The 44,349-nt window shown below is 35.7% G+C and carries 40 protein-coding genes; 29 read left to right on the plus strand and 11 right to left on the minus strand.

Annotated features, from left to right (window positions below; genetic code table 11):
• The first annotated feature begins 383 nt into the window (after window positions 1–383).
• From AC1DCY_RS19680 to AC1DCY_RS19725, 10 genes are all read left to right on the plus strand, one after another.
• Window positions 384–1,499: a tyrosine-type recombinase/integrase gene (locus AC1DCY_RS19680; RefSeq protein WP_477352924.1), complete on the plus strand. Its 1,116-nt coding sequence runs from the start codon at window positions 384–386 to the stop codon at window positions 1,497–1,499.
• The gene (locus AC1DCY_RS19685; RefSeq protein ID WP_477352926.1) at window positions 1,499–2,926 is read left to right on the plus strand and encodes a tyrosine-type recombinase/integrase; all 1,428 of its coding nucleotides are present in this window, start codon (window positions 1,499–1,501) and stop codon (window positions 2,924–2,926) included. Before AC1DCY_RS19680 ends, AC1DCY_RS19685 begins: the two co-directional genes overlap by 1 nt.
• The gene (locus tag AC1DCY_RS19690; RefSeq protein WP_477352928.1) at window positions 2,926–4,545 is read left to right on the plus strand and encodes a tyrosine-type recombinase/integrase; all 1,620 of its coding nucleotides are present in this window, start codon (window positions 2,926–2,928) and stop codon (window positions 4,543–4,545) included. Before AC1DCY_RS19685 ends, AC1DCY_RS19690 begins: the two co-directional genes overlap by 1 nt.
• Window positions 4,538–4,954: a hypothetical protein gene (locus AC1DCY_RS19695; RefSeq protein ID WP_477352930.1), complete on the plus strand. Its 417-nt coding sequence runs from the start codon at window positions 4,538–4,540 to the stop codon at window positions 4,952–4,954. The genes AC1DCY_RS19690 and AC1DCY_RS19695 overlap by 8 nt, the downstream gene beginning before the upstream one ends.
• Before the next feature lie 174 nt (window positions 4,955–5,128).
• Window positions 5,129–5,365 (plus strand): 30S ribosomal protein S18, encoded by a 237-nt coding sequence (rpsR, locus tag AC1DCY_RS19700; protein WP_049662616.1) that lies wholly within the window; start codon window positions 5,129–5,131, stop codon window positions 5,363–5,365.
• A 657-nt stretch (window positions 5,366–6,022) separates the two neighbouring features.
• Window positions 6,023–6,964 carry a YybS family protein gene (locus AC1DCY_RS19705; RefSeq protein WP_477352932.1) on the plus strand — a complete coding sequence of 314 codons (942 nt, stop codon included), beginning with the start codon at window positions 6,023–6,025 and terminating at the stop codon, window positions 6,962–6,964.
• A gap of 12 nt (window positions 6,965–6,976) precedes the next feature.
• Complete coding sequence (locus tag AC1DCY_RS19710; protein WP_477352933.1) at window positions 6,977–8,950, plus strand: DHH family phosphoesterase; 1,974 nt, start codon at window positions 6,977–6,979, stop codon at window positions 8,948–8,950.
• Entirely contained in the window at window positions 8,947–9,393 is a 447-nt protein-coding gene (gene rplI / locus AC1DCY_RS19715) for a 50S ribosomal protein L9 (RefSeq protein ID WP_053482928.1), read from the plus strand. Before AC1DCY_RS19710 ends, rplI begins: the two co-directional genes overlap by 4 nt.
• Before the next feature lie 13 nt (window positions 9,394–9,406).
• Window positions 9,407–10,768: a replicative DNA helicase gene (gene dnaB / locus AC1DCY_RS19720; protein ID WP_477352936.1), complete on the plus strand. Its 1,362-nt coding sequence runs from the start codon at window positions 9,407–9,409 to the stop codon at window positions 10,766–10,768.
• A 258-nt stretch (window positions 10,769–11,026) separates the two neighbouring features.
• Window positions 11,027–12,319: an adenylosuccinate synthase gene (locus tag AC1DCY_RS19725; RefSeq protein ID WP_477352937.1), complete on the plus strand. Its 1,293-nt coding sequence runs from the start codon at window positions 11,027–11,029 to the stop codon at window positions 12,317–12,319.
• A gap of 541 nt (window positions 12,320–12,860) precedes the next feature.
• Here AC1DCY_RS19725 and AC1DCY_RS19730 read toward each other — a convergent pair.
• Window positions 12,861–13,673 carry a YitT family protein gene (locus AC1DCY_RS19730; protein WP_477352939.1) on the minus strand — a complete coding sequence of 271 codons (813 nt, stop codon included), beginning with the start codon at window positions 13,671–13,673 and terminating at the stop codon, window positions 12,861–12,863.
• 530 nt (window positions 13,674–14,203) lie between these two features.
• Here AC1DCY_RS19730 and AC1DCY_RS19735 point away from each other — a divergent pair.
• The 9 genes from AC1DCY_RS19735 to rlmH all read left to right on the plus strand — a co-directional run bounded on the left by AC1DCY_RS19735 (window position 14,204) and on the right by rlmH (window position 24,419).
• Window positions 14,204–15,664 carry a peptidoglycan DD-metalloendopeptidase family protein gene (locus tag AC1DCY_RS19735; protein ID WP_477352941.1) on the plus strand — a complete coding sequence of 487 codons (1,461 nt, stop codon included), beginning with the start codon at window positions 14,204–14,206 and terminating at the stop codon, window positions 15,662–15,664.
• Between the two features lie 597 nt (window positions 15,665–16,261).
• On the plus strand, window positions 16,262–16,975 hold the full coding sequence (gene yycF / locus AC1DCY_RS19740; RefSeq protein WP_049662630.1) for a response regulator YycF: 714 nt from the start codon (window positions 16,262–16,264) through the stop codon (window positions 16,973–16,975).
• 6 nt (window positions 16,976–16,981) lie between these two features.
• A complete protein-coding gene (gene walK, locus AC1DCY_RS19745) occupies window positions 16,982–18,847 on the plus strand; it encodes a cell wall metabolism sensor histidine kinase WalK (protein ID WP_477352944.1) in 1,866 nt (621 codons plus the stop codon).
• Window positions 18,844–20,163, plus strand: a complete 1,320-nt coding sequence (locus tag AC1DCY_RS19750; protein ID WP_477352946.1) for a YycH family regulatory protein — start codon at window positions 18,844–18,846, stop codon at window positions 20,161–20,163. The genes walK and AC1DCY_RS19750 overlap by 4 nt, the downstream gene beginning before the upstream one ends.
• A complete protein-coding gene (locus AC1DCY_RS19755; protein WP_477352948.1) occupies window positions 20,150–20,980 on the plus strand; it encodes a two-component system regulatory protein YycI in 831 nt (276 codons plus the stop codon). The genes AC1DCY_RS19750 and AC1DCY_RS19755 overlap by 14 nt, the downstream gene beginning before the upstream one ends.
• On the plus strand, window positions 20,980–21,768 hold the full coding sequence (locus tag AC1DCY_RS19760; RefSeq protein ID WP_477352950.1) for an MBL fold metallo-hydrolase: 789 nt from the start codon (window positions 20,980–20,982) through the stop codon (window positions 21,766–21,768). The genes AC1DCY_RS19755 and AC1DCY_RS19760 overlap by 1 nt, the downstream gene beginning before the upstream one ends.
• 173 nt (window positions 21,769–21,941) lie before the next feature.
• Window positions 21,942–23,243 carry a S1C family serine protease gene (locus AC1DCY_RS19765; RefSeq protein WP_477352952.1) on the plus strand — a complete coding sequence of 434 codons (1,302 nt, stop codon included), beginning with the start codon at window positions 21,942–21,944 and terminating at the stop codon, window positions 23,241–23,243.
• A gap of 441 nt (window positions 23,244–23,684) precedes the next feature.
• The gene (locus AC1DCY_RS19770; RefSeq protein ID WP_049662644.1) at window positions 23,685–23,849 is read left to right on the plus strand and encodes a CxxH/CxxC protein; all 165 of its coding nucleotides are present in this window, start codon (window positions 23,685–23,687) and stop codon (window positions 23,847–23,849) included.
• A 90-nt stretch (window positions 23,850–23,939) separates the two neighbouring features.
• Window positions 23,940–24,419, plus strand: a complete 480-nt coding sequence (gene rlmH / locus AC1DCY_RS19775; RefSeq protein WP_370043978.1) for a 23S rRNA (pseudouridine(1915)-N(3))-methyltransferase RlmH — start codon at window positions 23,940–23,942, stop codon at window positions 24,417–24,419.
• A 640-nt stretch (window positions 24,420–25,059) separates the two neighbouring features.
• On the opposite strand, the gene AC1DCY_RS19780 is transcribed toward rlmH, so the two are convergent.
• The gene (locus tag AC1DCY_RS19780) at window positions 25,060–25,986 is read right to left on the minus strand and encodes a LysM peptidoglycan-binding domain-containing protein (protein WP_477352955.1); all 927 of its coding nucleotides are present in this window, start codon (window positions 25,984–25,986) and stop codon (window positions 25,060–25,062) included.
• A 375-nt stretch (window positions 25,987–26,361) separates the two neighbouring features.
• Between AC1DCY_RS19780 and AC1DCY_RS19785 the strand changes: the two genes are divergently transcribed.
• Window positions 26,362–26,988: a hypothetical protein gene (locus AC1DCY_RS19785; protein ID WP_477352957.1), complete on the plus strand. Its 627-nt coding sequence runs from the start codon at window positions 26,362–26,364 to the stop codon at window positions 26,986–26,988.
• Between the two features lie 102 nt (window positions 26,989–27,090).
• Complete coding sequence (locus AC1DCY_RS19790) at window positions 27,091–27,465, plus strand: DUF1761 domain-containing protein (RefSeq protein WP_477352958.1); 375 nt, start codon at window positions 27,091–27,093, stop codon at window positions 27,463–27,465.
• A gap of 253 nt (window positions 27,466–27,718) precedes the next feature.
• Here AC1DCY_RS19790 and AC1DCY_RS19795 read toward each other — a convergent pair whose 3' ends face one another.
• Both AC1DCY_RS19795 and AC1DCY_RS19800 read right to left on the minus strand, forming a co-directional pair.
• Window positions 27,719–31,597, minus strand: a complete 3,879-nt coding sequence (locus AC1DCY_RS19795) for a S8 family serine peptidase (protein ID WP_477352960.1) — start codon at window positions 31,595–31,597, stop codon at window positions 27,719–27,721.
• A gap of 558 nt (window positions 31,598–32,155) precedes the next feature.
• On the minus strand, window positions 32,156–33,004 hold the full coding sequence (locus tag AC1DCY_RS19800; RefSeq protein WP_477352962.1) for a copper amine oxidase N-terminal domain-containing protein: 849 nt from the start codon (window positions 33,002–33,004) through the stop codon (window positions 32,156–32,158).
• 196 nt (window positions 33,005–33,200) lie between these two features.
• Here AC1DCY_RS19800 and AC1DCY_RS19805 point away from each other — a divergent pair, with 196 nt between their 5' ends.
• The gene (locus AC1DCY_RS19805) at window positions 33,201–33,335 is read left to right on the plus strand and encodes a Fic family protein (RefSeq protein ID WP_477352963.1); all 135 of its coding nucleotides are present in this window, start codon (window positions 33,201–33,203) and stop codon (window positions 33,333–33,335) included.
• A 131-nt stretch (window positions 33,336–33,466) separates the two neighbouring features.
• On the opposite strand, the gene AC1DCY_RS19810 is transcribed toward AC1DCY_RS19805, so the two are convergent.
• The 3 genes from AC1DCY_RS19810 to AC1DCY_RS19820 all read right to left on the minus strand — a co-directional run bounded on the left by AC1DCY_RS19810 (window position 33,467) and on the right by AC1DCY_RS19820 (window position 36,590).
• A complete protein-coding gene (locus AC1DCY_RS19810) occupies window positions 33,467–33,958 on the minus strand; it encodes a TVP38/TMEM64 family protein (RefSeq protein WP_477352965.1) in 492 nt (163 codons plus the stop codon).
• Between the two features lie 161 nt (window positions 33,959–34,119).
• Complete coding sequence (locus AC1DCY_RS19815; RefSeq protein WP_477352967.1) at window positions 34,120–34,476, minus strand: hypothetical protein; 357 nt, start codon at window positions 34,474–34,476, stop codon at window positions 34,120–34,122.
• Window positions 34,477–34,589: 113 nt separating this feature from the next.
• Window positions 34,590–36,590, minus strand: coding sequence for a YhgE/Pip family protein (locus AC1DCY_RS19820; RefSeq protein ID WP_477352969.1), 2,001 nt, complete (start codon window positions 36,588–36,590; stop codon window positions 34,590–34,592).
• 122 nt (window positions 36,591–36,712) lie between these two features.
• Here AC1DCY_RS19820 and AC1DCY_RS19825 point away from each other — a divergent pair, with 122 nt between their 5' ends.
• Window positions 36,713–37,600, plus strand: a complete 888-nt coding sequence (locus tag AC1DCY_RS19825; protein WP_477352971.1) for a LysR family transcriptional regulator — start codon at window positions 36,713–36,715, stop codon at window positions 37,598–37,600.
• A 203-nt stretch (window positions 37,601–37,803) separates the two neighbouring features.
• Here AC1DCY_RS19825 and AC1DCY_RS19830 read toward each other — a convergent pair whose 3' ends face one another.
• Both AC1DCY_RS19830 and AC1DCY_RS19835 read right to left on the minus strand, forming a co-directional pair.
• Window positions 37,804–38,226, minus strand: coding sequence for an exosporium protein C (locus AC1DCY_RS19830; protein WP_370043966.1), 423 nt, complete (start codon window positions 38,224–38,226; stop codon window positions 37,804–37,806).
• 318 nt (window positions 38,227–38,544) lie between these two features.
• Window positions 38,545–38,862 (minus strand): BRCT domain-containing protein, encoded by a 318-nt coding sequence (locus AC1DCY_RS19835; RefSeq protein ID WP_460013890.1) that lies wholly within the window; start codon window positions 38,860–38,862, stop codon window positions 38,545–38,547.
• Window positions 38,863–39,188: 326 nt separating this feature from the next.
• Here AC1DCY_RS19835 and AC1DCY_RS19840 point away from each other — a divergent pair, with 326 nt between their 5' ends.
• The gene (locus AC1DCY_RS19840) at window positions 39,189–39,992 is read left to right on the plus strand and encodes an MBL fold metallo-hydrolase (protein ID WP_477352974.1); all 804 of its coding nucleotides are present in this window, start codon (window positions 39,189–39,191) and stop codon (window positions 39,990–39,992) included.
• Between the two features lie 122 nt (window positions 39,993–40,114).
• Here AC1DCY_RS19840 and AC1DCY_RS19845 read toward each other — a convergent pair whose 3' ends face one another.
• Window positions 40,115–40,492, minus strand: coding sequence for a VOC family protein (locus AC1DCY_RS19845; protein ID WP_477352975.1), 378 nt, complete (start codon window positions 40,490–40,492; stop codon window positions 40,115–40,117).
• 370 nt (window positions 40,493–40,862) lie between these two features.
• Between AC1DCY_RS19845 and AC1DCY_RS19850 the strand changes: the two genes are divergently transcribed.
• Window positions 40,863–41,132: a hypothetical protein gene (locus AC1DCY_RS19850; RefSeq protein ID WP_477352977.1), complete on the plus strand. Its 270-nt coding sequence runs from the start codon at window positions 40,863–40,865 to the stop codon at window positions 41,130–41,132.
• A 252-nt stretch (window positions 41,133–41,384) separates the two neighbouring features.
• Here AC1DCY_RS19850 and AC1DCY_RS19855 read toward each other — a convergent pair whose 3' ends face one another.
• Window positions 41,385–41,876: a hypothetical protein gene (locus AC1DCY_RS19855; protein WP_477352978.1), complete on the minus strand. Its 492-nt coding sequence runs from the start codon at window positions 41,874–41,876 to the stop codon at window positions 41,385–41,387.
• Between the two features lie 264 nt (window positions 41,877–42,140).
• Between AC1DCY_RS19855 and AC1DCY_RS19860 the strand changes: the two genes are divergently transcribed.
• The 4 genes from AC1DCY_RS19860 (at window position 42,141) to AC1DCY_RS19875 (ending at window position 44,204) form a co-directional block, all read left to right on the plus strand.
• Complete coding sequence (locus AC1DCY_RS19860; RefSeq protein ID WP_477352979.1) at window positions 42,141–42,293, plus strand: hypothetical protein; 153 nt, start codon at window positions 42,141–42,143, stop codon at window positions 42,291–42,293.
• A gap of 188 nt (window positions 42,294–42,481) precedes the next feature.
• Window positions 42,482–42,799, plus strand: a complete 318-nt coding sequence (locus tag AC1DCY_RS19865) for a hypothetical protein (RefSeq protein WP_477352981.1) — start codon at window positions 42,482–42,484, stop codon at window positions 42,797–42,799.
• Window positions 42,800–42,805: 6 nt separating this feature from the next.
• The gene (locus AC1DCY_RS19870) at window positions 42,806–43,201 is read left to right on the plus strand and encodes a MerR family transcriptional regulator (protein WP_477352982.1); all 396 of its coding nucleotides are present in this window, start codon (window positions 42,806–42,808) and stop codon (window positions 43,199–43,201) included.
• A gap of 235 nt (window positions 43,202–43,436) precedes the next feature.
• Complete coding sequence (locus tag AC1DCY_RS19875) at window positions 43,437–44,204, plus strand: nucleotidyltransferase domain-containing protein (RefSeq protein ID WP_477352984.1); 768 nt, start codon at window positions 43,437–43,439, stop codon at window positions 44,202–44,204.
• Window positions 44,205–44,349 lie beyond the last annotated feature (145 nt).

Genomic DNA, 44,349 nt, shown 5'->3' on the forward strand with positions numbered 1-44,349 from the left:
TTAGCTTGATAAGTAGGTATAACTAAATCAAACAAAACCTTCCAAAAACAAACTTTAGGACGGTTATTTGTCATGCACTTTTTTAGTATAGCACGTGCCTATTAAACTTTTAACAGAAAATTATTGACAAACTATTAGCTGGTTTAGTTGAATCGCAACAATCTTTTCGAAAACAGCCTTTTTTATTTATCAAAATTGTATTTTTTACCAAAGAGTAAGGTTTGTCTAATTTAAAGTATATATTGTTAAGCGTAATTCTACTAAATAGTGTATATTTTAGGTAGTTCCGTAGAATATATGTTCTTGTTTATTCAGCTTTGAGAGATATATTACATTAAGGTCGAGAATACCTACCTATTTTTAAACGGCAAGGAGGGGTTAAGGTGTATATTAGAAAAGCTTCTAATGTCCAAGTATTAATTGATTCTGATATGAGAATTGTCCCAGAGGTTTTAGATTTTACGAGATATTTAGAGAACAAAGGAATGTCTCCTAACACTATAACTACTTATTTAGAAAAGATATGTGTGTTCTATAAATGGATGGAGCAAGAGGAATTAAGACCTTTTGAAGTAGAACCAAGACATATGCCTGACTTTATCGCTTATATAGATAATGCTTATGCAGAGAAATATCAAGATAAAACAAAAGTATCCCCTTCTACACTTAATGGCTATTTAGCAGCATTAGGGACCTTCTATAAATACTTCGGTATGATGGGGTTCGTTGAACCTGCTAACTATAAGATTAAAGATAAAAGGCAAATAAACCATTTAAGTTATTTAAGACACATTAATAAAAAATGGGATGCAAATGCTTTTTCTTTCTTTAGTCGTAAAAAGCGTAAAAGTGTAGATAAAAAGAGATTATATCCAGAAGAAGCTGAGGTGTTTTATAAAGCTATCGGTGATGTATCAACTATGGATGAATCTTTAAGGGTACGAAATGAATTGATATTTAAATTACTGTATGAAACAGGTATGAGGATTGGAGAACTGTTACATCTAAGGATTTCCGATTATGATCTTCCAGAACCATTTAAAACAGTAGGTAACATTTATTTAGTCGATAGAGGAAATTTTGATGATGAAGATAGACAGTTGAAAACAGGAGAAAGAATAATACCTATTTCTACATCATTATTAGAGGGAATTGATGACTATGTGATGTACCATAGACCGCAAGTGGATTATTGTGATTATCTAATTGTAAACCATTTAAGAAATCAAGGATTACCTCCCAACAGAGGAACTATCGAAGAATTATTTCGAAAAGCTAACGAGGTTAGTGGGTTAAAACGAAAGTATGTTACACCCCACGCTTTACGGCATACTCACGCATCTAATATGGCAGATATGGGTATAGATTTAGCCGTTATAAAAGCTCGTTTAGGACATAGCAGCATCGGTACAACACAAAAGTATACGCAAGTTTCTACTGAAACACTTTCCTTGTCGTACGAAAGTTATTTAGCGAACAAGAAAGGACGTGTTTTCTAATGGGAACTGCTACTTTAGTAGATGTTAATTCAGATGTTTGGTTAATTGAAGAAGAAAGAGCTTCAGTGCCTTATTCATTTGAGTTTACTTACTTACCCAATAAATGGTTTAAGGAAACAATTAAGAAAATTACCTTAGAACAGCTCAATATGGATAAATTAGCATTAAGTACACTCCATAGATATAGCACTGGAATTAAAGAGTTTTTTTACTTTATTCAAGAATCGAATTATACATTGGAAACATTCGCAGATATTTCACCGAGGATAGCAGAAGAATACTTACACTATCTTTTAATGAATACAGAGGCTAAATCTACAAGGTCTGTGAAGTTAGCGTCCTTAAAGCATTACCTGAATCACGGTAGAATGTTAGGTTGGTCCGACTTTCCTATCAATAACCTTTTTGATGGGATGGAATATCAAATACTTCAGACCGAAGATACGCTAAAAACAATGGTAATCGATGATAGAATTATGAAACAAATTGATATTGCTTTAGACAGAATGCGTTCAGAAGAAATGGATTATATGGATGTTATTATGTGGGGTCTTATTACAATAATTAAAGGTACCGGGATGCGAATTCACGAAGCATTATCAATCCAGGAACAACATATAGCAAAAGATCTAATGGGTAAACCAATCTTAGAAGTCCTTAATGAAAAGACTTTAACAGACCGTTATATACCGATCAGTCACGATATTGTAAGGGCAATACGTTTCGTTGCAAAACATACTAAATGGGTACAAGAGGAACTTGATACAGTGTTCATATTTGTTAAACCAGTTCAAAGTCGTAAAAGAAAGTTTGAATATTTACAACAGTATTTTGCAAGAAAAAAGCTGAAAGACTTCTGTAGTAAATATAATATTACGGATCCTACAGGCGAACCGTATGAACTAAACTTTCATCAATTCCGTCACACAATAGGAACTGATCTATTAAATAACGGTATGAGTATGAGAGAAGTTATGGAGTTTCTAGGTCATAATTCTAGTCATTCAACTAGGCTATATGCAAAAGTTCAAAATGAACGATTTAGTAAAACCTATAGGAAACTTGGATTCATTGGCGTTATTGAAGAAGGTGTTGATTACATCATTGATGAAGAAAAGAAAAAGATTACTGAAGAGAAACGTCTAATGGCTCAATTGCCAGACGGTGTTTGTGCTAGACCCATAAAAGAGCAAGTTATCGATTGTAAAAAACCAAATGCCTGTCTATTCTGTCCTAAGTTTATTACGACTCCAGAATTTTTAGAAGTACATAAGAATCACTTGGAAAGGATAAAAGCAGATAAACAAAGGTATATGGAAGAAAACCTAATCGGTACAGATTATCTCCTTCTTGAAACTGAAAAAGCACTTACTGAAATAGTTACACAACTAGATTCTATTCAGAATGCAAAAGGAGGTAATAATTAATGGCACAAGAGTTATTTAAATACATTTACTATACCCCTTCTCATTATGAGGATTCGAATGATGAATTTAGAGTCGGAAATTCAATGTTTAAAGATGACCTTTGGGATTTTAAGCATTTGATTCCAGGCAGTGCAACTTGGCCTGAAAATAAATGTTGGTTAAAGTTTGACAGATTCAAATCCACATCCATTAAGAATACGATTAAATGGTTTATGGTAACGGAACTAATAACAAATGGGTTCACTACTGTAAAAAGAAAACTAGCAGCTCTTCATACTTTTGATAAATTCATTCAACAAAATGAAGACATTACTTCATTTGAGGATATTTCCAAGTATCGATTAGAAGAATTTTTTAACTTTGTTTTATCTGACACGAAAGATAATGGTGAACCGACAAGTGCAGTTAGTAAAAAGAAAGCTGCACAAGTTGTAAAAGAAATACTTGAACGTGGAGCTGTTAGAGGATGGGAAGTACCATCTAATACAAATCACGTCGAGCTTCTATACAATTCGATGATTATTGAAAATAATAATATTAAAAGTGGTACTAAATTTGGTAAATCAAATAAAGTTCTACCTGAAAAAGATATTGTTAGTCATCTAATCACAACAGCTTTAGAAGTATCGGAAAATGGTCAAGATAGTGAGATTCTAACGGCAGCAAGTATTATCATTGCTAGTCAGATTGGCTGTAGAATTGAAGAAGTGCTTTCTATTCAAAAAGGTTGCTTATCGCAAATTAACGGAGAAATGTTTATCACCTTTGTAAGTACAAAGATTAACAATGAACCTACCGAAGTTAATAAACCTGCAAATAAAGAAGTATGTATTGCGATTGATAAGCTAGAAGAATACACTGAACCCTTGCGAAAAGAATCAGGACTACCGTATCTATTCCTTGTTAGAAAAAGGAATATAGCTGGCCGACCTGTAACTGTAGCAAGTAAAGGAAACTGGACTAAGAACAGACTAACGCCTTTTATTCAGAAATATGATCTTCGTGATGAAAAAGGGAATTTATTAAAGTTAACCAGTCACTATTTTAGACACATCTGTGCAACGTACGCTTATCAAGGTGGTTTAAAAACCCACGATGTAGCTGAACTTATGGGTCATAAGTCAATATTGATGACTGAAACTTATAACCATACGGAAGATAAACAACAAGTTGTAAAAGATATTCTATCTGGTGAAACACCTATAGCAACTACCAATAAAATCGTTTTAAAACAGCTTGAGGGAGACGAGAATCCGTTCAAAGGGAAAACTATTGAACAGATTGAAAAACTTCGTAGAGCCTTAAAAATTGAACTTCTACCTCACGGTATCTGTACTCATCACCCAATGCGTGGTGAACCCTGTGAACAAGACGGAGCTTGTCTTGGCTGTAGTAATTTCTTAGCATCATCTAAACACCTACCTGTGTACGAGAAACGCCTTGAGAGAGTTAACGAGGAACTTGAAGTAGCAGGCAATTACGACAGTATATGGACATCCAAGTTACATTATCAACAAGGTAAACTGGAATATTATATACAGGAGTTAAGTAAGAAGATGGCTAATAAGGAATTTCAGAAAGCTATGTCGGAAGTGGAAGTGAGTAAAGATGATGAATAATAAGGATTTAGCAGAAATCAATCGTGAGAAGACCACAATAAAGGTAGTAGAAGCCATTCAGAAGCTCAAAAGGAAAAAAATGAAAATTAACATTAGCTCGGTAGCAAATGAGGCTAAAGTGACTCGTCAGACGCTTTATAATCGTCCAGATTTAAAATTAAAAATCGACGAAGCGAATTCACTAATGAATGACAAGAAAGAACCTAAAGAAGTCAATAATAAGAATAGTGTCCAAGAAAAGCGTATAAAACGATTACAAGAAGCACTCAAACAATCAAACGATGAGAAACTAAAACTCCTTGATCAAAATGTTTTTCTAACTGAAGAGATAATAAATCTTCAAAGAAAGATAGCTGATTTAGAAGAAAAACTATACAAGGATAACGTAATCGAATTGGTAAAACAATAATTTCAAAATTACTACTCGTGGATGTAAAACTTCCGGGACAGTACAATCCAAATTTGACACTTTTGTATTGAAATCATATTCAGAGAAGAACTAAAAAGGGATTTGACAATTTAACCTGTCATAATTACCATTCTAATACTTCTAAAATAAAAAATGATAAGGAGGAGACATACTATGGCACCACGTCGCGGAGGCCGCAAACGCCGTAAAGTTTGCTACTTCACTGCTAATAACATTACGAATATCGACTATAAAGATGTGGATTTACTTAAAAAATTCATCTCTGAGCGCGGTAAAATTTTACCACGTCGCGTAACTGGCACTAGCGCTAAGTACCAACGTAAATTAACTTCAGCTATCAAAGTTTCTCGTATCATGGGATTACTTCCATTCGTAGCAGAAGATAAATAAGATATAAATAAAGGCACAACGAGGTTTAATTAACTTTAGTTGTGCTTTTTTTATTTATGAAAATGGAGTTACTAATTTTGTAACCTCCAATATGGAAATTTTATAAGGTGGTACTTGTGAATAATCACAAAGGGTAGGAAGAATGAAATCAACCATACGCTATAGAGATGACCTTATTTTACCTCAGTAATTACTCTATTTATTACCATTTGCCATTAGTATAAGAATTTATTACACTTTTAATAGACATGAATAAAGAAAAAATGAAATGTTAGAGATTGAGAAACAAATGCTATCGTATTTTAAAACGTATGAATGAGAAGAACAATCGACTAAGTAACATTTTTAAAAACAAAACGGCTTATAATCATTTCGATTAAAAGCCTTTTTTCATGTATTAGTAAATGTCGTATGCTCCTCATTTCTTATCGTTGAAAATTTTAATGTATATATAATGAAGAACATCAATAATGAATGAATTTGTTATGCTTTTTCGGTAAAAAATCTCCTATATAGCTTTGTATTTTACGCTATAGTCATTAGTTCTACAAAATTAATGACAAAGCTTACAGTTGTTCTTAGCGTTTTTTGTTCAACAACCTGAAAAAATGGTACAATAAAGGTCAGTAAGTTTGACTGAAAAAAGGAAGGTTTTCAATGCCGAATAATCAAACAAAGGCGCTTGTACAAGGCTCAATGATGGTCGCAATCTTTACGATTCTAATGCTTATTTCTGCATATGTACCATTCATTTTTATAGTAAGTCTAATATTTGCCCCACTACCGATTGCTTGGTATAGCGCAAATTACAAGCGTTCCTCATCAATATTTGTAGCAGTAGTAGCTTGTATCTTAACCACTTTAACGAGTGGCATAACTATGTTACCATTTGCCTTTATTTTGGCATTAGTTGGTGTCGTTATAGGAAGTGCAATTAATCAAAAGAAGAGCAAACTTTACCTATTCATGTCATCTGGGGTTACTGTTCTTCTGTCAATGGCAATTGTCTATGTAGCTTATGTTCAATTTGCTGGTATCAATATCATTAACATGAGCACGGAGCTGTTGCGCGAAAGTTATGAGCAATCAAATGAACTTGCAAAAACTATGACAGGTCAAGAAGCGTTTCAGCCAGAGCTAATTGAGGCTATGTTAAAAACAATTGAGCTGACAATACCTGCAACAGTAACAATCTCTGCATTTATGACAGCATTTATAATCATAATGTTAAATTTACCTATATTAAAACGTCTTGGTTTAGACGTACCGAAATTTGCACCGTTCCAAAATATGCGTCTACCACGATCTGTTTTATGGTATTACATGATTGTTTTATGCATTAATTTATTTATGCGTCCAGAATCTGGATCTACATTAGATATTATTGTTTTAAATGTTTCTTATATTTTATGGATGTTATTAATCCTGCAGGGGATTTCCTTTATACATTACTTTATTTCTAAAAAGGGAATGCCAAATGTTGTGAAAGTGATAGCGACTTTGTTAGCCTTACCACTATCATCCTTTATGATATTGCTAGGTATCGTAGATTTAGGTTTCGACGTACGTTCACTTGTGAAGGGGAAAACTAAAGAATAAGGGGCTGATGTAATGGGGACTTTTAGAAAACGACCAATCCGCTATCCGCTTTTTGTTCTTTCCATTTTTGGCATTGTGACGTTCGTGCTTCTATGTATTTGGAATATCGGGATAGGTTTCGGTTATGGTGTAGGTTTTGTTCTATTAATGGCCTATACGTGGAAGGTAGAAAAGATTACCTTTGATGAAACAGAAAAGCATATTGAATCTATCTCTTTCCGCATGAAAAAAGTTGGGGAAGAGGCATTGCTTGAAATGCCAATTGGGATTTTACTTGTCAATGATCAATATGAAATAGAATGGTCGAATCCATATATGCAAGGCGTTTTAAATATGGAGAATTTAGTAGGTGAAGGAATCGTTAATATATCTGACGACATTTACGTGCTAATGAAGAGCGAGGAAACAAACGAAGATACGATTACGCTCCGTGATCGTAAATATCGAGTTTATTATAAAAAAGAAGAGAATTTACTATATTTCTTTGATATCACTGAGCAGATAGCTATTGAAAAACAATACTATGCAGATCGTACAGTTATTGCGATTTTATTTGTTGATAACTATGACGAAATTACGCAAGCAATGGATGATCAGCCACGTAGTTTAACGAATACGATGGTGACATCAATTGTTAATGATTGGGCGGCTGAGCAAGGGATATTTGTGAAGCGAATATCATCCGATCGTTTTTTAGCTGTATTAAACGAATCTATTTTAATGGAACTTGAAAAGAAAAAATTCGCCATTTTAGATACAATTCGAGAAAAAACAGCGCAAAAAAATATGTCATTAACATTAAGTATTGGGGTTGGCGCAGGATCATCTTCATTAGTAGAACTTGGTGAACTAGCACAATCAAGTTTAGATCTTGTTTTAGGCCGTGGTGGTGACCAGGTTGCTATCAAGCAACCTTCAGGGAAGTTAAAATTCTATGGCGGGAAAACTAATCCTGTTGAGAAACGTACACGCGTTAGAGCACGTGTTATTTCCCATGCACTACGTGATTTAATTCAGGATAGTGACCAAGTATTTGTTATGGGACATAAAAACCCTGATATGGACTCTATTGGTGCCTCCGTTGGTGTACGTAAAATGGCACAAATGAATGATGTGAAGGGCTATGTTATCGTAAATTTTGAAGAATTAAACGGAAGTGTAACACGTTTAATGAATGAAATAGAGAGTAAATCGGATTTCTATGAAAATTTCCTAACGCCAGAGGAAGCTGCAGCAAGAATGACAGAAAAATCTTTACTCGTTATAGTCGATACGCATAAACCGGATTTAGTCATCGAATCACAGCTATTGAAGCTGGCTGAAAAAGTTGTGGTCATTGATCACCATCGTCGCAGCGAGGATTTTATAGAAAATCCAACGCTTGTTTATATGGAGCCATATGCATCGTCCACAGCTGAGCTTATAACAGAGTTACTCGAGTACCAACCAAAACGTGCGAAGATTAATATGCTAGAGGCTACGGCATTGCTAGCGGGAATTATTGTTGATACGAAGAGTTTTACACTGCGTACAGGAGCCCGTACGTTTGAAGCGGCTTCTTATTTAAGGACAAATGGTGCAGATACAGTGTTAGTACAACGATTATTAAAAGAAGATGTAGATACGTATATTGAGCGTTCTAAAATAGTGCAAACTGTTAAGTTCGTGAAGCCGGGTATTGCTATTGCTGTAGGTGAGGAAGCGAAAGTGTATGATTCTGTACTAATTGCGCAAACAGCAGACATTTTACTAACAATGAAGGATGTTGGTGCTTCCTTTGTCATTGCACATCGTTCAGATGGCAAAATCGGCATAAGTGCAAGATCACTTGGCGAAGTAAACGTGCAACTTGTTATGGAAAAGCTAGGCGGCGGCGGGCATTTAACGAATGCAGCTTGCCAAGTCGAAGCAAATTCCATTGCTGGAGTAAGAAAATATTTAGAAGAGGCCATAAATGAGGTACTCGAAGGGAGTTCTGAATCATGAAAGTAGTATTTTTAAAAGACGTTAAAGGAAAAGGGAAAAAAGGGGAAGTTAAAAATGTAGCAGACGGCTATGCACAAAACTTCTTAATTAAAAATGGCTATGCGGCCGAAGCAAATGCACAAGCATTAAGTCAATTAGAAGGTCAAAAGAATTTAGAAGCTAAAAATGCTGCTGCAGAATTAGCTGAAGCGAAAGCATTAAAAGAAAAATTAGAAGCTTTAACAGTAGAATTAAAAGCAAAATCAGGTGAAGGTGGTCGCCTATTTGGTTCAGTATCTACAAAGCAAATTGCTGATGCGCTTCAAAAAACGCATGGCATAAAAATTGATAAACGTAAAATGACTTTAAGTGATGGAATTCGTGCGCTGGGCTTTACAAATGTACCTGTAAAACTACATCATGAAGTATCTGCAGCATTAAAAGTTCATGTAACGGAAGAATAAGGGGCGACGATCCATGAACGAACCGATGATGGATCGCGTTCCACCGCATAACCGGGAAGCAGAGCAATCGGTTATCGGTGCAATTTTCCTCGATCCTCAATCGTTAATCACTGCATCTGAAATTTTACTAGCAGATGATTTTTATCATAATGCACATAAGCAAATTTTCGAAACGATGCTACGTTTAAGTGATCAAGGAAAAGCGATAGATGTTGTAACAGTTACTGAAGAATTATCAGCTAAAAAAGAAATTGAGGATGTTGGCGGGCTATCGTATTTACTAGAGCTCGCCAATGCTGTCCCTACGGCTGCTAACGTCGCACACTATGCGAAAATTGTCGAAGAAAAGGCCTTATTACGTCGTTTAATACGTGTAGCTACTAAAATAGTAGAAGATGGCTATACTCGTGAAGATGAGGTAGAAGCATTACTTGGTGAAGCAGAGAAGAAAATGATGGAGGTAGCCAATCGTAAAAATGCGGGTGACTTTAAGCATGTCAAAGACGTATTGGTGGAAACCTTTGATAACATCGAACAGATGCAATCACAAAAAGGTGATGTTACAGGTATCCCGACAGGCTTCCGTGATTTAGACCATATAACAGCTGGCTTCCAGCGCAACGATTTAATTATTGTAGCGGCACGTCCTTCTGTAGGTAAAACAGCCTTTGCATTGAATGTTGCGCAAAGTGTTGCCGTTCAAGCACGTGAAAATGTTGCAATTTTCTCCCTAGAGATGGGTGCTGAGCAGCTAGTTATGCGTATGCTTTGTGCGGAGGGAAATATAGATGCACAAGTTTTACGTACAGGTGCTTTAACAACGGAAGATTGGGGTAAACTAACTATGGCAATGGGAAGTTTATCGAATTCCGGAATTTTTATTGATGATACACCAGGTGTACGTATCAATGAAATTCGAGCAAAATGTCGACGTTTAGCACAGGAGCATGGCCTCGGGATGATTTTAATCGATTATTTACAGCTTATTCAAGGTAGTGGTAAGCCAGGGGAGAACCGTCAGCAAGAGGTATCTGAGATTTCACGTTCTTTAAAAGGTTTAGCGCGTGAATTAAAGGTTCCAGTCATTGCACTATCACAGTTATCTCGTGGCGTTGAGCAACGTCAAGATAAGCGACCTATGATGAGTGACTTACGTGAATCGGGAAGTATTGAGCAAGATGCTGATATTGTTGCCTTCTTATATCGTGATGATTATTACGATAAAGAGTCCGAGAGTAAAAATATGATTGAAATTATTATTGCTAAACAGCGTAACGGTCCAACAGGTACAGTTACACTTGCTTTTAAAAAAGAATTCAATAAATTCATTAATGTGGATTGGTCGCAAATGCCGCCACCACCTCCACGTGATTAAATATTTATCTTCATTCATAAGAAAAACTTCCTTCTTTATAGAGGAACTCAACGTTGGAGATTACGCCAAGACGGAATTAATCTGAATGTTAGATAATATTCATATCATTCTGTTATTAAACACGAACGTTGAATCATATTTTTTGATTTTACGTTCGTGTTTTTAAGTATTTTTGTTGACTAGGCGTTTCTATCATTGATACAATAATTAACGGCTTAAAAATTGAGATACAAATCGTATCTAACGGAGGTGCTGACTATGACATCAGTTGTAGTTGTAGGAACACAGTGGGGAGACGAAGGAAAAGGTAAAATTACGGATTTCCTTTCACAAAAAGCCGATGCAATCGCTCGTTTTGCAGGCGGTGATAATGCTGGACATACTATTAAATTTGATGGTGAAACTTATAAGTTACATTTAATTCCATCAGGTATTTTCTATAAAGAAAAAACTTCAGTAATCGGAAATGGATTGGTTGTTAATCCAAAGTCATTAGTTACTGAGCTTAGAGGCTTACAAGAGCGTGGCGTTGATACAGATAATTTACGAATTTCTAATCGTGCGCATGTTATTTTGCCATATCATATTAAGCAAGATATCGCTGATGAGGAAAGCCGTGGCGATAACAAAATCGGTACGACTTGTAAAGGGATTGGACCATGTTATCAAGATAAAGTAGCACGTATCGGTATCCGTATGGCTGATTTACTAGACAAAGATGTATTTGAAGAAAAACTACGTCAAAATTTAGCAATTAAGAATAAGTTATTTGAGAAATTTTACGAGGTTGAAGGCGTAACATTCGAAGAAATTTTCGAGGAATATTACGGCTATGGACAAGAAATCGCAAAATATGTAACTGACACGTCTAAAATCTTAAACGATGTACTAGATGAAGGCGGCAAAGTGTTATTTGAAGGAGCACAAGGTATTTTACTTGATGTCGATCAAGGTACGTATCCATTTGTAACATCTTCAAATCCTGTTGCCGGCGGTGTAGCAATTGGTGCTGGTGTCGGTCCTTCACGAGTTTCAAGTGTTATTGGTGTATCTAAAGCCTATACTTCTCGTGTTGGCGATGGACCATTCCCAACTGAATTATTTGATGAAGTAGGTCAACAAATTCGTGAAGTTGGTCGTGAATACGGTACAACAACTGGCCGCCCACGTCGTGTAGGTTGGTTTGATACAGTAGTTGTGCGCCACTCACGTCGAGTAAGTGGTATTACGCATCTTGCGCTTAACTCAATTGATGTTTTATCTGGCTTAGAAACAGTTAAAATTTGTACAGCGTATAAATATAAAGATGAAACGATTACTGAATATCCAGCAAATCTTCATATTATTGAACAATGTGAACCAGTTTATGAAGAGCTTCCAGGCTGGTCAGAAGATGTTACAGGCTGCAAAACATTAGAAGAGCTACCTGAGAATGCACGACGCTATGTAGAACGTGTGAGTGAATTAACTGGTATTGAAATTGCTACTTTCTCTGTTGGTCCTGCACGTGAACAAACGAACGTTTTAGTGGACGTTTGGGAAGCAAAATAATGATAAATCATAAAAGGGCGTACCATATGCGGTACGTCCTTTTTTATACCAAATCTCTTTGCTGTCACTGAATTTTGAGGTGAGAGAGGACTTATTGCCCTTAATGTAGGATATATTTTATGTATTCCAAAGTGAACGTTAGGGCTGCTTCCATAATCAGACAGAATAGAAATATAACAGTGATGTTATGTTACATTTGATGTAGCTACGCTTTGCAAAGACATTTGTTATTGTCGCCTCGCTTTTGTACAAAAAACAAAGTTCTATATTTTCTCATATTAGAGTGATATGCAAAAGATACACTAAGTGAAGTAGGTGATTGGAGTGGAGACTGAGCGACTCCTTGGGGATCAGCGTCACAGATGAGACCCTGGAGCGAGCAGCGCGAGTGAAGCGGCTCATCGGACGCCCCCAGGAAAGCGCTCAGTCGGAACGGAAATCACCCCCTTGTTTTGCCTAAGAGCCATACTTAATTTCATAGATGTTATATTTTTTTACAACATTAAAGGGACGTGCCATATACGGTACGCCCCTTTTGTCATTAGTGAATATCTTTCTTCTTGAAGCGACCACCTCTAACCTCTGCAATATTACCAATTGCTAGAAATGCATGATCATCTATTTCAGCGACGATTGATTTAAGTTTGGATTCCTCTAATCGAGTAATGACGGTAAAAATTACTTTTTTATCGTTCCCTGTATAAGCCCCCTCACCATGAAGGAAGGTTACACCTCGACCTAGTCGGTCCATAATGGTCTGCCCAATTTCATCAATTTCATCACTTATGATATAAACGGATTTTGATTCCTCCATCCCTTGAATGACGATGTCGATCATTTTATAGGCAATATAGTATGCCAGAATAGAGTACATGGCTTGTTCCCATGTGAATACAAACCCCGCTACCGCAAAGATGAGTAAATTGCAGAACATAATAATTTCACCAACGGAGAACGGTGTTTTTCTATTAAATAAAATAGCTAAAATTTCTGTCCCATCTAATGAACCACCATAACGAATGACGATGCCGACACCAATACCTAAAATCATGCCTCCAAAAACTGTGGCCAATAGCGTATCTTGAGTAAACGGGTTTAGATTATGTAAGAAGAGCGTTGTTAATGAGAGTACAGTAATTCCGAGCCCTGTGGAAAGTGCAAAGGTTTTACCGATTTGTTTATAGCCTAAAAAGATGAAAGGTAAGTTTAAAATGAAGATGAAAATACCAAGGGGTAAATTTAATAAATGAGAAGTAATAATGGAAACACCTACGATTCCACCATCCATAATGTGGTTTGGTACTAAAAATAGCTCCAGCCCCAGTGCCATAATGAATGCACCTAATGCCACCATAATGGTCCTAATTATGAGTTTTCGAACGGGATTCTTACTTTGGGGCTTTCTTACTTTAGGGGTTATTCCAGAGGTTTGTAAAACATTCAAATTAATCACTCCATTCAACTAGTGTATCTTATTTCTATTTTATCAGAATATTTAAATATCAAAAAGTGATATGTCTAAAATTATACTAAAAATAATTTGAGTATTACAGGTTTATGCAAACACTACAAATGCATTTAAAGCACTTAATCAATCAACTTGGGGTGGATGTTGAGCGGATTAAGGTCTAGACTCCCCTTGGAAAGTACCCGACGGAAAAAAAAAATCCACACCTAAAATTGTATTTATTGATAAGACTAATATTTTATTAATAGCTACAAAAATAGGGATTATGTAACAATTAGTAGAGAATTAATACATTTACATTACAAAAAGATGAAAACAGTCAAACCTTATTTTCTTTATGGTACAGTATATTGGTGCAAAAAATCGTTGTGGGTAATTAATCCTACTATAGGTTGAAGTTGGAAGGAGCTTTATTGATGAGTTCGTCTTGGTTAAGAAAAGAAAAAAACAATAGATTCACATACAATTTTTCTTCAATTAAAAAGGTATCCATTATTACAGTTTTAATGACAAGTTTAACGTTTAATGTAGGTTTTGCAAAAGAAAATCATAAAGAAGATTTAAATAAACATGATCACGTTTACGTGGGAAATAAATATATAGATGCAGTCTCTAATGAGCAAGCTAACGAAGAAATCATTGCATCAAAGGGAAAAGAGGCAAGTCAACAATACAGAGAGTTATCTATCGATACTAGTTCTTCTGTTAAAATAATCCCAGAGACAGTATTTAGTAATCAAACTAAAGATACAAAAATTTTGGAGAAATTAGAGCAATCTCTAGTAGTTAAATCGCCAGCATTTACATTATTTGTAGATAATAAGCCTGTAATTTCTTTAAAAGATACAAAAGCCTATGATGATACTATTCGTATGCTAAAGCTACAATATGTTTCACAGCAAGAGCTAAATAGTATATATGTTAACCAGCAATCTACGAATATTCCACCTTTACAGATTGGTGAAACGCGCCTTTTAGATATTTCTTTTAAACAGGAAGTTTCAGGTACAACACAAAAAGTAGCACCAAATGCTATCGTAGCACCTGAGGAAGCTGTGAAATATTTAATGACGGGTTCTCTCGAGCAAGAAACATATAAAATTCAATCAGGTGATGTTTTAGGCTCAGTTGCCCAAAAACATGGATTAACAACAACTGAGCTATTAGCGTTAAATCCTGATATTACTGTTGATACAGTTTTACAAATCGGACAAGCATTAAACGTAACAGTCGCTAAACCATTTGTAACACTAGAAGTAAAACAGGAGAAGAAAGTTACTGAACAAATTCCGTTTAAGAAAATAGTTGAAGAAGATCTGACGATGTATAAAGGTGAGAAAGTGATTAAACAACAAGGTGTTAAAGGAAGTAAAGAAACATCTTATTTATTAACGTCTGAGAATGGAACTCGTATATCCAAAGTTGCGTTAGAAGAAGAAATCATACAACAACCGGTTGACGAAATTGAAGTAGTTGGTACGAAGGTGATTTCTTCTCGGGGTACGGGTGAATTTACTTGGCCTACAGTGGGTGGCTATATTTCAAGTGGAATGGGTCAACGTTGGGGAGAACTCCATCGTGGTATTGATATTGCCCGTCCTAGTAATTATAATATTTTAGCTTCAGATAATGGTGTTGTTGTCGCAGCTGGTGTCTCTGGTAGCTACGGTAATCGTATCGTGATTAATCATAATAATGGTTATACAACGCTTTACGGACACCTATCTTCAATTAATGTGGAAGTAGGGCAAGTGGTAGAAAAAGGTTCTGTTATAGGTATTATGGGCTCTACTGGAAATTCAACAGGTACACATCTACACTTTGAAGTTGAGAAAGAGGGTTCGTTAGAAAACCCATTATCATATGTAGGGCGTTAATCAGTTCGAATAGAAGGCAGTCCAAAATAGGACTGTCTTTTTGTATACTTCGTATATAAATCTATGTTATTTCCCGAGAAATATTTGTCGAAACATAGTTTAAAACAATATCGTAAAATGTCTTAGGATTTAGAATAATGCATAGAAGTTAAAAGCATGGTAGAGTTAGAGTAGTGATTTTAACTTCTTTCAGCAGATGACTTTTGACCGAAAGCGAAGCGACAGGTACAAGTATTTTGGTAGCGAAAGCTATAGAAGTCTCACATCCTTATAGGTGGTGAGTTAATGCGAGTTGAAGTTATTTTTCAGTGGATGTCCGCTGAAATAAAGGAACTCAGTCTAAGAACGCCACTTCCTGTGGCAACGACTGAGTGACCAACATCACGTTGGCCCAAAGCCTCCGGCGGATGTCATGGATTCGGAAAGGAGTTCAATAAAGGATGTTAGCCTAAAATCATCGCATCCATGCGATAACGGCTAACTGACCTGCATCACGCAGGCCCAAGCACAAAGCCGAATCCAGACGTAATTATGTCGAGGCGTAATTGATAAATACAATCGTTTAAAAATAGATAAAAAGCGAAAGGGAGAAAAAATATGGACAAAACCATTTTAGTTGTTGACGATGAAAAACCAATCGCAGATATTTTACAGTTTAATTTAATAAAAGAAGGCTACAAAGTTATTTGTGCTTATGATGGAGATGAAGCACTAGAGAAAGTTGAGGAAGAGCAACCAGATTTAATGCTTTTAGATATAATGTTACCTAAGCGTGATGGGATGGAAGTTTGTAGAGAAGTACGAAAAAAATACGATTTCCCTATCATTATGCTAACTGCAAAAGGGTCTGAGATTGATAAAGTATTAGGACTAGAAATGGGCGCAGATGATTATGTGACAAAGCCATTTAGTACACGTGAGCTTATTGCACGTGTAAAGGCAAATATGCGTCGCTTACAGGTAGTAGCCCCTACTGCCGAAGAGGTTGAAGAAGAGTCCAATGAAATTGTAGTAGGCTCTCTTGTTATTCAGCCAGATGCTTACTTAGTATTGAAACGTGATGAAGCAATTGAACTAACACACAGAGAGTTTGAACTATTACATTACTTAGGGAAGCATATCGGTCAAGTAATGACGCGTGAACATTTACTACAAACTGTGTGGGGCTATGACTATTTCGGCGATGTACGAACAGTAGATGTAACAATTCGTCGTTTACGAGAAAAAATAGAGGACAATCCTAGTCATCCAGCTTGGATTGTCACACGCCGTGGTGTAGGTTATTATTTACGAAATCCTGAACAGGAGTAAAAAGGAATGCAGAAAGTAAGCTTTTTTAAATCAATTCATGTCAAGCTAGTACTAATTTATATTTTACTAATCCTGCTTGCCTTGCAAATAATAGGGATTTATTTTGCGAATGAATTAGAGCAAAATTTAAAAAGCAACTTCCGAGAATCCATTTTTCAACGTGTCGATTTGATGGAATATAGCATTCGTGAAGAAATGTTAAAAGAACGCGATGAAAGTATGCCATCTCTTGAAGAGAGCTTGAAAACGATTGTAATGGAGTTTTCCACGGGGTTGAAGGAAGTTTCTAATGGAGATATTTTAGAAATCCGTGTCATCGATAATAGACAGCGTATTCGCGCCACATCTGAGGTAGACAATCAAAGTTTGATTGGACAGCGCTCGAATAATGATCTCGTACGCCGTGCTATCTCTGCAGAAACGTTATTTGAAAACATTAAACTTGATAATAAAACAAGAAATCGAGTGTGGGTGTTAGCATCGCCAATTCGAGATGGTGCAGGTCCTGATGATGAAATCATAGGGGTACTCTACATTGAAGCCAATATTGAATCTGTTTTTGAACAAGTGAATGATATTAACCGTATTTTCCTTGGTGGTACAGCAGTGTCCTTGGTGATTACTATTTTTTTAGGAATTTTAGTGGCACGAACAATTACACAGCCAATTGCAGATATGCGTAAGCAGGCACAGGCGATGGCAAAGGGTAACTATTCTCGAAAAGTGCGGGTTTATGGTACAGATGAGATAGGGCAGCTTGCTATAACCTTTAATCATTTAACGAATCGCTTGCAGGAGGCGCAATCAACTACAGAGGCAGAACGGCGAAAGCTCGATTCGGTCCTTAGTAATATGACGGATGGTGTTATTGCGACAGATCGAAAAGGGCGTATCATTCTTATTAATGATCCCGCACTAGAGCTGCTGCATATTTCAAGAGATATTACATTAGGTCGTCCGATTGCATCAGTTTTAGGTATTGACCAAGAGTATAGTTTTGAGGATTTAATTCACATGAATGATGCGGTGAATTTAAATTTCAGTACAGCAGACGCACCGTATATTTTACGTGCGAATTTCTCTGTTATTCAAAAAGAAACGGGCTTTATTAATGGTCTAATTACTGTACTGCACGATATTACGGAACAGGAAAAAATAGAGATGGATCGCCGGGAATTTGTATCAAATGTGTCACATGAATTAAGGACACCATTAACGACGATGCGTAGTTATTTAGAGGCGTTAGCAGACGGTGCATGGAAAGATGAAAATATTGCTCCAACATTTTTGAATGTCACACAAACAGAGACAGAGCGTATGATCCGCTTAGTGAATGACTTATTGCAGTTATCACGAATGGATAGTTCAGATTATGAGCTGAATCAAGATATTGTTCTATTTAATTCATTCTTTAACCGTATTATCGATCGTTTTGAAATGTCTAAGTCAGACAAAGTGAGGTTTGAACGTTTATTCCCAGAGGCATCTTATTATGTAGAAATCGATACGGATAAGGTGACACAAGTTATCGATAATATCATTTCCAATGCTATTAAGTATTCACCCGATGGAGGTAATATTCGCTTTGGCTTTACAGCGCAAGAAGATATGCTGAAGGTTATGATTTCCGATGATGGTATGGGAATTCCTAAGGAAAATGTAGGACGTATTTTTGAGCGTTTCTATCGAGTAGATCGAGCTCGAGCTCGTTCTATGGGAGGCACTGGTCTAGGACTAGCTATTGCCAGGGAAATGATTGAAGCTCATGGCGGTAAAATATGGGCTGAAAGTGAAGAAGGACATGGAACAACGGTTTTCTTCACATTACCACTTAATTTAGATGATTTTGACGAGGCAGGTGAGTGGGAATGAAATATATAGAACCAGTTAAATCAGTTGTTTTATTCCTACTCGTTATCCTAAGTGTGGTTTTAACCTTTATGATTTGGACATACACGCCAGATTATAAATATATTGAACAGACTGAAGGAAAAGAAATTCTAATTGGACCACAAAAAGAAATGAAGGATGTAATTCGTCCTTATAAAGCTATTTATCGTTTTGATAAGGAATTTACAGGTACAGTATCTAATGGCGCAATGGTTGATATTATGGAGGCATTTCAAGGATGGAATGTCCTAGATCTAATGCCCATGGACACTAATCTTAAGGCCGACACTGTAAACGAGATGATTCGTACTAATAATTGTATGACTGTCTTTTTTCCTGGTGAGATTCCTTACTCTGCTTTTAACACAATTTTTCAGTTCGCCGATAAGGAACTACCGGAAACAACCTTTAATCGTATGATTATAGATTGGAGTAATTATAATAACAAAGACTTACAAGTGTTTTTCCTTAGTGGTAATAATGAATTATTGATGCGTTCACATGTAAGTCTTGAAAATGCTAATCAATTTGTAAGAAATATTATTGAGCCAGCGAAAACATATAGCACTTTTAAAGAAGTGGAGCGAGATGGCTTTATCTCACTATATATTGCAAACGATAAAATTGAATCAGCAAAATATACGTATTTTATCGAAGAGAAACCTGAATTATTTAAGAATGTGTTATTTACAAATCTAAACAATGTCTTGCGCACTGATGAAAGTGCAACTACTGAAAAATATCAAGATGGAATGTCACGGATGGTGATTGATTCGAAAGTGAAATCATTGGCCTATGTATATCCAGCTGCAGAAAGTAGTGTAAGAATAGAGCCTTCCAAGCTCTTTACGGATAGCTTTGAATTTATCAATGAACACGGTGGTTTTACAGATGATTATCGCTTAGTATCAACAAGTACAAGCAATAATCAATTAGATTATCAGCTATATTTACATGGAGTACCGATTTTTAGTGATCAGGCAATAAACCGAATTACAACCGTTTGGGGAGATAAACGTATTTTCCGCTACAAACGTCCATACTTTTCTTTTGAAAAAGATATTCCATCTGAAAAAGAGATAAAAGAACTTCCTTCAGGATCGGAAATCGTTGAAAAGATTAAAAAACTAAATAACATTGATTTATCAGATATAGATGATATTGTTGTGGGCTTCTATTTAACTCATGATCAAAGCACAATAGTGACATTAGAGCCATGCTGGTTTGTTATTCGTAACGGTATATCGACGAAACTGACGCCTGACATATTAGGGGGTGTCAAAAATGGATTGGAATAGAACAAAATCTATTTTTATATTCGTTTTTTTAATCTTAAATATCTTCTTATATTCGTTGTATTTAAATCGCTATAATGAAGCGCAGAGCGTAGAAATACTAGGTGAAAAAACAATAGAAGCCCGTTTAAAGGATGATAATATTACGTACGGACCACTGCCGAATAGTAATGAATCTGCTACTTACATTACAGGAAAAGTGCATAATTTTAAAAAAGATGATTTTCCCGATGACAATCAGCAAATAAGATTCACTGATGAGACACATGCACATATACGTGCTAATTTTATTAACCCAGTGAAATTACGAAATATTAATGATGATGCAAGTTTTACTGATTTTGTCCATGCAAACGTTAAAGAGGGAGATTCTTATGCATTATGGAAGGTAGATCGTGAAGAACGGGTGGCAGTCTTCTTCCAGAAGAAAAATAATCGAATGTTCTATTACAATGATAGTGCCGTATTAAAAGTACAGTGGAATTTAGATAACGAAGTGATAATGTATGAGCAGACAATGATTGATAATATCGAAGAGATGGAGCAACAGGAAACGGTCATACCACCACTTCAAATTTTCCAGACACTATATAATAAAGGACTATTAAAATCAGAATCACGTATTAAGCAAGTGAAGTTAGGTTACTCGACATTTAGTAATTTAACACAAACACAAGTGTTGATACCAACATGGGAAGTACAAGTGGAATTACCGGACGGAGAAATAGAAGAGTATTTCGTTGATGCTATTGATGGAAAAATTATTGAAATCCAAGGAGACAAGCAAGAGGCTGAAGAGGAAGACTGGGGAGTTGAATAATGCGATTTAGTGTTTTAGCAAGTGGCAGTACAGGAAATTCGATTTATGTAGAGAATGATGATCATGCATTTATTGTCGATGCGGGTCTTAGTGGCAAAAAGATGGAGCAACTATTTACAAAAGTCGACCGCAATATGAAACAGCTAAGTGGCATTTTCGTTACACATGAGCATAGTGATCATATTAAAGGAATAGGGGTATTGGCACGAAAATATAATGTACCTGTTTATGCTAACGCCAAAACGTGGCAGGCAATGGACGGGCTAGTCGGTGATATACCTATAGAGCAACGTTTTGAATTTGAAATGGATACTGTAAAGCATTTTGGTTCATTGGCTGTTGAATCTTTTGCTGTATCACATGATGCAGCAGATCCAATGTTTTATAGCTTTCATGAAGATGGGCGCAAGCTTGTTGTAATTACGGATACAGGCTATGTCAGTGACCGAATGAAAGGGATTATTCGAGGTGCTGATTCCTTTGTATTTGAAAGTAACCACGATGTGAATATGCTGCAAATGGGGCGTTACCCATGGTCTATAAAACGTCGTATTTTAAGTGATGTAGGGCACGTTTCAAATGAGGATGCAGCTATCGCAATGAGTGACGTAGTATTTGAAAAACCAACAAATATATACTTATCACATTTAAGTAAAGATAATAACATGAAAGAGCTTGCGCGAATGAGTGTTACACAAACTTTGCAATCTTGCGGCATTATTGTTGGTGAGTATTTAAATTTATTTGATACAGATGCAGAAGAGCCAACGAAATTAGTTACAGTTTAAAATTCAATAAAAAAATGAAGCTTTAATGAGGCTGTTCAATTACATTTTATAGAAAATGAATTGAACAGCCATTTTTATGTTCATTTTATTTATTTTTCATCTGATTTTAATGTTTGAATTGTAATATTAGGGTAACAACTAACCAATACTAATAACGGAAAGGATGAGGACGAATGAGCTATTTTCAAGATGATGATAAAAACAATGACTCCCTAAAAAATGATGAAATACAAAGATCACCACTTCAGGAGCGACTCGAACAGGAGGAGCGAGAAACGCAAGAGAAGCGTCATAAAAAGAAAGGCGGTGGCGGAGGTAAAGGCGGTTATTTATTTACCGGTTTTATCGGTGTCATCATAGGCGCTTTACTCGTTTGGCTCATGATGCCTGGACTTGTCAATCAAATGCCAGGTACAACGACAAGTAGCACAGGTAATAAAAATGAAACGACCATTAATCAAGTTGCAACAGAAGTGACAACTGATGTTACGAAAGCAGTAGATAAGGCTTCAGATGCTGTTGTAGGGATCACAAATATTCAAGAAGTATCAAGTGGCGGATTCTGGAGTCCGCAATCTTCAACAGAACAGCCTGCAGGAAGCGGTTCGGGTGTTATTTACAAAGTTCAAGGTGATAAAGCCTTTATCGTGACAAATAACCATGTTATTGAAGGTGCAAAACAGTTAGAAGTAACAATGCCAGATGGAACGAAAGAAGTAGCACAATTAGTTGGTCACGATGTTTGGACAGACTTAGCAGTCATTTCAATCAGCTCTAAAGATGTTAAGACAGTAGCGACATTTGGTAACTCAGATGTATTAAAACAAGGTGAAACAGTAATTGCGATTGGTAACCCACTTGGCTTAGAATTCTATGGTTCTGTTACTACAGGTGTTGTTTCTGGTAAGGATCGTTCTGTACCAGTTGACATAAACAATGATGGCAATATAGATTGGCAGCAAGAAGTATTACAAACAGACGCAGCTATCAATCCGGGTAATAGTGGTGGTGCACTTGTAAACCTTGCTGGTGAATTAGTCGGCATTAACTCCATGAAAATTGCGGAATCTTCTGTTGAAGGTTTAGGTTTCTCAATTCCGATTAACTCAGCAATTCCAATTATCGAGGAGTTAGAGGCAAATGGTGAAATGAAACGTCCAACAATGGGTGTCTCATTATTAGACTTAACGGATGTTCCGGCATTCTATCAACAGCAAACGTTAAACTTGCCAAAAGACTTAACAACAGGTGTTGTTATTACAGATGTTGTGGGGAACTCCCCAGCTTCAAAAGCAGGCGTTAAACAATACGATGTAATTGTTGAAATGGATGGCCAAAAAATCGAAACAGCAATCGATTTACGCAAACATTTATATAACGACAAAAAAATTGGTGATAAATTAACGATGAAAGTATACCGCCAAGGTAAATTAGTGGATCTATCACTAACATTAACAAATAGCGATTCATTGTAAATTAAAAATCAGTGGGGATTATATGATCTCCACTGATTTTTTCTGTTGTTGAGTCAATGAAATTAAGGTGTCATATTAAAGTATGGCTTTTCAGCAAAACGTTTTGACCGAGCGCTTTGTAGCTGCCGCTTTGCTTTCGCTACAGAAAACATTTGTTGTTGCGGTCGCTACGCTTTCGCACAGATACAACATTTGTCGCTGACGCTTTTCGCGTAGAGCAAAGCTTCCTGGGGACGTCCGATGAGCTGCTTCGCTAAGAATGATTAAGAAAATATTGTGGATAACTAGAAAATTGTGAATAATAGCATATACACGGCGAGTGGCGCTAGAAAGCCTATTCTTCCATACTCGCCTGACCTTTGTTACAATAGATTGTGGATAACATAGACTGAATTGTGAATAAGTTTGTGGAAATTTCGGAAAATAAGAAGAGGTGCAAAAATGGAAAAATACAGCTGTGAAAACCATATAGAACACGCTTTAGACATGTTTGTGGCAGAGCAAAAAGAGTTCCCAATTATGGATAAAATCGAAGAGGATAAAAAGTTATCCACAAAATGTAGCTACTGTGAACGACCTGCAGAATATCTTGTATCAAGTAAATAACTTTACACAAGATATAGGAATCGCTTGTGGATATGTTGATAACTTTTGTGGATAATTTGTTTGTAAATGAATTGTAAAGGTGGATAACGTGTGAATATAACGATTGTATCAGTCGGAAAACTAAAAGAAAAGTACTTAAAAATGGGAATAGATGAATACGTAAAACGTCTCGGTGGCTACGCAAAAATGGATCTAATCGAAGTACCAGATGAAAAAGCACCCGAGCAGCTAAGCGAAGCAGAAATGGAAATCGTAAAGAAAAAAGAGGGTGAACGTATTCTATCTAAAATCAGCCCAGATACATACGTTATCGCCCTAGCCATTAACGGCAAAATGAAAACCTCTGAACAAATGGCGGCAGATCTTGAATCCCTCATGACCTACGGCAAAAGTAAAATCGCATTCGTTATCGGCGGCTCCCTTGGTTTACACGATGATGTGTTGAAACGAGCTGATGAGCAACAATCCTTTGGAAAGATGACATTACCACATCAGCTAATGAAGCTTGTTTTGGTAGAGCAGGTTTATAGAAGTTTTAGGATTATGAAGGGTGAACCGTATCATAAGTAAGTGCGGTTTTAAAAAAGACCATTTAGGACGTTGAATTTGCAACGTCTTAGGTGGTTTTAATTGATTGAGTAAGAAAATATAAATTTCCGCAGAAGGTAACATTGAAAATGCTATTATTTACGTTTATGGTAAAGCGCTTTTGTTTATGATTTTAATTGATAGCCCCAAAAAATTTCATGGAAACAAAAAAGGCAACATCTCACAAGGAGATGCTGCGGTAGAATTCTTTGTTCCTGAAGAACTCTAATGGGTTTGGCACCCAATAACGCTAATTTGTTCAATCTAAAATTACCATTACTCGATGTCAATAATTGTTGTTTACTACTTATATAATATAGCATAGCAACCTGTGAAATATTAATTAATTATGTATTCTGTGTATACGTTACACAGAATACATAAAACTGAGGACACATTCGATTTATATTTAAGCGTTGTATAAAAATCGCACTTAAGCCTATTACGGTGAACCGCATCATAAGTAAGCTCGGTTTTTAAATGAACCACCTGGAACGTTGAGAAGAAGTAAGTGAGACAATAACGAACCTAATCTGGTCCTTTTTTGCTTTGTATAAGGATTCAAGTCACCTTTTTGTTCATATATATTAAATCCTAAGGATAGGATGGGAATAGAGATATGTTAGTTTAATATGGTTACCTTTAATTGTTTTACTCCAAAATTGATTGCATCCTGTTGAGAAGGGAAAAAGACATCGATTCGATTTCCTTTAATGGCTCCGCCAGTATCCCCTGCGATCGCTTCGCCATAGCCTTCTACATAAACTTTACTACCAAGTGGAATGATAGTTGGATCAACTGAGATGACCTTTGCATTTGGGTTTGTTTTAAGGTTAATTCCAGTAGCAGTAATACCAGAACATCCCTCACATGAAGCCGTATAGGCTGAAGCTTCCACTATAATTTCCTTTGAAGCTGTTGCTGGAGCGGTTGCTTCAGGTGCATTATTCTTTGAAGCTGTATTAGTTGTTGCTGGAGCAGTTGCTTCAGGTGCACTCTCCGTTGAAGCTGTATTAGTTGTTGCTGGAGCAGTTGCTTCAGGTGCACTCTCCTTTGAAGCAGTATTAATTGTTGCTGAAGCAGTTGCTTCATGTTTACTCTCCGTTGAAGTTGTATTATTTGTTACTGAAGTTGTAGTTTCCTTTGATTCATGTGCTGCAGACTTTATTGGTTTGTCAGTTACAGCCGTACTAGTTTTTGTACCATCAATGATGGATAGATTTAAACCTGGATGAATGAGGTCCGTATGTAATTGGTTCCATTCTTTAATTTGCGAAACGGTTACTTGATGATCAACGGCTATGTCCCATAATGTATCGCCTTGCTTAACGGTATATTGTTGTGCAATGGTAAGGACATCGCCAGGGTGAATAAGGTTAGTAGTAATTTGATTCAACGTTTTGATATTTTCTACAGATGTATTATGTGCATGGGATAAATCCCAAAGGGTATCCCCTTTTTGTACGGTAATCGTTGCAGCTTGAACATTAGCACCTAAAGTTGCCGAGAGCATTGCAACTGGTACAATTGAAATAATTTTTTTAAGCATTCATTAATCCTCCATGTTCGTTCTTAGTTGTTAATTTAAAATAATCGTAACATAGTTTTTTCTGAGAAAAAGAACAAGGAGGTGTTAATTTGTTTACGTTCATGGCATTTATATTGCAATAATATTGCTAATATTAAACGATACTATCTCCTAGATGAAGATACCTATTATCTAAAGTATGTTCTTAGGTTTAATGCAAAAATGACAGTGAAAAATCCAATTTTATCAACAGAAGCAAACCATTCAAATAGAATAAGAAACATAATTTGTATTTGTAAAAATGAAGAGGTTAAATTTATTTCGTTAACAGATTCGTTAAAGGTTAAATGTGATAATGTATATACATAAAATAAATTTGGTAAATGAGGGATAATCATGTCAGTTGTGAACCTGTTAGCTTCTCAACTAAGTCGAAATGATGAAGTGCCAAATATTGAGTTGGCACATAAATTAGCTAATGAAGAAAATTATACGGGCATAGAAGAAATAATTGAAAACCTAACTTGCAAAGATAAAAAGATTCAATACGATTGTATTAAAGTAGCGTACGAAATTGGGCAAGTTAAACCAGAACTCATAAGTAAGTATGTCCTGACTTTTATAGAGTTGCTAAAAAGCCGTAATAATCGTTTGGTCTGGGGCGGAATGACGGCATTAGCAACGATTGCCGAGGGAGCATCAGAAACCATTATGGCTCATCTTGATATATTAAAAAGTGCTATGAAAGTTGGTTCAGTTATTACAATTGATAAAGGTGTCCTAACTCTTGCGAAGCTAGCAGCCGTCAGTAAGGAAAACAATGATGTGATTTTTCCAATATTACTCCATCACCTTGAGAATTGCAGACCAAAGGAAATTCCTCAGCATTCAGAAAGTACGCTTTTAGCCGTAACAGATGAAAATAAAGAGGAATTATTGAATGTGTTACGAAAAAGAGAAAAATACCTAACAGCACCACAATTAAAAAGAGTCAAAAAGATTTATAAAACATTAGAAGATTAATAAAGGTAATAGGGAAAGAATTTAAAAAATGCCAAAGCTGTGCCATGCCATTAAAAAAATTGAAGATCGTGGAACAGAGCTAAATAAATCGGGGGTAAATGTATGTCAATTGATGTAAGTGCGTTAAATTATCTTGCTATTCTTATTGGTGGAATCTTGTATATGATTTATGGAGCGATCTATTATTCCATATTAGTAGGGAAGGGAAATCAAAGCAAAGGTGCGTTAAAATATGTGATTTCAGTAATCGTTGCCTTTATTAGTTCCATTTTTATTGCAATTCTCGTGCAAGCGACTAGTTCAAATAGTTTGTTAGAAGGTGCTGCTATAGGAGGTATAATTGGTATTCTTATTTCAATTGTTTATTTGAAAAATACTTTATTTGGACTCGTAAATAAGAGAAATTTTTTAATTGCAATTGGTGACCATCTTATCATTTTTACCTTACTAGGAGCACTCCACGGCCTTTTGGTCTAATCGTATCGAACTTATAGTTTGAAACGAGTAAAAAGAAGGATCTCTCATACAACATATGGGGATCCATTTTTTATTCCTCATTTGGAGGCGTTAAGGTGAACCGTATCATAAGTAAGTGCGGTTTTATTATGCATAGAATATGTCACAGTTAGTTTAAGTAGGAGATAATCTTTTTAAAGGGAATGCTTTATAATAAATACCAAAAAGAGAAATTGCGCTGTGCAATTTCTCTTTTTGCTTGAACTGAAATTAATTATAACTCGGTAACTTCATTATTATTTTTATTACCATTGCCGTTGCCATTGCCATTGCCATTGCCATTGCCATTGCCATTGCCATTGCCATTACCATTACCATTGCCGTTGCCATTGCCATTGCCATTGCCATTGCCATTGCCATTGCCATTGCCATTGCCATTGCCGTTGCCGTTGCCGTTGCCGTTGCCGTTGCCGTTGCCGTTGCCATTGCCGTTGCCATTGCCATTGCCGTTGCCATTGCCATTGCCATTATCATTGTCATTCCCTGGCTTTACAACCAACACATCAAATGTTAGCGTGTGCTCACCATACGTAACCGTAATCGTCGTATTACCTTGACCTTTTCCTTTTACAGTCCCTGCTTTTACAGTAGCTATTTTATCATTCGCTACTTCGTAGGTTGCAAGCTTTGTAACATCTTTTTCTGTTGTTTTACCATCAAAAGTAGTTACTTCAGTAATCTTAACTGTAACTTCTTTACCTATTCTAGTTTCAACCTGAGCTTGGTCAATTTCTAGTGTTACTTTTGGTACTTCTACAACAGGTGCTTTAACTGTAACATTTACAGTAACTTCATTATCCCCGTATGAAATAGTAATTGTAGTCGTGCCCTCACCTACTGCAGTTACTAATCCATTTACTATTGTTGCAACATTTTCATCTCCAACAACATAAGTAGCTTTTGAAGTTACGTCTTCCTCTGTTGCCTCGCCTTCTGCAGGCGTTGACGTTTCTGTTACCGTAAGTTGCGCAGTTTCTCCAGCTGTTAGATCTAGTTTAGTTGGATTTACAGAAAGTGCTACTACTGGTTCTACTATTTCTTTTTCATATATCCTTGCTTCACCAACATTCCCGGCAGCGTCCTTAATTATTACTGATACAGCATTAGTTTCTGCTGTTACTGGGAATGTGAAACTACCGTCTTGATTTAATTCAAAAGCAACTGGCGCTTGTACTTTGCCATTTACCGTCGAAACATAGGAAGCTTTTAATTTATCATTTAAATTGTAATCTAAACCGTATAAATATAACTCTTCATTGTAGTCGATATACTTATCTGTTACCTGTCCTGTAGCGACACCTTTAGCTACTGCACCAGTAATTTCTGGTTTAGTCGTTTTCACGACAATTGGTCCAACATAATCGGAAACTACACCAGATGCTGCAAGACCGGTGAAGTCAATTGTATACAGACCATCTGGAATCGTTGTGGCAGGTTTTGTTCCCCATGGTTTGTACTGCCCACCAACCTTCAGCGTGTAAGAGCCTTTTGCTAGCGCAGTACCTGCATGTAGATAACCAATGTAGCCGTCTCCATATTCTCCACCTTCAGGATTCATAATATCCCAAAGCTCGATATAGTTAGTTGTTACATCTCCAGTTAATGTGAATGAAAGTACAGCTGAGTCTTTCACGCCATCTCCGTTAAAGGATAGGTCTGTTTCTGTAATTTTAAAATCTTTAATTTCAGTTACTGCCGCGCCGCTGAAGTCAGCTGCGAATGGCAATGAAATTTCTGTATCTCCACCGTTGATGTAAATATACCCTAGTATTTCAGAGCCTTTTGGTGCCGTAGCTTTTGAAGCAGTTAATGTAATATTTAAAACTTGCTCACCATCTAGATTAAATGTCGGCTGATCTACTGTAACAGTTGCATCACCAAATGTTTTTGTCACATCAATTGATACGTTATAATTGCCGCCGTTGCCTTTAATATCTTTTACTAAAACTTGTTTCGTTACAGAAATATCTCGGTCTTTAAGTGATTGTGGACCGAAAGTAACTGTACCTTTCAAGTTTTCTGTAACTGCACCAGTTCCATCTAAAATTGCGCTATCAAGTGCATAGGCAAGAATTTCCGGATGAGCTGCTGCATAAGGATCTACACGCCCTGCACCTTGAGAAAACACATCGTATTTTGTTTTATCTATAACCTTTGCTGTATTAGAAAGCGCCACTTTTACATCGAACGCATTCCAATCAGGATTTGCTTGTTTAACTAATGCAGCAATACCTGCAATATGCGGTGTTGCCATAGAAGTTCCTGTTTTACGACCATATGCTTCCCCATAATCTGCATTAGGGAAATCTTTTTTATACATTGGAATCGTTGACATAATGTTTGTTCCAGGTGCACTTACATCTGGTTTAATATCAAAGTTTGGTGTAGATGGTCCACGTGAACTTGAATCGTTTACAGCATCTCCTAGTGTCTTTGTGGAAGCAAATTTACTAAAGCTTACTTTTCCGGTTCCGCCTGCTAATGCAGCGCGTATTGCAGCGCCATCCGTTTGTGACATATCAAATGTTGGCAGAAATTCAAATGAATCACCAAGGAATGTGCCCGAAATGTTCGGTGCATTCGTTCCACCAGCAAAGTTATGAATAATTGTTGCGACTGCGCCTTTTGCCTTTGCATTCGCAATTTTATCAACGAATGCGATACTACCACGAGAAATTAATGCCACTTTACCTTTTACATCAATTCCTTCAAAGTCTTTTACTTCCCCGTTTCCAGGAACTGCAACTAGGTCAAATTCTCCTTGAAGCTGTGTTGCTAAATCTTTCCCAAAAGTAGTTCCCATTAACGGAAGCTGTTTTGTTAAGTTGTAGTTGCCAACTGTAACATTCACTTCCCCGTTATACATTGTTTCAGGATTTGATGTGTTACCAACAGCAATTCCTAAACGAGCGGTTGCAGGCGTGCCCATTGTTCCGCGATTTGGACCATCGTTCCCTGTTGCAATTACTCCGATTGTTCCAGCCATCATTGCATTATTAATAGCAAATGAACCAGCATCCGTTTCAGAGTTAGCTCCCCCGCCAAGTGAAAGGTTGATTATGTCCATTTTTTCTTTTACAGCAGTTTCAATTGCTTTAATAATACCAGAGGTAGCTCCACTTCCGTATGCCCCAAGAACACGGTAAGCATAAAGGTCTACTTTTGGAGCAATTCCTTTAATACCGAATTTGTTAGCTCCGATTGCTGCAATTGTTCCAGCAACATGTGTACCGTGAGAAGTATAGAACGAGCTTCCCTTTTCATTAAATTCAGGTGTCCCAACTGGACGCTCCGAAGGCAATGTTTCTGATGCATCGTCATCTGCCCGAGGCTTCGTGTAAGTTGATGAATTTGGAATGAAGTTTTTCCCACCTTTGTAATTTCCGGCAAACTCAGGGTGATCTGCATCAATACCAGTATCTAATACTGCTACTTTTATTCCTTGTCCTTCAATTCCTTCCTTCCAAAGCTGTTCGATGCCAAGGAAAGAATTACTTGTATTCATTTGAGCTTCTAATTGATCTTCCTTAATAAGTTCCGATGATTTCACCGTATTATCTTCTGATGCGTAAACAATTGCATCAGGTTCGATTAATGTAATTCCTTCTACTGTAAGCAGTTTCGGGAGATCATTTGCTTTCACAGTTGCCGCAAAACCGTTTAAAACAGTATCAAATGTGTATCCTTGAGTCATCTGAACTTTTTTAGTAGCTAACTCTTTTTTAACTTTTGCTTGTTGTGCTTTTACATTTGAACGAACTTCATTTGCTCGGGCATTAGAGAATTTTTGGCCTTTGAGTTGGCTCATTCCTTGCTCTAGTGCCACAGGCTTTTCAGATAAATGAACGATAACTGCAACATCTTGATTGCCTGATACATTTTGTAAGCTTTCGTGAAGAGTTGGACCATCTTTAGACAAGCTTAGCTGTTCAGCGATAGCGGCCTTTTGTTGAATTATACTTTCACTTTGACTATCCTGCTTGAATGGTTTCGATTCTTCAGCACTAGCACTCGACAATGGAATCAATAGAGAAAGCACCATAACGAAAGCTAGAATACTACTTAAGAACTTCGCAAACTTAAACTTTTTCAAATCTCATTTCCCCCTCCGTGTTTAGTTGTCACACTTTTCAGTTAAATGTGATATTTCCAATTTATCACAAAGGAACTAATTCGAATATCGTAATATTTAAATATTCTAAATTATTGATAATTAGTATCAGTTTATCAAATATAGATTAAATCTATCTTCCTAGTAATTTAATAAAAAAGTAGAACTTTCAAATGAGAAAAGACTTACAGTAATTCACTAATTTTTTCAATTAATCCTATCAAGGCAGCAGTTGTAGGTACAGTCGGTGGGGTAGTTGCGTATAGAAAATTAGGAGGGCAGTAAGAGGAGTGATTGGAGGGGAATCGGTTTAGTATGTGATCCGTATCACAAGTAAATAAGGTTTTTTAAAGAGGGTGTCCAAAAAGTTAGGTAACTGACCTTTTGGAGCCCCTTTATTTTTATAATGAATTTAAACCGAATTATCGTATTCATACATTGATCACAGCAAGAAAAAAGTTATTTTAAATTAAAAAACTGCACTATAAATGTTAGCTGTAAAACTAACATTATAGTGCAGTTCAAAAATGGAAATATAATTTATACAACTGTATTACTTAAAACTTTTACGAAACCGTTGTTAGTGGCAGTATCCACTAATTGATCGATAGATTTAAGTGCTTTATCAGTAAATAAATACCATTTATCTGCAGTAACATCATGAATCAATACTTCTGGGTATCCTTTCAATATTTCATCTGGGAAGGTTTTGTTTAAAGAATAAAGGCCAAATTGTTTGATACTTTTACCTTCATGATTCATAAAATCATATTGTCCTTGTTTATAATAGGAACCAGGAGTGTCTATATCGTATTGCCATGAATAGTTAGTCGGAGCTTCAACTAAACTTCCTTTATTTTCATTGAAAATATTATATATGGCGTTATTATAGGTATTCCCTTGAATTTGCTGTATGACGCCACCCATTGTCATGTGGTATTCATATTGAACCGCTTTTACTTTTACATTGTCAATAACCAATGGCTTAGTATCCACTGTTACTGTGGAATGCTGATAATTTACCTGACAACCAAAGGTCTCTGCAATAAATCGAATAGGAACAAATAGTCTATTGTTTTTTATATATGGTTGGACATCAAGTAACCCTGTCTTACCGTTTTTTATAACAGTGTTGCTATTCGGTTTTAAAGTTATCTGCATTTTGTTATTAGTCAATGTTACTTTGGAATCGGCCCAATTTACAGTTGCCCCCAAATTTTCACTTATAACACGCAAAGGTACCATTGTACGATTATTCTTCACTTCTGGCGCCACATCTGTAGTAATAACCACGCCGTCGATTTTAATAGTATTATGTGCTGCATACGCAGGTAGAGCAGTCAGCATCAGTATCATACCAAGGAAAATTCCTGAAAAAATCTTTTTCATTATGTAACATCTCCTTTTTGTAATATTGGTAAATACACCCATTTATAAATATAGCAAAAACTTCCTTTCTAAACTATTTAAATGGTTAAATACACCAAACATCCTAAGGTCAAAATTGGAGAAGTGGCAGATGCACAAGCAATAAAAACCGCGTGCTATTGTAATCTGAACATTAAATAGACCACCTAGTAGTGCGGTGCTGCATGCGATTTTTGTCGATATTCATCCATTCATTGATAGTAACGGTCGAACTTTGAGATTGCTGTTAAACCTTGAGTTAATGAAAACAGGATATCCACCAATATTCGACCAGCTTATTATAATGCTTTAGATAAAGCACATATGACTAAAGATTATCGTGAGTGTAAAATAGAAAACCGCACATAAATAAATGAGTTTTTTGACGGATCAAATATAAAAAGCCCGAAATAAACAAAAGACTGACGAGAAACAATTTTCTCATCAGTCTTTTTTAGTCCTAAGTATCGACCTCTTCTTGATGCGATAGAGTAATACTGCTATTAAGATTACAAGGACAATTATTAGTAAATAAAGACGGTTATGGGTTGTTGCTAAAATAATGCTAAAGGATGCTGAAGCAAGTACTAAGCCATAAATCATGTTGCCCACTGTTGTTGCGATGACAAAGTGCGAGGTTTTAATGGAGCTTAACCCAGAGGCAATATTGATTAAATTCGTTGGCATAAATGGAAGCACACGTCCAGATAAACCAAAAAGAAAGCCATTTTTCTCTATTTTCTCTTGGTATTTCTTTGTTTTCGAATTAGAAAATGCATCCTGAAATAGATATCGAATGGATAAGAAAATCAGTGTGCTACCAATTACGCTGCAAAAACAGCCATATAAATAACCATTCCAAAAACCGAATAAGGTAATATTTGTAGCAATTACTAAGACAAGTGGAATGAATGTAAATAAGTTTTGCAACACCATGATGACGAGCATAATAAGTAAAATGAGTAGGATATTATTGTGTGCTAAAGTTTGAATCGTCCGGAGTTAAGTCAGCAACCGTTAAACCGCTCCTTTTTAATAAAAAGAATAGGCAAAGTATAAATGCAATATAACCAATAACGCGTAAAATAAGTTTACGTTTATTCATGAGATGCTCCCTTTGAAAGGGTATGAATAGTATACTTACTCAAAATTTCTTCTATTTTCTGCTGTGATTTGAGTACCACTTCTATGATAAATTGACCTATATAATCAAATTTTTTAGATTTGCCATCGATCAGTTTATATCCCCCATAGCGTTCTCCGAAGCCTTCAACAACATTTTCTTGCATTAATTTAGCCAATATTTTTCGAATAAAGCTCGAATCAATTCTTAATTTTTCAGTTAATGTGTTTCTTGTTACAAGGCGATTTTCATTTGCTAATAAAGCTAATGATTTAATAGCTACTATGAAGTTAGTTTTACCTAAATAGCTTAATTGTAAGAAATTTTCCATGTATTCACGTCCTATAAAATTAAAGTATTACTTTCATAATTGTAAAAAATAAAAAAACATGGAAATGAGAAAGGAGTCTTTCTATAAGAAAGACTCCATCTGTTTACTATGTCTTAATCTATCATTACAGCAGATGGTTCTTTATGCTGGATATGGCTTGAAATCCAGCCGACGATGAAAGCTAGTAAAAGGTAAATGAGTAAAAACAATCCTTGTGTAACTAGGTTTGACCAGCCACCAAGGGAAATGACCTCCTGGAAACCCTTTAGTGAATGCGCCATTGGCAAGAATCCACCGATCTTAGCTAACATTGGGTTTTCGAGTTCACCTGGGAAAGTTCCGCCACAGGTTGCTAGTTGAAATACTAATAATGTGACAGCTAGTAATTTACCGAGATTCCCCAAAAGAATAATGAGCATGAGGATGAAGGTCATGAAAGTAAATGATACGATAATACTTGATAGGATAAATAACGGTACACTGGCTACTGTTAATTTAAATCCTAAAAGTACTACGAGGTCCACGATAAGAGTCTGAATTAACCCTACTACGTAAACTAATCCTAATTTATTGATAAAGTGAACGGTGCCGGTCACTTTTAGAAGCTCTCTACGCCCTAGCGGCAGAATATTGGCTGCCATAATGCCACCTACAAATAAAGCAAGAGACAAGAAATAAGGGGCGATGCCAGTTCCATAGTTCGGAACTTTAGATAAATTGGATTCTACTAATTCAATTGGTTGTGCAAACATCGTTGTAGTAGAATCGTTGTATTGAAGATTAGACGTTTCTTTCGCCGCTTCATTTAGTTTTGTCGCTAACTCATTTGAGCCAGTGGCTAGTGAAGAAAGTCCGTCTTGTAGTTTCATTAATCCACTTGATTCTTGACCGATGCCACTAGAGAGAGTTGTGATTCCTGTGTTAAGGGTTGTATAGCCGGCCATCCATTTTGTAAATCCGCTGGCGAATTCAGCCGTTCCCTCATGTAATTGTTGTGCCCCTTCAGTAGCCTGAGTTATTTTAGTACCAAACGTTTCCATACCAGTTTGAAGTGAGGTTTGTCCAGTAGCGATTTTTTTTGCAGCTACTCCTACCTGGTCTTGTCCGGCTTTTAAAGTAGTTTCTGCCGCGGATAATGCGTCTGATAAAGCAATAATTTGTTGGAATTTCTGATCCTGTTGCGCTTCGGGATGGTCTTTTACATATTGGGCTAATTGTTCCTTCAAGTTGCTAGCGGTACTAGCTGCTTGTTCTTGTCCTTGAACTAACTTTGTATTTCCAATGGACCAGTTTGTAATACCTTGGCTTACTTGATCCATTCCCGATTGTAGCGAGTGTTCGCCTTCCGTAAGTTGTTGTAATCCTCTATATAAAGAGTCAGAGCCGGTTGAGAGTGCATTTATACCATTAGATAAGCTGTCTTGTCCAGCTGAAAGTTTCGTGCTACCTGTTTTAAGTTTTTGTGCCCCTTCATCTAAACTATGAATGCCATCTATTAATTTATTGCTTCCACTTTTTGCGTCCACTGTTCCATCATAAAGCTTCTGTGCCCCAGTCCCTGCATCAGCGAAGCCAGTAGAAACATTCTGGAATTTAGTTAGAATCGTTTCTGAGTAAAACTTCGTAACGCTGGCATTGATTTTCGTTTCCATTTTTTCAACGGCCGTTGTAGAAATTTGTGATGCTACATAGTTTTTTCCTGGATTGACTTCATATAAAAGTTTAGCCGGTTTTGGTGTTTCATCCATTAATGTTGTTATGTTTTTAGAAAAATCCTGTGGAATCGAGATGACCATATAATAGTCGCCTGCTTTAAGTCCTTTTTTGGCGGTCTTGGCAGAGACAAATTGAAAGTTTAATTCTTTACCTTTCTTCAATTGGGCAACAAAGTCATCACCGATGTGAATGGATTCATCATCGATTTTAGCTCCTTCATCAAGATTAACGACTGCTACAGGAAGTTTATCTAATTGTCCGTATGGATCCCAATATCCTGCTAAAAAGAATCCTACGTAAATTAAAGGAACAAGAGTAAGGAAAATTAAAGCGATTCGTCCATGCTTATGTTTCCAAATGGCGACTAAGTCTTGTAATACTAACTGTATTCCTTTCATGAAATATCCTACCTTTCTTTCCTTAAAAGATTATTTCATCATAATCTAATCTGTTGATGTTGTATAATACATAAAAAGTTATTACATAATAGACTTGAATCTATGTTAAAAGGGGAATCTACATGGAATTTTTGCAGTTAAAGTACTTTCAAACAGTTGCTCGTTTGGAACATATGACGAAGGCAGCAGAACAACTTCAAATTGCCCAACCATCACTCAGTAAAACGATTTCCCGTTTAGAGGAAGATTTGGGAGTGGAATTGTTTGACCGGGAACATCGGAAAATTAGTCTGAATGCAGCTGGGAGAATTTTTTTAAACCGTGTGGATCGAGCTTTTGCAGAATTGAACGAGGGTCAAAGAGAACTGAATCAATTTATTGATCTAGACCAAAGAAGTATTACATTGGCAGTTACCATTCCAAGAGTGTTACCTGCATTATTAGGTTCGTTTTTATCAAAATATCCTGATGTTCGTTTTCAACAGTTTCTAAAATCCGTTTCTTCTATGAAAAAAATGTTGATGGAAGGGGAATTGGATTATTGTATTTCTTCAGTTCCGATTGAAGGAGAGGACATTAGATGGGAACCTCTCATTACTGAAGAAATATTTTTAATCGTGCCACCTAATCATCGGTTAGCAGAGAGGGAAAGCGTTCGGCTTGAAGAGGTGAAGGATGAAGCATTTATTAGCATGAATACAGGCTATGGCTTCCGAAACTTAACCGACCAGTTTTGTCGTGAAGCGGGATTTGCCCAAAATATCGCTTTTGAAGGCGACGAACCCACTGTTATTTCAGACTTAGTTAGGCAGGGATTAGGTGTTGCTTTCGTTTCTGAATTATCATGGATACCTAAATCAGGAGAGTTTCCACATAAACTTCGAATAGACGAACCAGCTTGTCAACGAACTATCGGGTTAGCCTGGTCCGAAAAGCGTTACTTTACACCAATTGCTAAGCAGTTTCGCCAATTTGTTTTAGAATACTTTTTAACAATTTCTCAAAAATGATTTAATGACCTTCTTTATAGTGTAATAAATTTTAGAGTAGGGAAGTTATTATATAAAATAAAGAAATAAGCTGTATAGAAAGTTTGATTTTTAATAACTTCTATACAGCTTATTTTTAAAATCCTTATATAAAACATGCATCTAAGTTCATGATCAACACTAGGCATAAACATAATCAAGATGCATAGTAAGCGTTATTATCGTTAACTTTTTATTGCTAGGCCACTAAAAGAAATGGGTCCAACAATGTTTGCTTGTGTGTTGGGTGTGATATTCTCAACAAAAACCTGATAGAAGTTAGCGCCAGCTACTAAATTGGAATCAATAGCTTGGAATGTAAAGATGTAATTTTGTTCTGAACCAGTTGATTCTGCGCCATTTTGAGTATTATAGATTTCTTTCCCGTTACGGAAGATTCTAAATACAAGTTGAGAAATATTTGTAACTCCCGTCACACCAACGCTTGCAAGTAGCTCAACGTTATTATTTCTTGAAGCGGTGCCTGGGATGTTTATTTGAATCGAAGCTAAAAGAACTCTAAATGGGGCCTGTGGAATTGGAAAAGCAGTTTCTGGGTTAAACGTACTTAGAGGTTCAGTTGCTTGGTAATCAAGAACTTGCGCCATTTTATCACCTCCTTTTGCTAGGATACTATAAGATATGTTCTATATTAGAGATTGACTGTGTAGTAAACTAAGCCGTGTTATTTTTTAACTTCTTTCAGCGGAAGTCTCCCATCTCTATATGTGGTGGGATAAATGCGGGTTCAAGTTACTTTTCAGCGGGTGTAAAAACATCGCTGATATTATAAATTTGAGGTAATAAAATAGACGAAAAGGTATGTGAACAAAGTTGTTTTACATACCTTTTTGATGAGATAGATTAAAGAATGGTGTGTAAATTGGAGGCAGCTCTTCTTTGAAAGATGACGGTAGCTATTCTTTTTACATTGAAATGAGCCACATAAAATCATCCTCAATAATAATTTGAATGTCTTGGCCGAGGTTAATCAATTTCTCGGCTTTTAATTGTTTCGTACTTATACCGCGACGTTTGTCCCCAAGAATAAGGAAATCTGTATCCTGTGTAACAGCCCCCTGCATAATTCCTCCACAAGCTCGAACTCTTTTCGCAGCTTCTGAACGTGTCATCGTGGAAAGGGCCCCTGTAAACACGATTTGTTTATTATAAAACGGATGCATCAAGCATTCGGTTGGATCAGAAAGTAAGATGACTTCTGTGTTGTCCTTATTGTTGTTCATGTTTACTCTCCTTAATTGAAATGAAAGATTTTCACCTGAATTATAGGTGAGATTGATTAATTCGATAGACGTAGGTAACAAAGGAATGTCTCTCTATATTTAAACTATTCATGGAGAATAGTATCATATAGATCCGTTTTTCATGAATACTTGTATCAATAGAGAAAAAGTATGTGAAATTTAAATTGATTTCGCATACTTTTTTCCAAAAGAAGGATTTTATAAATGTTGCCCGAACTATGGAGTAGAGCGAATACAAAAATAAAAGTACTTGCTCAACAAACTAGCTCATTAGCAAACAAAAAATAAGGGGAGAAGGATGGTTCATGGTGATTCAATTCCAAAAAGAAAATATTACGGTTTTTCAAAGCGCATTATATATGACTACCTCGGTAATCGTTGAAACTAATGAAGCAGTAATTATGACAGATCCAAATTGGTTACCTACTGAAATTGAAGAAATTAAGAACTACATCAACAAGATTAAAGGTGATAAACAACTATATATTATTTACACACATAGCGATTTTGATCACATTATTGGGTCTGGGGCATTCCCAGAAGCTAAGGTAATTGCATCTAAACAATTTGATGAAAATCCTAACAAAGAAGACAGCATTCAAAAAATTAAACAATTCGACCAAGGATATTATTTGAATAGAAGCTATTCACCTGTATATCCAACAGTAGATATTGTTGTTTCAGAGGATGGACATAAATTAGAATTAGATTCACTTACCATGACATTTTATCAAGCACCTGGTCATACGAATGATGGTTTATTTACAGTTATTGAGCCTGATGGTCTGTTTCTTTCTGGCGATTATTTGTCAGATATCGAGTTTCCATTTATTTTTAGCAATTATAAAGACTATGTAAATACGGTCAATAAAGCTGAGAATATAATGCTGAATCATCAAATAACGATTCACATACCGGGACACGGTTCGACAACACAAAATCAACAGAAAATTCAAAGAAGAATAAACGTTTCAAAATATTATTTAGAGCAGCTTCCTCATGATAATGGAGAGTTAGAAAGATATTTAAGTCAAGAATATCCATTTTTTGAAGGAATGAAAAGCATCCATACTGACAATAAGAAGATAGCTAAAGAAAATGTGGAATAGATAAGCTTTAGAGGAAATGTACTTGAGGAACTCGTATCGCAAATAACGCGATCAACTCCGGAAAGTGAAGTATTAAGAGGCTGATAAAGGAGACCGACCATTTTAGACCGTCTCCTTTTTTCTTAAACTTGTACTTCACTCATGAATGCGTGAGTATTATCTTCTGTATCTTTAAAAAATACCATCCATGTTTCGGTTTGTCCCATTTTTGCTACTACATGTGGTTCGTCGATAAAGGAAACATTTTTATTTACTAAATTCTCATATGTCTTGCTCATATTTTTAACTTGAAAATAAATAATTGAACTAGAATAAATAAATTCGTCTTTTTCTGGCATGCTTAACAAAAGACGTAATCCATTACAATCAAAGAATGCCATGTTGTCAGTATTAAATAAAAGTGAAAGCCCTAGTTTTTCTTTATAAAAATGTATGGCTCGATCTAATTCTTTAACTGGGATTCCGATTTGTCCGATGTTTTGAATCATATTCATTTCCAATGAGATTATCCCCTTTCAAATATGAAGCTTGTCCTGATTGCACTGCAGTAATAAAAATTAAGGCTGCGATCTGTAGACCTTGTGACTTAATAATACACTATAAAAAGAGGAAGCATTCATTGAATACTTTTTAAGTTTTGAGAAGGTAAAACTAAGCCGCAAGTAAAGTATTACTTTTAACAAATACCTTGGATTCAAATGAATATCTTTTGAAATGAATAAGTAGATTTCTTAATTCTTTTGATTATGTATTTAAAGTCAAGTTTAGATTACATAGATATTCGCTACTTTATCCGTACATATTTTCTGCTCATTTTCCAATACTATATCTAGATCATTTATCAAATTGGCAGGAAGGGGAGAGACAAAATTGGCTAAGCACTCAGATATGAGCTGGAAACAGGATCATCCAAGCACTTTGTTTGGGAACTCTGTCCAAAAGGCAGAGCGTTTATTGAAGCATGCAAAGTCACATCCGGAGGAGATAGCGATTGAGCATGCTTTTAATCAAATCGAACATGCAGAAAATGCATTTATGAATGCAAAGCAATATGGTGAACATTTGGATACAGTCCAACAAAATAAAGAATACTTAGAGCAGATTAAGCAGCAATTACACGAAATGCAAGGTAAACAGTAGGTAGAAGAAATATAAATAATGCTTTAAGCGGTTTAAGCCCTATAATCTAAAGGACTTAAGCCGCTTAATTTTTTTCCTATTGTTTGTTTGCATATAATGCACTGTTGGTCAATTTTTATGTGTAATGTTGTGCAGATGAGGAAACATAATGTTTTAACAGAATGTAATCCGTCGATTTGAAAAAATAGTTCGTAGAGAGTGTCACGCGGAAGATTGAACTCTTTCCTGGGAAATATTTTCTATTGTGTTTGGTTAACACCAAACAATTATTGTATACGGTGTGGTTTGTGCAGGAATACTCCTTGTAGTTGGACCATAAATAACAATTAAGTTTCGATTTGCTGGGCTCTTTGAAAAAGGTTGCCCATTTTTGAGCAAGATAAGTGTATAAGCAGAAAGATTTAGTTGTAATTGGCCATCACTACTCACTAATTGGTTATTAAAAAAGTCGACTTTTACATTTTGATAGTTATTTTCCTTTACGACGACGAGGGCACGATATTGAGGTGGATATATCAAAGGAACAGGTGCATTCCCATCATAATATCCAGTAATCTGATCACCGATTGTTACAATTTCCTGGTTTACAAAATAAGTAGAAGGTGAGACGACAAAATTGACGATGCCCTGAGTACTATCTTCTACCGTCATAAGTTTATAACAACCTTCCTTTTCTCCATTTTGCCCGATCGGAAAATCATCAATCTGAGTAACGACCCCACGAAATGATTTAAAGTTTACCATTGCTATTCCTTTCTTTATTAAATTTCAATTTGATGAGACAAAAGTTCTGTTTGATTATTGTTTACCAAAAGGAACTAATTTGAATTCAATCACTAAAAGAAAACCTACTTTATAATAAGTAGTAGCATTTTAATTTATGTAACATCTCCAATTTGGGTGACAAAGAATGATTTTATGATCAAGGGTACAGGTTTATATATTATATGAATCCATATATACTTAATTTGCAAACTATACGTTATTTTTTCAGAGGAGGGGAGACTATTGAAGTGGATTTCTAAAAATAAGAGACCCCTTTTACTATTCATCATTATTATTATTTTCATTGCGGGTATACTCGATATCAAATATGAAGGATTGTTCTTTCAACTATTACCAGAGTCTGTTCAAAACTATTTAGCTGATATTTTTAAATAAGTAAAATTGTATTCTTCATAGTTGTAATTGTCTTTATGATGTGATTAACAAACAGCAGTACATTTCTTGTACTAAAGATAAGTAGTAGTTCCAAAAGAGTGATTGTGGCTTTTTCGATTTTAAATCTGTTGACATGGAGTTAACTCCATCTTTTAAAGTGAAAGTATTAAAAGAATGGGGTGATGTAAATGGATATTTTTGTTTATGTATTGATAGGGTTATACGCATTATTAACAGGGATTGCAGGCTTGCAACAATGGAAAGAGAATGGATTTCAAATACGAACATTCTTATTTGTGGTTTTATCTATCAGTATTCTTGTAACGATATTTTTACCAAACAAAGCTCTAGTACTGATGTTACTAATCCTTGAATTTGTTCTGTTACATGTATTAACAGTTGCGGAAGGGCTATTAACAAATAAACAGTTAAGATATAGTCACCATATCGTTCGTTTCATATTCCATTGTATACTGCTATTATTGGTTTATAAATTTATAGTGTAGTAGGTGATGATCATAAAAATTGGTGAATTTGCTACATGTACTGAACTTAGTAAAGATACGATCCGTTATTACGAAAAAATGGGTCTATTACATCCGGAAATAAAAAACAAACATCGTGAGTATAACGAGGATCATATCGAAATCATTAGTACAATTCTTAAACTAAAGCAATGTGGTTTTTCACTTCAAGAAATTAAAATACTTTTTGAATGGTCGCAGAATACTGATGAAAATGATGAATTGACAGAATCGGAAATCCAAAACGTTCAACAGCTGAAAATATTATTTCAAAATAAATATAAGCAGATGATTCAAAGAGAAAATGAGATTAAACAAATAAAGCAAGTCTTACTACGTGCTGATCATAAAATGGAGCAGCTGCTAGAAAAAAATAAAGGTTAGATGGATGTTCTAATTAGAATAACGGCATCATTTTAGAGACAATTGAGATAATCATCTAATTGAACAAAAGATCCTGAAAACGACGAATATATTTCCTTATAACCAAAGGGAACATCAATAAAAAAGATTAAACACAGCTAATGGGCTGTGTTTTTTATATAAAAAGTTAAAGGTTTTCTTGAATAAATCTTGAATATATTGAAAAGTGATTTTTAAGAAAGGTGATGATAATTTTATGAAAGAATGGGAGATGGCACTTGAAGAGTTTTTAAAAGATTGGAAGAACCGAAATGATGTTGTCGGGGCACTTGTATGTGGGAGCTATATAACGGGAGATCCTTCAAGGCGTTCTGATATAGACGTACATATTATTTTATCTGAAGATGTTGATTGGCGAGAGAGAGGGAATAGGATTATGAATGGTTTCCTTATAGAATATTTCGTTAATCCACCAAAACAAATTCGCAAATACTTTCAACAAGATTTTCAAATCCATAGAACAATGTCCATGGTTCAATTCATTACAGGAAAGATTTTATTTGATAACACGGGAATACTTAATGAGTTAAAAATCGAAGCGGAACATTGGCTAAACAATGACTATGATGAACTAAATAAAACAGTTTTAGAAATAAAAAAATATTCACTATGGGATTCACTGGATAATTTAAAGGATTGTTTTGAACAACAAAGAGTGGATTTCCCTTTTGTGTATTTTAACTCATTAGCTAATTTATTTTCTGAGTACTGTCAGTTCTTAAAGTTAGAAAGCATTCCATACTATCAAGTACATTCTTATCTTATAGATCCAGCATTTATTAAAAAATATCTAAAAAATGTTTTTCCTGATTCAATATTTAAGGAAATGTTTTTAAAAGCATTACTAGAAGTGGACAAACAAACGATGATGGAGGCATATGAAGAGTTAGTAAACTATGTATTTAATCAGATGGGTGGTTTTGAAATAGATGGTTGGAAAATAAAAAGCCCTGTCGAAAAATAAAGTGTACCCTTTGTAAAGGACATTTTGAAAAAAAGCTAGGCGACTTTTTGAAGCTGCTGTCTGTATTTTGCAGGCGGCAGCTTTTTCAAGTTCCATTGCCCTCGATAATGGTTGTAATACATCATATAACTTTTCACTTCTCGTT

Source organism: Lysinibacillus sp. 10T31 (assembly GCF_056394365.1).

Excerpts from the sequence above, each read along its gene's own strand:
- AC1DCY_RS19855 (WP_477352978.1), bottom strand. The coding sequence starts at position 41,876 with ATGGTAAACTTTAAATCATTTCGTGGGGTCGTTACTCAGATTGATGAT.
- AC1DCY_RS19725 (WP_477352937.1), top strand. The coding sequence starts at position 11,027 with ATGACATCAGTTGTAGTTGTAGGAACACAGTGGGGAGACGAAGGAAAA.
- AC1DCY_RS19840 (WP_477352974.1), top strand. The coding sequence starts at position 39,189 with ATGGTGATTCAATTCCAAAAAGAAAATATTACGGTTTTTCAAAGCGCA.
- dnaB (WP_477352936.1), top strand. The coding sequence starts at position 9,407 with ATGAACGAACCGATGATGGATCGCGTTCCACCGCATAACCGGGAAGCA.
- AC1DCY_RS19810 (WP_477352965.1), bottom strand. The coding sequence starts at position 33,958 with ATGGTGTTGCAAAACTTATTTACATTCATTCCACTTGTCTTAGTAATT.
- AC1DCY_RS19735 (WP_477352941.1), top strand. The coding sequence starts at position 14,204 with ATGAGTTCGTCTTGGTTAAGAAAAGAAAAAAACAATAGATTCACATAC.
- rplI (WP_053482928.1), top strand. The coding sequence starts at position 8,947 with ATGAAAGTAGTATTTTTAAAAGACGTTAAAGGAAAAGGGAAAAAAGGG.
- AC1DCY_RS19780 (WP_477352955.1), bottom strand. The coding sequence starts at position 25,986 with ATGCTTAAAAAAATTATTTCAATTGTACCAGTTGCAATGCTCTCGGCA.
- AC1DCY_RS19815 (WP_477352967.1), bottom strand. The coding sequence starts at position 34,476 with ATGGAAAATTTCTTACAATTAAGCTATTTAGGTAAAACTAACTTCATA.
- AC1DCY_RS19705 (WP_477352932.1), top strand. The coding sequence starts at position 6,023 with ATGCCGAATAATCAAACAAAGGCGCTTGTACAAGGCTCAATGATGGTC.
- rpsR (WP_049662616.1), top strand. The coding sequence starts at position 5,129 with ATGGCACCACGTCGCGGAGGCCGCAAACGCCGTAAAGTTTGCTACTTC.
- AC1DCY_RS19765 (WP_477352952.1), top strand. The coding sequence starts at position 21,942 with ATGAGCTATTTTCAAGATGATGATAAAAACAATGACTCCCTAAAAAAT.
- yycF (WP_049662630.1), top strand. The coding sequence starts at position 16,262 with ATGGACAAAACCATTTTAGTTGTTGACGATGAAAAACCAATCGCAGAT.
- AC1DCY_RS19825 (WP_477352971.1), top strand. The coding sequence starts at position 36,713 with ATGGAATTTTTGCAGTTAAAGTACTTTCAAACAGTTGCTCGTTTGGAA.
- AC1DCY_RS19690 (WP_477352928.1), top strand. The coding sequence starts at position 2,926 with ATGGCACAAGAGTTATTTAAATACATTTACTATACCCCTTCTCATTAT.
- AC1DCY_RS19755 (WP_477352948.1), top strand. The coding sequence starts at position 20,150 with ATGGATTGGAATAGAACAAAATCTATTTTTATATTCGTTTTTTTAATC.
- AC1DCY_RS19760 (WP_477352950.1), top strand. The coding sequence starts at position 20,980 with ATGCGATTTAGTGTTTTAGCAAGTGGCAGTACAGGAAATTCGATTTAT.
- AC1DCY_RS19770 (WP_049662644.1), top strand. The coding sequence starts at position 23,685 with ATGGAAAAATACAGCTGTGAAAACCATATAGAACACGCTTTAGACATG.
- AC1DCY_RS19790 (WP_477352958.1), top strand. The coding sequence starts at position 27,091 with ATGTCAATTGATGTAAGTGCGTTAAATTATCTTGCTATTCTTATTGGT.
- walK (WP_477352944.1), top strand. The coding sequence starts at position 16,982 with ATGCAGAAAGTAAGCTTTTTTAAATCAATTCATGTCAAGCTAGTACTA.
- AC1DCY_RS19685 (WP_477352926.1), top strand. The coding sequence starts at position 1,499 with ATGGGAACTGCTACTTTAGTAGATGTTAATTCAGATGTTTGGTTAATT.
- AC1DCY_RS19865 (WP_477352981.1), top strand. The coding sequence starts at position 42,482 with ATGGATATTTTTGTTTATGTATTGATAGGGTTATACGCATTATTAACA.
- AC1DCY_RS19695 (WP_477352930.1), top strand. The coding sequence starts at position 4,538 with ATGAATAATAAGGATTTAGCAGAAATCAATCGTGAGAAGACCACAATA.
- AC1DCY_RS19875 (WP_477352984.1), top strand. The coding sequence starts at position 43,437 with ATGAAAGAATGGGAGATGGCACTTGAAGAGTTTTTAAAAGATTGGAAG.
- AC1DCY_RS19785 (WP_477352957.1), top strand. The coding sequence starts at position 26,362 with ATGTCAGTTGTGAACCTGTTAGCTTCTCAACTAAGTCGAAATGATGAA.
- AC1DCY_RS19835 (WP_460013890.1), bottom strand. The coding sequence starts at position 38,862 with ATGAACAACAATAAGGACAACACAGAAGTCATCTTACTTTCTGATCCA.
- AC1DCY_RS19710 (WP_477352933.1), top strand. The coding sequence starts at position 6,977 with ATGGGGACTTTTAGAAAACGACCAATCCGCTATCCGCTTTTTGTTCTT.
- AC1DCY_RS19870 (WP_477352982.1), top strand. The coding sequence starts at position 42,806 with ATGATCATAAAAATTGGTGAATTTGCTACATGTACTGAACTTAGTAAA.
- AC1DCY_RS19800 (WP_477352962.1), bottom strand. The coding sequence starts at position 33,004 with ATGAAAAAGATTTTTTCAGGAATTTTCCTTGGTATGATACTGATGCTG.
- AC1DCY_RS19820 (WP_477352969.1), bottom strand. The coding sequence starts at position 36,590 with ATGAAAGGAATACAGTTAGTATTACAAGACTTAGTCGCCATTTGGAAA.
- AC1DCY_RS19750 (WP_477352946.1), top strand. The coding sequence starts at position 18,844 with ATGAAATATATAGAACCAGTTAAATCAGTTGTTTTATTCCTACTCGTT.
- AC1DCY_RS19830 (WP_370043966.1), bottom strand. The coding sequence starts at position 38,226 with ATGGCGCAAGTTCTTGATTACCAAGCAACTGAACCTCTAAGTACGTTT.
- AC1DCY_RS19730 (WP_477352939.1), bottom strand. The coding sequence starts at position 13,673 with ATGGTGGCATTAGGTGCATTCATTATGGCACTGGGGCTGGAGCTATTT.